This is a genomic window from Roseovarius maritimus, assembly GCF_043355895.2.
GTDB lineage: Bacteria > Pseudomonadota > Alphaproteobacteria > Rhodobacterales > Rhodobacteraceae > Roseovarius > Roseovarius maritimus.
The window spans coordinates 1-44018 of the sequence record NZ_JBHFPF020000018.1 but is presented as its reverse complement, the minus strand read 5'-3'; the positions used below and the strand labels follow the sequence as shown (position 1 = coordinate 44018).

Here is a 44018-nt window from a genome sequence, read left to right as displayed (position 1 = left end):
AACCGAAAATGTCGACGTCGACAACTGCGCCCACCAGGTCGTGCTCAAACTCGAACAGATGGGCCTGATCGCGGGGTAACCTGCATATCGTTTGCAAAGGAGACGACCCGGATGTCCGATACCCAGCCGCATGACAACTTCCTCACCGGGCGCACCGCCTTTGTCAGCGGCGGCCTTTCGGGCATGGGGCTGGCTATCGCGGCGCGGTTGGCGGCGCATGGTGCGCGCGTGGCCGTCGGTTCGCGCCGCGCGGCGCTGGATGAGGCGCCGCCCTTCATGGCCGTGCCTCTGGACGTGCAGGATAACGCGCAGGTAAGCCGCGCCATCGCCGCCGTCGAGGCAGACCTCGGCCCCGTCGATATCCTGATCAACGCGGCCGGTATCACCGCCGAGCAGGGGGTGGTCGGCCATTCGGATGATTTGTGGAGCCGGATCATCGACACCAACCTCACGGGCGCGTTTCGCCTGACGCGCGCGGTGCTGCCCGGCATGATGGGTCGCGGCTGGGGACGCATCATCAATATCGGCTCCACCGCCGCGACGGTAGGCTGGGCGGATAACCCGGCCTATTGCGCGTCCAAGGCGGGCCTTCTGGGCCTGACGCGCTGCGTCGCGCTGGAAGGGGCGGCGCATGGGGTGGGTTGCACGATGATCAGCCCGACCTGGGTCGAGACGGACATGCTGCATAGTGACACCGCCGAGATCGCCGCGCGTGAGGGCAAGGGCCGCAGCAGCGCCGAGATCGTGCGCGAGATCCGCGAGGCCAACCCGCAACAGCGCATCATCCAGCCGGGTGAGGTGGCCGGGCTGGCCGCCTATCTCTGCCGCGACGAGGCGCTGGGGCTGACGATGGACAATATCCAGATTACCGGCGGCGCGCTTTGGTAGCTGCGCTAGCGGCTCAGACTGGCAAAGGCCGCGTCCAAACCGTCGGCCACAGCATCGACGTCCTCCATCCCTAGGCAAAGCGGGGGCACCATGCGCAGCACCGACTGGTGCGGCCCCGATTTCGACAGGATCAGCCCCGCGTCGCGGCAGGCCTCGAAAACGGCCGCCGTCGTCTCGCGGTCCGGCTCCTTTGTCTTGCGGTCCTTGACGATCTCGATCGCCATCATCAGGCCCCGCCCGCGCACGTCGCCGATGGCCCCATGCCGCTCTTTCAGATCGTGCAGCCGCTCCAGCAGGGCCGTGCCGACACGTTTGGCATTGGCCTGCACCTTGTCCTCGGCGATCACCTCCAGCACGGCGCGCCCGGCGGCGCAGCAGGTGGGGTTCGCACCATAGGTGTGGAACATGAACTTGTCCGCCATCGGCGCCGCCACCTCGCGCCGCGCGACGACCGCGCCAAGCGGAAAGCCGTTGCCGATGCCCTTCGCCATCACGACAATATCGGGGATCACGTCATCCGCCTCGAACCCCCACATGTGATCGCCTGTGCGGCCAAAGCCGGACTGGACCTCGTCCGCGATATAAAGCCCGCCCGCTGCGCGCACCCGCTCGGCCGCGCCGCTCAGGTAGCCGGGGGGCATTTCGATGATACCGCCATAGCCCTGGATGGATTCGATGAAGATGCCCGCGACCCGGCCCGTGGTGGCGGAGGTGATGGTGCGGTCGATCTCGTCCAGATAGGGCTGCGTGCCGGGGCCGAAGATGCCGCGATACTGGTTCGGCTCGGGCAGGAAGGCGACGTTACCGGGCATGCCGGGATGGCGCCAGCCCGCGATGCCGGTGATCGATTGTGCCGCCGCCGTCGGCCCGTGATAGGCCGTGCGCAGGGACAGAAGATCGAGATTGCCGGTATAGGTGCGCGCCATGGTCATCGCGAGGTCGATCGCCTCGGAGCCTGAATTGGTGAAATGCACGACCCATTCGATATCGCCCTGCGGTCCCTTGGGCATGGTCGCCGCCAGTTCCTCGGCGAAATGGGCGGGGACGGGGTGATAGAACATCGTCGTGCAATGGGTCAGCTCCTGCGCCTGTTCCATCGCGGCGGCGACGACGCGGCGATGCGAATGGCCAACGGAAATGCACAGGTTCATGCCCAGAAGATCGGTGTATTTGCGCCCCTCCGTGTCCCACAGGTATTGCATCTGCCCCTTCTGGAAGACCAGCGGCTCGCGGAAAGGAATGAATTTCGTCAGCGAGGCGGCGTAATAGGCATCGCGCCGCGCGGCGGTGGCGCTCTGGCTCCAGTCGGTCTTGGTCATGGCTTAGCCTTTCAGTCTGAGGTTGTCCGGATCATAAGGCGCGCGTTCCAGCACCTTGGCGGGGCAGGGACGCCCCAGAATTTCGACACTGAGGTTATCGCGCAGGCCGCGCTCGCGCAGATAGGCCAGCGCCAGCGTGCGGCCCGTGCGGTGGCCATGCGCGCCCGAGGTCACGATGCCGACGACGCGGCCACCCCAATGCACGGAATGGGCATAGAAGGGGTCGATGCCTTGCGTGTCGATATCCAGCAGCACCATCTCCCAGCGGGCGGGATCGGCGCTGCGCCGGGCCAGCGCGGCGTCGCCAGTATGACCGTGGCCCGATTTGATCAACGCGGCAAGACCGCTTTCCTCAGGGGTGCGCTCGGTCGTCAGGTCGCTGCCCCAGCCGCGATAGCCCTTTTCCAGCCGCATGGAGTTGGCGGCAAAGGCGCCGTAATAGCCGATGCCGTGAGGCTGGCCCGCCTGCTCCAGCGCGAGGAAGGCAGCGCGGGTATCGGCGGCGGCGAGGTGCAGCTCCCACCCCAGCTCGCCGATATAGGAGACGCGCAGGGCGCGGGCGGGCTTGCCCGCGACCTGGATGGTCTGCGCGGTGAGCCAGGGAAAGGCGCCGAGGTCGGCATCTGTCACCTTGGAGAGGATTTCGCGCGCTTTGGGGCCCATCAGGCCGATCACACCGAAATCCTCGGTGACATTGGTCACTGTCACGTCATGGCCCGCTGCATGGGCGCGCAGCAGGTCCAGATCCATCTCCTCAGCAGCGGCAGCCGAGGTGAGATAGGCGTGATCCTCGGCCAGCATCGTGACGGTGAATTCCGCCTGCGTGCCGCCCGCCGGGGTCAGCGGGTGGGTCAGCGCGATGCGGCCGAGCTTCGGCGCGCGGTTGGCGCCCAGCGTGTCGACAAAGGCGCGCGTGTCCGGGCCGGTCACGTCGAATTTCGAGAAGACGGACAGATCGGCCAGCGCTGCGCGGGTGCTGCCCGCCTCCACCTCGGCCGCGACGGCGGGAAACCAGCCCGTCCGGCGAAAGCTGTGCGTTGCCACGTCGCCGGGCCGGTCCGAGAACCAGTTGGGGCGCTCCCACCCGTAGGCCGCGCCCATGACCGCGCCGCGTGCCAGCATGTCGCCATGCAGGGGCGACAGGCGCTTGCCGCGCGCGGCGGGGCGCTCCTCGTAAGGGTAGTGCACGCCGAATTGCAAGCCAAAGCATTCGACCGCCTTTTCAACGCGGTAGGCGCGGTCGGCCCAGGCGCCGAAGCGGCGGCTGTCTATCGCCAGCGCATCCATCGGGGGCGCACCATGAGTCATCCAATGTGCCAGGAACCAGCCCGCGCCGCCGCCCTCCATCACCCCCATGGAGGAGCCTGTCAGCAGCCACGCACCCGCCAGCCCATGCGCGGGGCCGACCAGCGGGTTTGCATCCGGAGTGAAGGTGATAGGCCCGTTCACTACCGATTTGATCCCGCCGGTGCCGAGTGCCGGGACGCGCGCCATCGCGGCCTCGATGATATGCTCGACCCGGTCCAGATCGGGGGGCATGAGGTCGGCGCCAAATTCGGGCGGCACGCCGTCGATGGACCACGGCTGCGCTGCCGCCTCATAGGGGCCAAGGATCAGCCCGTCCCGCTCCTGCCGGACATACCAGCTTTCCTCGGGGTCGCGGATGATGGGCAGTTCGGGCAGCCCGGCGGCGATGCGGGCGGCGACTTCCGGGATGGTATCGGTCACCAGATACTGGTGCAGCATCGGCACGGAGGGGACGTTCAGCCCCATCATATGCCCGATCTCCCAGCCCCATGTTCCTGCGGCGTTCACGATATGGCGGGCGCGGATGGTATCCTTGGAGGTCTCGACGATCCACGCGCCGCCCTCGCGACGGATGCCTTGCACCGGCTCATACCGCCGGAAGGTGGCGCCGCTTTTCGCGGCCACCTGCGCCATCGCTTGTGTCGCCATGGTGGGATCGACATGGCCGTCATCAGGCTCGTAAATGCCGCCCAGAAGGCCGTCCAGTTCGGCCAGCGGGTAAAGCTCGGCAATGCGCTCGGGCGTCATGATCTCCAGCGGGTAGCCGGTGAATTTCGACAGGCCCGCGACATGGGCAAACTCGTCCATCCGGTCGGGATTACGCGTGACGCGCATCGCGCCCGAGGCGTGGAAGCCCACGTCTCGTCCCGTCTCGGCAGGCAGGATATCGCGGTAAAGCCGGACGGACGTGGCGCGCAATTCCTGCACCGTGGCGCTATGCGCGAAATGCGTGCAAAGCCCCGCCGCATGCCATGTGGAGCCATGGGTGAGGTCGTTCTTTTCGACCAGCACCACGTCACTCCACCCCGCCTTGATCAGGTGATAGGCCAGTGACACGCCCATCACGCCGCCGCCGATGATCAGAACCTCGGCCTCGCTCATCCGCGCATCCTTTCGCCCTTGGGATCGAAGGGCGGCGCGGTTAGCGCCTGGGCGGGATACATGGCGCCCGCCACCTCGATTTGAAACGCCCGTGCCGCCGTGTCGCGCAGCGGCTCGCCCGGTGCGGTTTCGATCATCGCGAAACTCAACGTCAGCCCCGTGCGCGCGCCGACGCCGCCTGATGTGGTCAGGCCGATGACGCGCCCCGCCTCCCAGACCGGCTCGTCATGCAGGATCAGGGGGGCGCCCTCGGCTTCCATCAGCACAAGGCGACGGGCGGTGCCTGCGCTGCGCTGCGCCTCTAGCGCGGGCTTGCCGAGGAATTCCTTGCCCCAATCTATGGCAAAGCCAAGCCCCGCCTCCAGCGGCGTCACCTCGGGGCCCAGATCATGCCCCCAATGCTTGAAGCCTTTTTCGATGCGGCACCCGTCCAGTGCGTAATGGCCCATCGGGCAGGCATCCGCAGCATAGAGAGCATCCCAGACCGGGCCGCCGCACTCTGCGGGGATGCTCAGCTCCCATCCCAGTTCGCCCACGAAGCTGACGCGCGTGGCGCGGCAGGGCTGGCCGGCAACGGTGACAGCGCGCGCGGTCGCATAGGGGAAATCACCAAAATCATCGGGCGAAAGCGTGGCCAGCAGCGCGCGGCTGCCTGCGCCCATGACGCCGATGACAACCTCCTCCTCGGTCCGGTCGGTGATCGTGACGGCGCGCCCCGCCGCATGGCGGCGCAGATAGGCGCTATCACGGCTGCGCGTCGCGGCGCCCGAGGTCAGGCGAAACGCCTCGGCACCGATGCGTGTGATGGTAACGTCCCCCTCGATCCCGCCTTGCGCGTTCATCATCGGGGTATAGACGGCGCGGTCTAGGGGCACGTCCATCTGCGCGGCAGCGATATGGTTCAGGAAGGCGAGCGCCTCCGGCCCTTGGATGTCGAACTTGCCGAAAGGCGACAGATCCAGGAGGGCTGTGCCCGCCGCCATGATCGCGGCCTCGCGCGCGGCGATGGCCTGCCAGGGCTGCGCGCCGATGGAGTAGGGCAGGCTGCGCTCGACCTCGGCCTGGGCATACCACAGCCCGCGCTCCCACCCCGCAGTGACGCCAAAGACAGCGCCCGCCCCGGCCCATTTGCCGTGGAGCGGCGAGAGGCGCAGACCGCGCCCGGCCTTCGGCTGCTTGTAAGGCCAGTGCAGCGTGAAGAGATCAGCGACCGCCTCAGCCATGCGCGCCTGCATATGGGCGCTGCCCGCCGTGGCCGGATCGACGCGGGCGATATCGACCTCCCAGAGGTCCATGGGCGGCTCGCCGTCCACCATCCAGTCGGCCAGCGCGCGGCCCACCCCGGCCGAGGACATGATCCCGACCGAGTTCATGCCGGCCGCAACGAAAAGCCCATCCACCTGCGGCGTCTGCCCGATCAGGGGGCGCGTGTCGGCGGTGAAACTCTCGGGGCCATTCATGAAATGCGCAATGCCTGCTGTTTCAAGCGCCGGGATCAGTGACAGCGCGCCCTCCATGAAGGGGGTGAACTGCTCCCAATCCTCGGCCATCTCCAGAAACGGGCGGTCACCCTCGGGGCCGTAGGCGTCCCAGCATTTGGCGTCCGGCTCGAACCCGCCAATCACCAGCTTGCCCGCGTCGCCCTTGATATAGATGCCGGAATCCAGATCACGCACCACGGGAAAGGGCTGCGCAAGGTCCGGCATAGGCTCGGTCACGACGTACATATGCGCGACCGGCTGGAGGGGCAGTGGCACGCCCGCCGTCTCGGCCAGCCTTTTGGACCAGGCCCCGGCGCAGAGCGCGACGCTGTCTGCCGCGATCTCAAAGCCATCGGTGAGGCGCACCCCGATGATGCGCGGGCCGTCTGTCAGCAGGGCGGCCACGCCGGTATTCTCGCGGATCTCCACGCCTTTTGCCTTGGCGCCGCGCGCATAAGCCATGCAGAGATCGACGGGATTGACACTGGCATCCTCTGCCACCGACATCGCACCGACCAGCCCCTCCGTATCCAGATCCGGCATCGCACCCGCCAGCGCGGCGGGCGTGATGATCTCGGGCGTCAGGCCGAAATGGCGGCCAAGCGCGGCGATGCGGTAGAGTTCGTCCATCCGCTCGGGGGCGCGGGCCAGCCAGTACCCCCCCGTGCGGCGATAGCCGGTATCCTGACCTGTCAGCCCCTCCAGCGCCGGGAAAAGCTCGCCCGCATACATCGCAAGGCGGGTCATGTTGGGCGTCGCGCGCAGGGGCCCTACGATGCCTGCCGCGTGCCAGCTGGTGCCGGAGGTCAGTGTGTTGCGCTCCAGCAGGAGGATATCACGCTCGCCCCGCTGGGCTAGATGGTAGGCAAGGCTGAGGCCGATGGCGCCCCCGCCGATGATGATCGTTCGGCTCATGTCAGAAGAACGCCATGTCGGGCTTTTCCGCCTTGCGCCGGGCAATATGGGTGCGGAGTTCCTCGTCAATCGCGGGATCGAGACCGGGATCCTCATAATGCGCCAGCCGGTCCTTCCACAGCCCATTTGCGCGCTGCGCCGCGTCGAAGCCGCCATCGGCGCTCCATTGCTCGTAGGAATTGTTGTCGGGCGTGTCAGGGCGGAAGAAGGCGGTCATGAAATTGGCCTGCGTGTGATCGGAGCCAAGGAAATGCTTGCCCGGCCCGGTTTGCGCGATGGCGTCCATCGCCTGCGCATTCTGGCTGAGGTCGATCCCGTCGAAAAACCGCGCGACCTTGCCGCACAGATCGGCGTCCAGCATCGTTTTCTCGAACCCGGTGACCAGCCCGCCCTCCAGCCAGCCGGTGGCATGGTTGATCACATTCGCGCCCGCGAACATCGACATCATAAGGCCCCATGTGCCCTCCTGCTGGCTTTGCGCATCGGGCAGCTTGCTGGCCGAGAGCGTGCCGACCGTGTGCAAGGGCACGCCAAGGCGGCGCGCCAGCTGCCCCGCCGCCAGCACCATCTGCCCGGCCTCGGGCGTGCCGAAGGTGGGCGCGCCGTTCTGCATCGAGAGGGTCGAGGCAAAGCTGCCCATGAGGCAGGGCGCACCGGGCGCGACCAGCTGCACCAGTGTCAGCGTCGCCAGCGCCTCGGCCAGGACCTGCGCCATGGTGCCGGCCACGGTGCAAGGGCTCATCGCACCAGACAGAACCCAAGGGGTGCAGGCCACCGGCTGACCCGCGCGGGCATAGGTCTTCAGCGCGCCGGACATGTGGCTGTCCATCACCAGCGGCGCGTTGGTGTTGGACACGCAATAGAGCACGGCGTTATTCTCCACGAACTCGGCGCCAAAGAGGATGCGGGCGATATCGATGGAATGGCCCGCCCGCTCGGCCCCGATGAAGGCGCCCATGAAGGGGCGGTCGGACCAGCGGATATGGGTGTAGAGCATGTCCAGATGGCGCTTGTTGGCCGGCAGGTCCACAGGCTCGCACACGACGCCGCCGGAATGGTGCAGATGCGGGATCATCTGGTGCAGCTTCACCAGCCGGGTGAAATCTTCCAGCGTGGCATAGCGGCGGCCAAGGTCCAGATCATGCACGAAGGGCGGACCCCATGACGGGCAGAGGACGGTATGGCGCCCGCCGATGCGCACCGAATTCTCCGGGTTGCGCGCGTGTTGCGTGAACTCCGCCGGGGCGGTGGCCTGAATGGTGCTGCGGCAAAATCCCGGCGCGAACCGCACGCGGGTGCCCTGCACATCGCAGCCCGCCTCGCGGAAAATCTGCAGGATTTCGGGATCGTCGTGAAATTCCATGCCGGTGATCTGCAGGATGGCATCGGCGTTATGCTCGATCAGCTCCAATCCCTCCTCGCTGAGGATCTCCATGCAGCCGATGCGGCGCGTGATGTAGGGACTGCGCGGTGCGGCCTCATTGCCCCGGCGGGCGCTGCGTCCCTCCCGGCCCCCAGTGCGGCGGCGACGATCCGGATGTGTCAGGGCAACCATTTGCGCGCTCTCCTTTGCAGGAACATGAGCTGCTCTGCGCCGCGCCATTGCAAATAAATTCGCACAGTATCAAGATAACTAATAGAAGCATGGATTTTATCTCAGTCAAGATACCAAGGCCCGCCGATGTCATTCGACAGCAACATCATCAAATCCATCGAGGTTTTCGTGGCGCTGGTCGAGACCGGAAAGACCACGGTGGCCGCCGATGTCATGGGTCTCAGCCAATCGGCGGTGTCGCAGCATCTGGCCCTGCTGGAGCGGACCTTCGACGTGATGATCTTCGACCGCAGCACGAGGCCGCTGCAGCTGACGCAGGCGGGCACGCTCTTTCACCGCCATGCGCTGCGCATCCTTGGCGGGGTCGAGGACCTGGTGGCTGATATGCGCCATCAGGGCGCGCGCCCCATCAGCAACCTGCGGGTGGGTATTCAGGCGTCGATGGCAACGACGCTGACGCCCGATCTGGTCGCGCAGGCCAAGGCCGAATTCGGGGTCGAGGACATGACCATCCTTGCCGGGCAGAGCAAGGATCACGAGGGGCTTTTGCGCACGCGCAAGGCCGATCTGGTGATTACCTCGGACCCGCTCTATGACCTCGACGGGCTGGAGCGTCATGCGATCATGACCGAATCCTTTCTTCTGGTCCTGCCGCAAAGCTATCGCGGCCCGGCGGGCAGCATTGGCGAGCTCTTGCAGCATCTGCCGCTGATCCGCTTTGCCGCCACCACCGCCGTCGGCCGCCTGACCGAGCAGCACCTGCGCCGCCTGAAGGTCAGCACGCCCCGCGTCATCCAGGCCGACCGTTCCAGCATGGTGACCGCCTGCGTCGCGCGCGGCATGGGGTTTACCTTTCTCACGCCCAGCCTGCTGATCGACGGGTTTGTCGAGAAGATGCCGCTGAACATCCGGCCCCTGCCGATCACCGGCTTTTCGCGCAGCATCACCTTGCTGGCCCGCGACCGGGAACTGGGCGCGCTGCCCGAGGCGTTTGCCCGGACCACCAAGACGCTGATTGCGCGGCAGGTGTCGCTGCAGATGGGCCGGACGGGCACCCACGCCATCCAGTTTGCGGAGGATGACGAGTAGGGCCAAAACCGCCGGTCTTTATGCGAGATCCTGATACTGGTCGTTTAGCGCTCAGGCGGTGCCCAGAATATCCCGCGCGATGCGCTCGAAAACCGTGGCGCCGATGGGGATCAGGTCATCGGGAAAGTCATAATCGGGATTGTGCAGGGCGGCATGCGCCTCGCCCGCGCCCAGCAGCAGCATCGCGGCCTTGGCCGTCCAGCCGAACATGCCGAAATCCTCGGAGGCGCGCATCGGCTGGCCTTGGGTGTCCACATCCGCGCCCACGGCCTCCATCGCGGCGCGGGCGATGCGCGCGGCCTCGGGATCATTCACCGAGGCGGCAAAGGCGTCATGCACGGCAAAGCGCGCGCCCAGTCCGGCCTCCTCTGCCGCCGCGCTGGCAAGATGCCGCGCCTGCGCGACAAGCGCGTTCATCGCGGCATCATTTGCGGTGCGCAGCGTCACGTACAGCGACGCCTCGCCTGGCGAGATGCCGAAGGTCGGCTCGCCCATGCGGATATGTGTGATGGTCGCCAGCCGAAACGTATCGTCCAGCGCGCCGCCATGGCCCAGCGCCTCAAGCGCAGGGATGAGGCGGCTGAGCGCCGCTGCGGGCGATATACCATCCTCAGGGTTCGCGGCATGGGCCGTCTTGCCCGTCAGCGTGATCTCAAGGCCCTGCGACGCACAGTTCATCAGGCCGGGCCATACCCCGAACTGGCCCAGCTTGCGCCCCGGCAGATTGTGGATGGCAAAAGCCCAATCGGGCGCAATCTCCAGAAAAGCCGGATCCGTAGTGACGGCGCGCGCGCCGCTGCCATCCTCTTCGGCGGGCTGGAACATCAGGATCACGCGACCCGATGCAACGGGCCTGCGCGCAATCAGGCGGCCCAAGGCCAGAAGCGTCGTCATATGCCCGTCATGGCCGCAAAGATGCCCCTTGCCCGGATGTTGCGAGACCCAAGGAGCATCCGACAGCTCGTGAATGGGCAGCGCGTCAAGCTCGGCCCGGAAAAGCACCGCCGGCCCCTCCGCCGCGCCCTTGAACACCGCCGCGACGCCGTGCCCGCCGAGGCCCGTAAGCACCCGGTCGGGCGACAGCTGCCGAAGCGCCGATGCGATCCTGCGCGCGGTGCCCTCCTCATGGCCCGAAACTTCGGGGCGCTTGTGAAGCTCGCGGCGAAGCTCTGTCAGCTCGATCAGGTCGGAATTCGTCAGCACGTGTGCCCTCCAGTCCCATCTTGGCGCGGCGTGGTGCCGGGGTTAGACACGCAGGCTCCAGGTGATGCAAGCCTCGGCGCGCCAAAGGAGCCGCTGGCGGGTTGCCGGTGGCAGGCGGCGCGGCCTAAACTGGATGCGAGGCAGATAACAGGAGACACCAATGCGCAATGCCATTTTCACCGCGCTGGGCGCGCTCGCCGTCGGCGCGCTTGCTGGCTGCGATTCAAGGGGCCTCTCGGGGCAGGACGGCCCGCCGGGATATTACGAGGTCGCCGGGGTCGAGACAGGCGACATGCTGAAGTTGAGGGCAGGGCCGGGAACCGGCTTTGACGTGATCGTTGGCGTCCCGAACGGCAGCGTGCTGTGGATTTCGGATTGCGAGCGGACGGGCGGCACCCGCTGGTGCAAGGCGACGATGAAGGAAGGCCGCAGCCTCGACGGCTATGTCTCTTGGGCGTATCTGCGCCCGCTGTGACGCGGCCCCATAGTGCGCATCGTTGAGGCGGCCCCGTGCGGGGGCCGCCTGTCAGTACCGCGCAAGCGCCGGGCTTAGTTCTTGCGGCCGCGATCCTCGGCCGAGAGCACGCCGTCATCGTTGCGGTCCATCCGCTCGACCATGCGGCCCACGCGGCTGTCCATTTCCTCGGACGAGATCACGCCGTCGCCATCCGCGTCCAGTTTTTGGAACATATCGACCATCCGCGAGCGGGTCATCTCACGGTAGAGGGTGTCGAATTCCTCGATGCTGAGTGCGCCGTCGCCCGATGCGTCGATTTCAGCCAGCTTGGCGGCGCGGAAGGCGTCGATTTCCTCCATGGTGACCGTGCCATCCTTGTCGGCGTCGATCTGGCCCATGACGGTGCGCATCATTTCGCCATGGCGGCCGCCATGTTTGCCGTGGCGCTTGCCATGCTTGCCGTCCCACTTGCCCGCCTGATCACCCCGGCAGTCCTGCTTGTTCTTGCCCATGCCCTGACCGTACTGCGCTGCGGCTGCGGCGGGCTGATCGGTGCTGCTGGCATCGCTCTGGGCGTAGGCGGTAACGCCGCCGGTGGTGATGAGGGACAGGGCGCAAGCCGTGGTAGTTAGGAATGTCGAACGTTTCATGTCTGGCTCCTTGAGCTGAGTGTTATGCGAAAGTGTCGTCCTCCGCTGGCTTCAATCTGCACCTTCCGGCATGCAAATGTGTGTCACGGAGAAGGGTCTTTTGTCGCCATCTGTCGCGGGGCACGGCACTGACACATTTTGCGACAAGTTTCTTTGGGCACCGCTCTGCGACAAGATGGTAAGACAATGATCGAGCAAGAACGGATCCCCAATGACAGCCCCCGCCGAGCCACAGATTCTCATCGTCGATGATGCGCGCGACATCCGCGAGCCCTTGGGCCAGTATCTGCGCAAGCAGGGCTATCGCGCGCGGCTGGCCGCCAATGCGGGCGAGGCGCGGCGCGTGCTGGCCGAAACGCGGCCCGATCTGGTGGTGCTCGACATCATGATGCCGGGCGAGGACGGGCTGAGCCTGTGCCGCTGGCTGGTGGCGAATGACGGCCCGCCGGTGATCTTGCTGACCGCCATGGCCGATGAGACCGACCGGATCGTCGGGCTGGAACTGGGCGCGGATGATTACCTGGTCAAACCGTTCAATCCGCGCGAATTGCTGGCCCGCATCCGCGCCGTGCTGCGCCGCGTGCCCGAGCCTGAGCAGGTCGTGCCTTCGGGCAAGCGCGGCTTTGCGGGCTGGGTGCATGATCCAGGCGCTCAGACGCTGAGCGCGGAGGGCGCCGAGCCGGTCAAGCTGACCTCGGGCGAGAGCCGCCTTCTGGGCGCGCTGCTGGATCATCCGCGCACGGTGCTGGCGCGCGACCGGCTGCTGGACCTGACCGCCGGGCGCGATGCCAAGGCCTATGACCGCGCCATCGACAACACGGTCAGCCGCCTGCGCCGCAAGATCGAGGAGGACCCGAAGGCTCCGCAGATCATCGTCACCGAATGGGGCGGCGGCTATATGCTGGCCGCTGACGTGGACGCGCTGTGAGCCGGCTGCGCGCCCTCATGCCCGACGGTCTGGCCGGGCGCTTTGCCGTGCTGCTGACCTGCGCGCTTCTGGCGGCCAACCTGGTCGCGCTTGGCCTGCTGACGATCGAGCGAGGGCGCCTGGACCGCGCCGCGTGGACCGAGCGCGAGATCGGGCGCATCACCTCGATCCTTCCGGCGGTAGAGGCGGCGGCGCCGGAGGCGCGGGCGTCGGTGGCGCGCGGGGCCTCGTCACGGGGCGCGCGCCTGAGAGTGGCCCCCGAGCCGATGGTGCGCGAGAGGCGGATCCCGCCGGGATACCAGGATTTCGCCCGGGATCTTGCCGATGCGCTGGAGGGGCGCGAAGTGCGCGCGGCGATCATCAGACGTCCGGGCGGCGAGGGCGGCGACGATGCGGACCGCCGCGAGGCGATGGCCGTCTCCGTGCGGCTGATCACCCCCGAGGGCGCGGCGGCGCAATGGCTGAACGTGTTGTCGCGCAATGGCCGCCCGCAGATGCGCGGCTTTCCCGAAGAGGTGTTTCTCATCGTGCTGGGCGTCTCGCTTGCCTCGGTTCTGGGTATTGGTCTTGTCTTCGTGCGCCGCCTGACCCGCCCGTTGGGCGCGCTGGCCGTCGCGGCGCGCGCCGCGGGGCAGGGCGATCGCAGCGCCCGTGTGCCCGAAACCGGCGCGCGCGAGATGCGCGAGGCGGCGGCGGCCTTCAACGACATGCAGGCGCGCATTGCGCGGTTCGATGCCGAGCGGATGCGCACCTTGGCCGCCGTGGGGCATGACCTGCGCACGCCCATCACCAGCCTGCGCATCCGCGCCGAGATGCTGGAGCCCGAGGACGGCGCGCCCATGGTGCGCACGCTGGACGAGATGACGGTAATGGCCGACGGCCTTGTCGCCTATGCAAAGGGCGCGGCGGATAGCGAGCCGATGCAGATCGTCCCGCTTGGCCCGCTTCTGACGCGGCTCTGCGACGAGAGGGGCGGACAAGCGGCCATCCGGCGTGAGGCCACGGTTCAGGGCCGCCGCGTGGCGCTGGGCCGCGCCTTTGGCAATCTTATCGACAACGCGCTGCGCTATGGCGGCAGCGCCGAGGTCACGCTGGACGTGAAGGGGGGCGAAGCGGTCGTCACTGTCGTGGATACCGGCCCCGGTATTTCGCCTGAACGTATGGAAACGGTGTTCGAGCCTTTTGTGCGGGGTGATGACAGCCGCAGCCTTGAGACCGGCGGTGCGGGGCTGGGCCTGTCGATCGCGCGCAACATCGCGCTGGCTCATGGCGGGCGGATCACGCTGGAGAACCGCCCGGGCGGCGGCCTGAGTGCGGAACTGCGCCTGCCACTGGCGAGCGAGGCACTGCGCCTCTAGTGGCGATCCCCGCTGGCACGGTTGGCGGCGCTGATCCAGGGGGCCGCGAAGGCAACCAGATCGGCAAGCCCGCAAACGCGCGTCTCTGCCGCACCAAGCCTGCCGCGCGTGACGGCGCCGGTCTGTTCAAACGCAGCTCCGACATCGGGGAAAAGCCGGTTCATATCGTCGGCCACATCCTCCATCTCGGCCCACCGCTCTGGCGCAATTTTTACCCGGCGTATCTTGGTGCGCCGTGTCTCGGCCAGTGTCTCGGCGGTATGGAGCGCCGAGCATCTGTTCCGGCCCACCCCGATCAGCGCGACCTTCGCAATTGGCATTTCGCAGAGCGCCCCCATCGGCGTCTGCGGTCCAAGCGCCCAGTCGAGGCTATGCGGCTTGATCAGATCCGCCGCACCGTGCCCGTTGAGGCAAAGCGACACGGCGGGATGATCGCTGCGATGCGTGCCCGGCCAAGTGCGGAAAAGCTCGGCGACAATTCCCATCCCGTCAGTGGGCGATCTCTGCAGATCAAACCCGGGCACGGCGTTTGCGATCCGGCGCCGCTGGGCGTCGCTTGGCTCAGAATTTGCATCGTCCGGGAAATATGCATCCGTTGAAAATCCTGGCATGCCCAGCAATCCATCGGGGCCCAGAACGCCCTGAAGGGATTCGATCACCACGCGCGGCCCGCCGATGACGGGTCCGACCGCGCGCAGGGAGGCATGCACAAAGAGCCGGTCACCGGCCTGGAGTCCCAAGGCCCCAAGATCGCGCATCAGATCGTCTTGGGTGTGGAATGCCGTTTTCATTCGGTCAGCCTAGGCCGCGTGCTGAGGATTTGCAGCATTTTTTTGCTGGCTACATGCGCACAGCGCCGTCGGCAAGATACTGGTCCTTCACACTTGCTGAACCGCCTGAGGCCGGAGGCCGCGCCCATCGAATACGACCTGTGGAAGGCCAGATCCGAGTTGAGCCAGGTGAGCTTTTCCCAAGGCTGCGAGGTTGAAACGGTCGCCCCATTTGATCGCCCTGAAGCGTTTCGCCTTTAGCCTGAGACATCAGATAAAGACGAAACGCGCGCAACATTGAAGCGTGGCACGCGCTTCGCGAAAATCAGGGATCCAGGTTTTTCGCGAAACGCTTTAGTTACTCGGACTAGTGCAAAACGCATGTTGCGCGCGTTTCGCAAACAGGAGGTTCTCAGGTGTTTCTGCGAAATACCTTAATCCGCGCTCAGCATCACCTCGCTGGCACCTGCGCCACGCGCGCGGATGCGGATCTGGACCGGGATGCGGTCCTGCATCGCCTGCACGTGGCTGATCACGCCGATCATGCGGCCCTGCGCCTGCAAAGCTTCCAGCGCGTCGATTGCCATGTCGAGGCTGCCGGCGTCCAGCGTGCCGAACCCCTCGTCGATGAAAAGCGTGCCGGAAATCGTGCCGGTGCCCCCCACCGTCGACAGCGCCAGCGCCAGGGCCAGCGACACGAGAAACCGCTCACCCCCCGAGAGACTGCGGGTCGAGCGGATTTCGCCCGCCATATCCTCATCCACCACATGCAGCGACAGCTTGCCAAGGCCGCGTGCAAGGCGGTAGCGCGGCTTGATATCGGCCAGATGGTGGTTCGCTTGTTCAACCAGAATGGCCAGCGTGACCTCCTGCGCAATGGTTGAAAAGCGGTCGCCGCTGGCCGATCCGACCGTATCGTTCACCGCGGCCAGTGTATCGCGATGCGCCTTGGCCTTGGCGATCTGGTTCACCAGTTCGGCCATGCGCGCGCGCGTCTCGCGGTCAGCCTCCAGCTGATGCTGGATTGTGGCGCGCTCATCCCGGCGGGCGTCATCCTCGGTTTCCTGCTGCTCCAGCTGCCGGATCAACTCGGGCAGAGGCGTCTCGGGTACGCCCGCCTTCTGCAGCTCGGCCAGATCGGCCTGCCGTGTCTGGTCATCCCTCTCGGCACGCAGCAGGGCATCCTTGGCGGCCCCGATGCTAGCCTCCAGAGCCGCGATGCGCGCATCGTCCCAGCCCAGCAGGTCGCGCGCCTCCTCTGCATCCAGACCGATACGGTCCAGCGCGGCGCTGAGCGCCTTTTCTGCCTCGCTTTCGCGCAGGCTTGCCGCGTCGCCGTTTCGCCGGGCTGCAGCGTTGGCGGCCTGCGCCGATGCAAGGGCGGCGGCGGCGGTGCCATGCGCCTCGGAGGCGGCTTCCTTGGCGGTCTGCAATTCCTTGCGCCGCTGATTGAACGCGGTGCGATGCGCCGCTGTCTCATCACCGCCAAGAAGCGTGGCGCGCTCGGCGCGCAGCGCTTCGGCCTTGGCCTGCCGGTCCTGCCATGCCTCCTTAAGCGCCTTGGCGGCTTCCGCTACGCTTTCGCGCTGCGCCTCAGTTTTCTCGATCGCGCGCCGGGCGTCCTCACTCCGTCCTGTCAGGGATTGCAGCGCAGCAAGGGTCCGTTCATGCGCCGTCTTGCGCGCCCCCAGCTCTTGCAGATGTGGCGCGCCCTCCGCATCGAAGCTGGTCCAGTCCAGCCCCAGAGCGCCAAAATCCTGCGCAAGGCGCGCATCCAGATTGCGCTGGGCAAGCCTCTGCGCCTCCGCCTCGGATTGCGCCGCGTCCCGCTGGCGCTGCATTGGGCCGGTTTGCTGGCCGATTTCGTCCTCCTCGCTGCGCAGGGAGCGCATGTCGCGGGCCAGCGATGTCAGCTGCGCCTCATCCGCCTGCGCCTGCCGGTCCAGCGCCTCAAGCTCGGCCAGTTCGGCCTCAAGGCTGGTTTTCCAGTCGGCCAAAACCCTGGACAGTTCGTCAAGCGCGGGTGCGGCGCCAGCGGGATCAGCCGGCAGGCGGTCCGCGATGGGGCCGCCCGCCTCGCCTTCATGCGCGCTGCGGTAATCGGCCTCGATCCGCTTGAGCAGGGCGCAGGCCTCGGCGTGGCGGCGGTTCAGCGCCTCCAGATCCTGACGGGCCTGTGCGATGCGCGCGCGGCTGGCCTCCCGCGCGGTGACGGCGGCGCGGCTGGCGGCGCGGGCGGCCTCCAGCCGGGCGCGCAGATCTTCCGCCAGCGCACGCGCCGCGCCGTCCTCATGCACCGGGTGATGCAGCGCGTGGCAAACGGGGCAGGGCTGCCCCTCTTCGAGATGAAGTCGCAGGCTTGCCGCCTCGGGCGACAGGGCGGCTTCGGCCAACCCCGCAGGCGCCTCCAGCGCCTCGATCTGCGCCTCGGCGCGGCTCTGATCACGGCTCGCCTCGGTCAAGGCGGCCTCCCCTTGCGCGATGGTTTTGCGGGCCTCCTCCTGTCCGCGCATGTGGGCCTCGGCGTGCCCTGTTTCGGCGCTGTGCTGCGCGGCCAGTGTGGCAAGAGCCTGTAGCGAAGCGGCGCTGCGGGCGAGGCGGTTCAGTCGCTCGGTGGGCGATCTTGCCCGGAGTGCGTTGCGGCGTGGTGCGCGCTCGGCCACGGCGCGCTCGATCTTGGCGCTTTGCGTGGCGGCCTTGGCGGTGGCCTCTGCGATTTCGGCTTTGCGGCGCTCCGCCCCTTGCAACTCTTGCGTAAACCGCGCCGCGCGCCCCTCTGCCTCCGCTGCTGCGGCAGAGGCAGCGATACGCCGCTCGAGCCGGTCGCTCAGCACCGGCCAGCCAGTGACCAGCGCGTCGCCCTGCGGCTCCTTGCCCAACGCCTCGGCCCAGGGCTGCGCTTCCTCCTCCAGCCGGGCCAGAACCGCCTTGGCCTTGGTCCACGCCGCCTCGGCTTCATCAGCCTTGGCGCGGCGGGCCTCATAGGCAGCCTCTGCTGCGCTTTCCTCGCGGGCTGCATCGGAGATCTGGGCATCCAGCGTGGTAGCGCGGGTCCAGACGGGGCCCAGCTCGGCAAAGCGTGCCTCGACCTCGTCATGTGCCTTGCGATGCGTGGCCAGATCCTGCGCCGCCGCGCTCAGCGCCGCCTCGGCGGCGGTTTCTACCTTGGCGGCGCGGCTGATCTCGGCCTGCGCGCTGGCCTCGGCCGCCATGGCATTCTGCCGCTCGCGGTGCTCGGGGCGGATCTGTGCGGCCTTGCGCAGGCGCCCAAGCTGCGCGACGTCCTCCTGCCGCTCGGACCAGTCTGCCCTGGCCTGCGCGAGGGTCTGCGCCGCCTGTGTGCAGCGGGCCGTTGCGGCCTCGATCGCCTCATGGCGCTTGATGTCGCGGCGCGTGGCGGCGAGGGCCGTGCCTGCTTCGTTGCGCAGCTTGTCCAACTCGGCGATGCGCGCAGTGGCGGCGGCTGTTTCCTCGGGTGTGAGCACGCTATGCTCGCCCAGTTTCATGTCCAGATCCTGAACCGCGCGCTCCGCGCTGCCATGGGCGGCAAAGACGCGCCGCGAGATATCGCGGTAAAGCCCCGTGCCGGTGACCTTTTCCAGGATCGCCGCACGCTCGGCGGTCCTGGCGCCGAGGAAGCTGTCGAAATCGCCCTGGGCCAACAGGACCGAGCGGCGGAATTCGTCATAGGTAAGGCCCGTCAGGTCCACGATGCGCTCGTTCACCGCGCGGATCTGGTTCTCCAGCACGGTGCCGTCGCTCAGTCGCGTGATGCTGCGATCCACGTTCTGCAGCTTGGCCGAGGCGTTGCCATAGGCGCGGCGGACAGACCAGCCGGCCTCGTATTCCGCGCCGTCGCGGCCGCGAAACCGCACCGTGGCATGGCCTTGGGCGGCACCGCGCCGCAGAAGGGTGCGCGCGTCCGACGATTGCAACGTCTCGCCGCTGACATCGGGAACGGTATCGTTGACGCCCGCACTGCCAAGGCGCGGGCAATCGCCATAGAGCGCGAGGCACATCGCATCGAGCAGGCTCGACTTCCCCGACCCGGTCTGGCCGGTGATCGCAAACAGACCCGCCCCCGAAAGGGGCGGCGCATCGAGGCGGATGTCGAAGGGTTTGGCAAGGCTGGCGATATTCTCGCCCCGGATCTGCAGGATGTCCATGGCGCTATTCCCCCGCCAGGATATCGCGGAAGGCGCTAAGATGGCGCGCCTCGGGTGGCACGCCGTTGCGGTCCTCGTAGGCTTGCGCAAAGAGCGTCTCGGGGTCTGCCTCGCGCAGGCTGGAGACCGGCGGCGGCGCGGGCGCGTCCGCCTCGGTCTTGCGGTGCACGCGCGCCCCGCCAAGGCGCAGGCCTCGGTCGGATACGAGACGCGCGGCCTCGGTCATCAGGACAGAAGCGGCGTCGGTCGGCTCGATTTCGAGATAGACGATGGGGCGCAGGCCCATCGGCAGATCGGCGTCAAAGGGGATGGCCGCCAGCGCGGCGGGCAGATCGTCGAGCGTGATTGTGCCGCTTTGCGGGATGCGCAGCACCTCGGCGGGGCGTTCGATGGGGATATGGCGGTGCGTGGCTATGCCGCACTCCAGCTCGATTAGCGTGACACCGTGGGAATGTCGGATCTCGGAGGAAGAAAGTGGAAAGCACGCGCCGGAATAGCGCACCCGCCCGCCTTTGAGGGTCTGCTGCCCGTGCAGATGGCCCAGGGCGGCATAGGCGAGGCAGTCCGGAAAGACGCTGGGGGGCAGGGCGTGAGCGCCGCCAATCAGGATGCGCCGCTCGGCGCCCTCGCTCTCCAGCCCGCCGGCGCAATGCAGGTGGCTGGTGGCGATGATCGGCACGTCGCCCGCGATCTTCTGCGCGTCTGCTGTGATCTCGGTGTAAAAGCGGCTGGCGGCGCCCACCACCGGATCTTCGCCCTCGGTATACAATCCGGTCAGGTCCGAGGCGCGCAGGAAAGGGATGGCAAGAATGTAGAGCGCCGGGGTGTCGTCGGCCCCGGTGATGGGCACGAGATGGCGCGCAATGTCGATCCGGCCGTTGCGGCGCTGGACCGTTGCGACCACATGCACGTCGAGTGCGCGCAGCACCGGCATGGGCGCCTCCAGCCGCTGGGCCGGGTCGTGGTTGCCGCCGCTGATGACGGTGATCAGGCCGGGGCAGCGGCGCTTGAACTCGGCCAGCGCATCGTAGAGCAGCCTTTGCACCTCGCCCGAGGGGTTCGAGCTGTCAAAGATATCGCCCGCGACCAGAAGGACATCCGCTTCCTCGCGCTCGATCACATCGGCAAGTCGCTGGAAGTAGAGCCGATGCTCATCCTCGCGGCCCCAGCCGTTGAGGCTGTGCCCGAGATGCCAGTCGGCGGTGTGAATGATGCGCATGGGTCCGGTCCGGGATGGTGCGCGCCGCCCGCGCGCCCGTGCCATACTGGCAGGGCGCGCGTGGGGCTGCAATCGCGTCAGGTCAACGCCTTCAGGCCGGTGCCAGCGCGTCGCGGATGGCGGTCACGGCATGCAGCATGTCGACGGTGTAGCTGTGGATCAGAAAATCCGGCCAGGTCGACAGCTTGACGGCCAGAAACTCGGTCTTGGGGTCCAGATAGATCAACTGACCAAAGACGCCGCGCGCCATGAAATCGCCGCGGCTGGCATCGTGGATCCACCATTGGCGGCTATACGCGCCCTTGGGCGAGGTGGCGGTGTAGGGTTCGCCAAAGGCGGCGCGGTCGCCGCTTGCGCTGGCGCGGATCCACTCCTCGGGCACGACCTGCTTGCCGTTCCAAGCGCCGCCTTCCAGCAGCATCAGCCCAAAGCGCGCGTAGTCGCGCATCGTTGCGTTGAATCCGCCATCGGCCAGCGCCGTGCCCGCCCCGTCGACGGTGAAATAGGCGTCCCGCTCGGCCCCGATGCGCGACCAGATGTGTGTGGACAGCAGGTCCGACAGGGACGCGCCACCGACCCGCTCAAGCGCCCAGGCGACGACATCCGTCTCGATCGAGCGATAGCGGAATGCCTCGCCATGGCCGCGCTCTTGCGGCAGGGTCAGGATCACGTCGCGGATCGTCGCGGGGGGCGCGGCATCCTCGGCCGGGCGCCAGCCGCTGGCGATGTCGATGCGCGTCATGTCCGAGCCGGGCGTGCCGTAATCCTCATTGAAGCGCACGCCCGAGCGCATGTCGAGCACATGGCGCAGCGTCGCGTCCGCATAGCCCGAATGGGCCAGCTCGGGCACCAGAGACGGCATGGCCGCGTCGAGATCCAGCGCCCCTTCGCCATGCAGTACTCCGGCCAGCGCGCCGACGACCGATTTGGCCACGGATTGCGACAGGTGCGGCGTCAGCCCGCCCATGTCGTTGTGATAGCTCTCATGCACCACGCGCCCGCGGCTCATCACCAAGAAGCCGTCAGTATAGCTGGCGTCGAGCCAGTTGCCGACGTTTTGCTGGGTGCCGGCGAGGGTGGGAAAGCGGATGGCGCGCAGTTCCTGCTGCGCGGCGGGCAGGGCGCGCACCGGGCCTGCGCCGCGCGGCACGTCGGCGGTGGGAAAAAGGTTGCGCATGTTCATGAAGGACCAGCGATTGAACGGCGGCAGGTCCCAGTTGCTGGGGCCGGGGATCTGCTCGGGCGCGGGCGGAAAGCCCCGCATGATGCCATGATCGCGCGCGGTGGGCGCCGGATGCGTGGGCGAGGCGTGATGCGCCGGATGGTCCGGGGCCTTGTGCGGGGCCGGATGCACCGGTGCGGCATGGGCGGCGGGATGCGCCGGATGCGCCGGAGCCTCATGGGCGGCGGCATGTGCCTCGGGGCCTTTGAGGGGGGCGGCGTTGGGGGGCGTCATCGGGATATCCTTGGGATTGGGAAGAGCAGGCATGAAAAAAGGGCGGGGCGCCGATATGCGCCCCGCCCCTGATCCAGTGCCTTATTGCTTCAGCTTCGTCCAGATACGGTTGTACATATCTGTGACTTCCTGGGGGCAGGGCTTGACGAAATCGGGCGCCGGAGCGTCTGCCGGCATGACGATTTCCGGTGCGTTCTGCATCTCTTCATCCATGAACTCTTCGCTGCCGGAGATGCCGTTCGCATAGCGCGCAAAGTTCGAGATCAGGGCGGCGTTCTCAGGGTCCATGATGAAGTTCATGAAAAGCTTGGCGTTTTCCATATTGGGCGCTTCGGCCAGAACGGCGGCATTGTCCATCCAGCCGGTAAATCCCTCGACGGGATAGGCATAGGCGAGCGTAGGGCGCTGGTCGCGCGCGCGCATCGCGGCGCCGTTCCAAGTCTGGCTGAGGTCGACATCACCCGAAGTCAATTTTTCGATAGTGGCGTAGTCCATCGTGCGCCAATGCTCTTTGGCGGACATCAGAAGCTCGGTAATGTCGCGCAGCTCATCTGTGTTGCTGTTGCAGCGATCATAGCCGCGATAGCGCAGTGCGGCGTTGATGACCTCGGGCATGTCACTGAGCATGTTGATGCGGCCCTTCAGCTCTTCAGGGGGCTCAAACATCAGCGCCAGCGTGTTGATGTCGCCGTCATAGACTTCCTTGTCGACGGTAAAGGAGGTAGTGCCCCACTGCCACGGCACAGTGTAGTTTCGGCCCGAGTCCCAGTAGACATCGACCCATTTGGGATCCATGTTGGAGAAGTTTTCCATCTCGTTCGGCTTCACTTCGGCCAAGAGGCCCTGCTCGATCATGATCTGGGCAGTCGAATCGCTGGGCACAACGATATCGTAGCCGGTATTGCCCTCGCGGACCTTGGCCAGCATGATCTCGTTGCTGTCATAGCCATCGAGGTTCACATCGACGTCGAATTCCTTTTCGAACTTCTCGATCAACTCGGGGTTCGTATAGTTGCCCCAGTTGTAGATGTTCAGTTCGCCCTCGGCCCATGCGGGTCCGGCAAGGGCCACTGCGGCGGCCAGCGTCGCGGCCATCTGCTTGGTGGGTGTCGTCATTTTGGATATCCTCCGGTTGGTTGATTTGTCGCGGACCTTCACGTCCGCTTCTTGTTCCCGATCAGAAAGAAGATCGAGACCAGCACTACCGACAGCCCAAGAAGGACGGTCGAAACAGCGTTGATTTCAGGGGTGATCCCGCGCCGGATCTGCCCCAGAATGTAGACGGGCAGCGTCGTCTCGCCCGGCCCGGCCACCAGCAGCGTGATGATCACGTCGTCCAGCGAAACAACGAAGGCCAGCATCGCGCCCGCGACGATGCCGGGCGCCATCAGTGGCATCGTGACCTTGCGGAATACCTGAACGGGCGTCGCGTAAAGGTCAGCCGCCGCCTGCTCCAGCGTCAGGTTCATATCCTCCAGCCGCGCACGGATGGGCATGTAGGCAAAGGGAATGCAGAATACCGTATGCGCCAGCATCAGGTATCCTATGCCGTTGATGCCCGTGGCCTGCTTGATGATTCCGAAAAAGGCGAGCGTCGCGACGGCGGTAACGATCTCGGGCACCATCAGGGGCTGGTTGATGACCGCATAGGCCAGCGTCTGGCCCTTGAAGGGGCGTACGCGCGTCGTGGCCAGCGCCGCCATCGTGGCGAATGTGGTGGAAAATACCATGGCCACCAGGGCCACCTGCAGCGAGACCATTGTCGCCTCGCGGATGCCATCATTCTCGAACGCGGCCTTGTACCAGCGCAGGCTGAACTCGGTCCATTTCACGACCGAGCGGTTGTCGTTGAACGAGAACACGATCAGCACCACGATGGGCGAATAGAGAAAGAACAGGCAGATCCAGGCCAGCGTATCAAAGCCGGGCTGCTTGCGCAGATCCTTCATGCGGCGCTTTTTGTGCGGCACCGGATCGGGGCTGGCCACTGTGGCGGGGGTTTGCGTCGGCTCAGCCATGTCCCTGCGCCTCCTTACCCGAGTAGCGCACGTAGATGATCAGCGATACCATAACGACCACCATCAGGATCAGCGCCGCTGCGGACCCAAACGGCCAGTTGCGCGAGCCTGAAAACTGCAGCGCAATCAGGTTGCCGATCATCAGTTCCTTGCCGCCGCCCAGAAGTTCGGGGGTGATGTATGCGCCGAGGCCGGGGATAAAGACGAGGATGCAGCCCGCCACGATGCCCGGTTTCGCCATCGGGATGATGACATGGCGCAGCACCTGAAATCGGCTGGCGTAGAGGTCATAGGCGGCCTCGACCAGCTTGAAGTCCAGCTTTTCAAGGCTGGCGTAGAGCGGTAGCACCATGAAGGGCAGGTAGCTGTAGATCAGCCCCGCGAAGACCGCGTAATCAGTATAGAGCATACCGATGGGCCGGTCGATGATACCCACCGACATGAGGCCCAGATTGATGAACCCCTCGTCACGGATGATCAGCAGGATCGCATAGGTGCGGATCAGAAGGTTGACCCAGAAGGGCAGCGTGATGAGGAATAGCCAGAAATTGCGCTGCTCCAGCGGTTTGGACGCGATGAAATAGGCGGTCGGAAACCCGATGATGAGCGCGCCCACGGTGGCGCCGAAGGCCAGCCCGATCGAGCGCCCATAGATGCTGAGGTAAGTGCCCGAAAATTGCAGTGTGTCGTCAAAAATGTCCCGATCGAATAGGAACTGCACATAAGCGTCGGTGGAAAATTCCCATGTCACGCCACCATAGGTGCCGGGGCTGAGAAATGAATAGATCAGCGTGATCGACAGCGGGAAGATTCCAAAGCAGCCGATGGCGATGAGGGCCGGGGACAAGAGTTGCCAGCGGCGGCGGCGCGCGGCACCCTCCAGTTCGGCGCGGGCGGCTGCGAGGCGGGCATCGGTGTGCGGTGTATCTGCGGAAATATCGGCCATCAGTCCACCAGCACCTGCACGGCGTCCGGCACCGTCAGGCCCACATCGTCGCCCATTTGCGCTTCGGTCTGGGCGCGGCGCACCATGACCTCGCCGCCGCCATCCAGCTCGACATGCAGATTATGGCCCGCACCGAAATAGACGATGTTGCTGACGCGGCCTTTCAGCGCGGCATCGGGGGCATCGGGTGCAGTCAACCCCATATTCTCGGGGCGGATGGCAACCGAAACATGCCCCTCGCGGGCCGCGCCCTCGGCCAGCAGCGCGCCCACCTGCTTGCCGCCGGGCAGCGTGACCTTCGTGCCATTTTCGGCCAGATCGCCTTCCAGTATGTTGATATCGCCGATGAAATCCGCAACGAAGCGCCGCGCGGGATTGTTATAGATTTCCTTCGGCGCGCCGACCTGCAGGATGGCGCCAGACTTCATCACCGCGATGCGGTCCGACATGGTCAGCGCCTCTTCCTGGTCATGCGTGACAAAGACAAAGGTGATGCCCGTCTCGCTTTGCAGGCGTTTGAGCTCGATCTGCATCTCCTTCCGCAGCTTGAGGTCCAGCGCCGAGAGCGGCTCGTCCAGAAGCAGAACCTTGGGGCGCGGCGCGAGTGCGCGGGCAAGTGCCACGCGCTGCTGTTGCCCGCCCGACAGCTGATCAGTGCGGCGGCCGGCCAGGTGCTCCATCTGGACCAGCGCCAGCATGCGGTCGGTCGCCTCCTTGATCTCGGATTTGGGGCGGCCCTGCATTTCGAGGCCAAAGCCGATATTGCGTGCCACGCTCATATGCGGAAAAAGCGCGTAGGACTGGAACACGGTGTTCACGGGCCGCTTGTAGGGCGGCAAATGCCCGATTTCTTGCCCGTCCAGCAGGATTTGGCCACCATCCGGCAGTTCAAAGCCCGCGATGAGGCGCAAGAGTGTGGTCTTGCCGCAGCCCGAGGGGCCGAGCAGCGTGAAGAATTCGTTCTTGCGGATATCGACCGAGACATTGTCGAGCGCGGTAATCTTTCCGGGGCCCTGACCGAATGTCTTGGTCACATGCCCTGCGTGAATCATCACGTCGCCCGCATCCCTTTGCGTGTCATCCCCGGCTGGTGCCTGCTGTCCCATGCGGCGTCTTTCCCTTTATTTATTGGCCCGCAGCACGATTCCATGTGCCGAGCATTTTCCAAGACTAGGACCGGGCAGGTCAAAAGGTAAAGGCCTCATGTGAGGTGGATGCCGCCCTGCGGGATGCGGCAAGCGTTAGGCAAGGGGTATTTACCCCGGCGCGGTCATGGCACAGATTGAGCGCGGAAGATGGCATGATCAGCGGGCGCGGCCCGCACTGATAAAGAAGGACCCCGGCATGACGCAAACAGCGGATCTGGTGATTTTGAACGGCAAGGTTCTGACGATGGACGCGGCCCGGCCCCGTGCCGAGGCGGTGGCGCTGTCGGGCGGCGCGTTTCTGGCGGTGGGTAGCACCGAGGAGATCCGCCAGATGGCCGGCCCCGGCGCGCAGGTGATCGACGCGGGCGGGGGCACGGTGATGCCCGGCTTCATCGACAGTCATGTGCATCTTTTCCAGGGCTCCGCTGCGCTTGAGTTCATGGCGATGGAGGGGGTGACGACGGCCAAGGACGCTGCGCGCACCATCCGCAGCTATGCCGACGCCAACCCGGACGAGCCGATGATCCTGGGCACCAGCACGGCCTATGGCGTGATGGACGGGCGCAATCCGACGCGCCATGATCTGGACGCGATTCTTGCCGACCGCCCTCTGGCGCTGCTGGCGCCCGATATTCACACGCTCTGGGCCAATACGATGGCGCTGCGGCAGGCGGGTCTTCTGCACGGGGCACGCGTGCCCGAGGGTAGCGTGATCGTGATGGAGGCGGGGGGCAATGCCACGGGCGAGTTGCAGGAGACGGGCGCGTTTGGCCCGGTGCTCAAGCTCAGCCGGACAGGCGGGCGCGACATGCTGGGCTATGTCACGGGCGCCGAGCCCGAACCGCCCGCGACGGAGGCCGAGCGCGCCGCCGACCGCCGCCTGATCGCCAAGGGGCTGGCCCATGCCGCCAGCCACGGCATCACGACGATGCATAACATGGACGGCAATTTCTACCAGCTGGAACTCCTGAGCGATCTGGAGGCGTCGGGCGATCTGAAATGCCGGATGCAGGTGCCGTTCCACCTCAAGAATTACGATCCGCTGGAGCGGCTGGAGGAGGCCGCCGAGATGCACCATCGCTATACCGGTGACCGGGTCTGGTCCGGGCGGGTCAAGATGTTCATGGACGGCGTGATCGACACACATACCGCGCTCATGACGCGCCCCTATCCCGGCACCGATACGGTGGGCGAGCCCGTTTTCGAGCCCGAGCATTTCAACGAGGCCTGCCGGCGCATCGACGCCATGGGCCTGCAGATCAGCGTGCATTCCATCGGCGATCTGGCAACGCGCCGCACGCTGGATGGCTATGCCGCCGCGCGCCGCGCCAATGGCAAGCGAGATGCGCGCCACCGGATCGAGCATATCGAGGTGATCCATCCCGACGATCTGCCGCGCCTCAAGGAGCTGGACGTCGTCGCCTCGCTGCAGCCGCGCCACTCGGCGCTGGGCGACTACTTTCCGCTGATCCCGCAGGGCACGATCCTGCATGACGATCAATATCCCTACGCCTTTGCTTGGCAGCGCATCCGCGATACCGGCGCGCCGGTGATCTTCTCGACCGACTGGCCGGTCATTCCGGTCGATCCGATGCGCAATATCGAGTGCGCCGTCGCGCCCTTGCAGCCGGGCAAGCCGTGGGATGTGCGGCCCCAGTCGCTGATGGACACGCTGGCTTCCTACACGAGCGGAAACGCCTGGGTCGAGTTCAACGAGGGCCGCAAGGGTCAACTGAAAGCGGGGCAGATGGGCGACGTGGTGGTGATGGACCGCGATCTGGAGGCGCTGGCGCCGGAGGAAATCCACAGCGCCCGCGCGATGGTTACGATCTGCGGCGGCGCGATCACCTATCGCGCATGACTGTCAGTGCAGCGGCTTGTGGGCGAGAATCATCAGGTTGTTCGCCGGCATCGGTAGCGGCGTCATAGGATGCAGGCCTACATCGCGCATCCAGCGCAAGACGGCATCCACGTCCTTGTAGCCGATCTGGGGATCGCTGGCGCGCAGGCTGGCGTCGAAATCGGCGTCGTTCGTGGAGGTTGCGCGCCCCTCGCGCAGAAAGGGGCCGTAGAGCGCAAAGAGACCGCCGGGCCGCAGCGCCACTTGCACCTCGTGCAGCAGGATATGCGCCTCGGCTTCGCTGATGAGGTGCAGAAGGTTGACCAGCACGATCATATCCTGGCCCTTGTGCTGTGCGCCCCATCCGGTGGCCGTGGCGTCCAGCTCGATCGCAGGACGGATGTTCGACGTATCGGACCATGCATCGATGCTCGCCCGGCGGTCCGGGTCGATATCGCTGGGTTGCCATTCGATATGGGGCAGGTGCGACGCGAAGGCGATGACATGCTGCCCCGTGCCGCTGGCCAGTTCGAGCGCGCGACCCTCATGCGGACCGTGCACCGCCAGCATTTCTGCGATCACCGGCGCGTTGCGCAGCGCCGACGGCGCGCTCAGGCGCGCGCCGATATCAGGCTCGGCAATCGAGGCAGTCGGGGGCAACTGGGTGCGGTGGGGCATGGTCATATCCTTCTGATCGTGCGCGCAGAGTGACAAGAAAACGCGGCCATGTCACGCAGAGGATCACGCAGGATCAGGCGGTCCGGTCCGGGTCCGGTTCTGCGCCAAGTCCTCTGGCGGTGCGCGCGGCGCTCGCCTAAGGTGCGGCCATGACCAGCCCCCACCGATTCATCCACCTGCGCGTTCACAGCGAATATTCCCTGCTCGAAGGCGCTGTGCGCCTCAAGAAGCTGCCCGGCCTTTGCGCTGACGTCGGGATGCCCGCCGTTGCCGTGACGGACACGAACAACATGTTCGCCGCGCTCGAATTCGCCGTCTCGGCGGTGGGGGCGGGCATCCAGCCTATCATGGGCTGCCAGATCGACATCGAATATGTCGAGACCGCGCCGGGCGAGCGGCCCGCCGCGCCCGCGCCCATCGTTTTGCTGGCCCAGAACGAGGAAGGGTATGAGCATCTGATGAAGCTCAACTCCTGCCTCTACCTGCGCGGTGACGGATCGCTGCCGCATGTGACGCGCATGGAATTGGCCGAGCATTCGGCGGGCCTGATTTGCCTCACCGGCGGGCCGGACGGGCCCATCGGGCGGCTGCTGCGCGCCGGGCAGCGCGACGCCGCCGAGGCGATGATGCGCCAGCTGTCCGAGATCTATGGCGACCGCCTCTATGTCGAGCTGCAGCGCCATCCGGGCGAGGATGGCCTGCCCGAGGCCGAAGCGCTGAGCGAGCGCGGCCATGTCGAGATGGCCTATGCGATGGACCTGCCATTGGTCGCGACCAATGATGTCTATTTCCCCAAATCCGAGATGTATGAGGCGCATGACGCCATGCTCTGCGTCGCGGAAGGCAGCTATGTGGACCAGTCCGCGCCACGCCGCCGCCTGACGCCGCAGCATAATTTCAAGACACCGGGCGAGATGGCGACCCTTTTCGCCGATCTGCCCGAGGCGATTGAAAACACAGTGGAAATTGCCCGCCGCTGCGCCTTTGCGGCGTACCGGCGCGATCCGATCTTGCCCAAGTTCGCCGATGACGAGGTGGACGAGCTGCGCCGGCAGGCCAAGGAAGGGCTGGCCGCCCGGCTGGCCGTGATCCCCCATGCGGTCAGCGTGGAGGAATACGAAAAGCGCCTCGAATTCGAGCTGGGCATCATCGAGGGCATGGGGTTCCCCGGCTACTTCCTGATCGTCGCCGACTTCATCAAATGGGGCAAGGACCGCGACATCCCGGTGGGGCCGGGCCGTGGCTCGGGCGCCGGTAGCCTCGTGGCCTACGCGCTGACCATTACCGACCTCGACCCGCTGCGCTATTCGCTGCTCTTCGAGCGATTCTTGAATCCCGAGCGGGTCAGCATGCCCGATTTCGACATCGACTTCTGCATGGATCGCCGCGAGGAGGTGATCCAATACGTGCAGGAGAAATACGGCCGCGACCGCGTGGGCCAGATCATTACCTTCGGTGCGCTTTTGTCCAAGGCCGCGGTGCGCGATATCGGCCGCGTCTTGCAGATGCCTTATGGGCAGGTGGACCGCCTGTCCAAGATGATCCCGGTCGAGGGGGTCAAACCCGTGAGCATCGAGCAGGCCCTCATTCAGGAGGATCGCCTGCGCGAGGAGGCCCGCAACGAGGAGGTCGTGGACCGGCTGCTGAAATACGGCATGCAGGTCGAGGGGCTTTTGCGCAACGCCTCGACCCACGCGGCGGGTGTGGTGATCGGGGATCGTCCGCTGGACGAGCTGGTGCCGCTCTATCAGGATCCCCGCTCGGATATGCCGGCGACGCAGTTCAACATGAAATGGGTCGAGCAGGCGGGTCTGGTGAAGTTCGACTTTCTGGGCCTGAAAACCCTGACGGTGATCCAGAACGCCATTCAGCAAATTCACGGCGAGGGCCGCGACCTGCATATCGCCGCGGATGGCAGCACGATCTACGAGCCATTCGAGGGTGCCGAGAACGATATCGGGCAGATCCCGCTGGATGACGCCAAGACCTACGCGCTCTATGCCCGCGCCAAGACGGTCGCCGTGTTCCAGGTGGAAAGCAGCGGCATGATGGACGCGCTGAAGCGGATGAAGCCCGACTGCATCGAGGATATCATCGCGCTGGTGGCGCTCTACCGGCCCGGCCCGATGGAGAACATCCCGAAATTCTGCGAGGTCAAGAACGGCATTTCCGAGCGCGACACGCTGCATACATCCATCGACCATGTCCTCGACGAAACGCAGGGCATCATCGTCTACCAGGAACAGGTGATGCAGATCGCGCAGGAAATGGCGGGATATTCCCTCGGCGGTGCGGACCTTTTGCGCCGCGCGATGGGCAAGAAGATCCAGGCGGCGATGGACGAGGAGCGCCCGAAATTCATCAAGGGCGCCAAGGAGAACGGCGTCGATGACGCCAAGGCGCTGGAAGTGTGGAACCTTCTGGATAAATTCGCCAATTACGGCTTCAACAAGTCGCACGCGGCGGCCTATGCCGTCGTCAGCTACCAGACCGCGTGGCTCAAGGCGAACCACCCGACCGAATTCATGGCCGGGGTGATGAATTGCGATATCCACCTCACGGACAAGCTGGCCGTCTATTTCGAGGAAGTGAAAAAGGGGCTGGAGCTCAACTGGGCGCCGCCATGTGTCAACCGGTCGGACGCGCAATTCGTGGTGCGGCAGGGCGTGCTGCACTACGGGCTGGGTGCCCTGAAAAACGTCGGCGTCGAGGCGATGAAGCTGATCGTGGAAGGGCGCGAGGACAGACCGTTCGCCACGCTCTACGACTTCGCCCGCCGCGTGGATATCAAGCGGATCGGCAAGCGGCCGCTGGAGATGCTGGCCCGCTCGGGCGCGTTTGATGAGATTGACCGCAACCGCCGGCGCGTCTTTGACGCGATCGAGCCGCTGATGAACTACTCGGCCGCGATCCACGATCAGAAGAATTCCGCGCAGGTCTCGCTTTTCGGTGAGGCGGGCGAGGATCTGCCCGAGCCGCGCCTGCCCCCGGTCGATGACTGGTTGCCGGCCGAGCGGCTGACCGAGGAATTCAAGGCCGTCGGTTTCTACCTTTCAGGCCACCCGCTGGACGACTACATGGCGGCCCTCAAGCGCAAGCAGGTCAAGACGCTCGACGAGGTTATGGTTCAGGCCGCCCGCGCGCCTTGCGTGGTCAAGATGGCGGGCGTCGTCGCGGGCCGTCAGGAGCGCAAATCTGCGCGCGGCAACCGCTTCGCCTTTGTCCAGCTGAGCGATACGACCGGCGGCTATGAGGTCACCATGTTCTCGGAAACGCTGGAGAAATCCCGCGAGCATATCGAGACTGGCGCGCAAGTGGTGATCACCGCCGAGGCGACGATGGAGGCCGAACAACTCAAGTTGCTGGCGCGCTCGGTCGCGCCGATCGACGGCGTTGTTGCGGATGCAGGTAGCCTCGGCCTGATGATCTTTGTCGAGGAGCCGGGGGCCGTCGCGTCGGTCGCGCGTGTGCTGGACGGCGCGGCGCAAGCTGCCAAGGCGGCGCGGCCCGGCCCGATACGCTTTTGCCTGATGGCCGATGGCCTGCCCGGCGAGGTCGAGTTGTCGGCAGGGCGCGACTACCCGGTGACGCCCCAGATCAAGGGTGCGATCAAGAGCCTTGATGGCGTGATGGACGTGCAGGACCTTTGAGAAGGGGCAGGCCATGAAAATGACGCGGCATGATGTGGTCTATGGCCAAGCCTCGCTGGGCGGCGTCGAGGTCGATATGCCGGCCAGTCTCTTTTTGCCAAGCGATATCACGGCGGAGGCGCCGCCGCCGCTATTCGTCTGGTTCCATGCTGGCGCATTCAAGTTCGGCAGCCATGACATGAAGATCGCGCGCCGGCTGGGGAGGCGCCTGACGCAGGCAGGGATCGCTGTCGCCTCGGTCGGGTATCGGCTGCGCGCGACCGAGGCCGATCTTTCGGAACAGGTGCGCGCGCATCTGGAGTCTTTGCAGGCGCAGCGGGGCAATCTGATCCGCCCCGGCCTTTGCGAGGCACGCTCGCTGGCTGCATTGGAGGATGGGCTGATGTTCCTTGATTGGGCCGCAGGCGCGAGTGGCCGGTATGGATGGGGTCCGGGCATCGTTGTGGGCGGCGCTTCGGCGGGCGGCCTGACGGCCTTCAATCTCGCGTTTTCGCCTCCTGCACTGGGCCTTCCGCCGGCGCGAGTCAACGGGGTGTTCGCCAGTTCTGGCGGTTACAACTACCCCGCGCTGGTGACTGGAAATGACCGATTGGTCGCGCTTGCTCAGCACGATCCGGAGGATTCGCGTGTTTCGGTCAAGGGGGTGCGCATGCTCAAGCGCAAGATGGGCGATCGCATGACACTGCTTGAGATGCCCGGAATGCTGCATGGCCATCTTGAGCTTCAGCCGGACGAGAAGCCCGCCGCCACCTTTGAACGTCTCGCCGACTTCATCCACAAAGCCACGCGCGTCTAGACCACGCGCCGATCTTCTGCCCGTGTCTCACCAGTGAGGCGGCGGTCTGTCCTGAAAGGTTGCCTGGCCGCCGCCATCCGTCTCTCGCTCGGCCTCGCGGCGCATCAGCATCTCGACGCGTCGCGTAAGTACGGCGATCTCGGTGTCCTGACGCGCGACGGTATCCGACAGATCGTCGACGGCGCGGGTCAGGTGGGCGATCTGTTCTTCGAGCTGTTCCATGAGGCCGGTTTGGCTCGCGCGGTGCCCCGCGTCAAGCGCTGCGAAGGTGAAGAGGCATCGCCGATGAGTATTTCGCCAAGGTAAGGCATCGTCCAGGCGCGTCCCTTGCCGCCGTGCGGTGCTTGGGCTAGACCGCGCGGCAAGTCATGCGACCTCCGGGAGACGATGAGATGGCCAAGCAGAAAAAGACGCCGCGCCCCAAGGCGCAGACGCCGAAGGGCTTTCGCGATTACTTTGGCGCGGAGGTGACCGAGCGTGCCGCCATGCTGGAGGCCATCGCGCGCGTCTATCATCATTACGGCTTTGATGCGCTGGACAGTTCGGCCGTCGAGACGGTCGAGGCGCTGGGCAAGTTCCTGCCCGATGTGGATCGCCCCAATGCGGGTGTTTTCGCGTGGCAGGAGGATGAGGGCGAGAAGCCGGGCGATTGGCTGGCGCTGCGCTATGATCTGACGGCGCCGCTGGCGCGGGTCTATGCGCAGCACAAGGAGGATCTGCCCACGCCCTATCGCCGCTATGCGATGGGGCCGGTCTGGCGCAATGAGAAGCCGGGGCCGGGGCGGTTTCGCCAATTTTATCAATGTGATGCGGACACGGTGGGCGCGCCGTCGGTCGCGGCGGATGCCGAGATCTGCGCGATGCTGGCCGACTGCCTCGAGACCGTGGGGATCGCGCGCGGCGATTACGTGGTGCGGGTGAACAACCGCAAGGTGCTGAACGGTGTGCTGGAAAGCGTAATGAACTTGGCCCCAAAATCACAGGGCGGTCCGCCTGAGTATTGGGAACATGCGGCGGAAATTGAGGCAAACATCCTCCGTACAATTGATAAATTCGATAAGGTTGGCATTGATGGTGTTCGGCAATTGCTCGGCAAAGGTCGTCGAGATAAGTCCGGTGCTTTCATTGACGGTGTTGGGTTGGAGGATTTCCAAATTGAGCCGGTCATCGCGTTTCTAACCTCAAAAGATGCAAGCATAGATAGGACGCTCGAAAATTTGGATTCCGCCGTCGGCTCTTCTGAGGTCGGGTTTCAAGGTGTGCAGGAGCTTCGTGAAATTGCGGAACTTCTCCACGCTCAGGGCTATGGGCCTGACCGGATCGAGATCGATCCCAGCGTTGTGCGCGGTCTTGGCTACTACACCGGCCCTGTCTATGAGGCCGAGCTGACATTCGACATCCTCGACGAGGATGGCAACAAGCGGCAGTTCGGCAGCGTTGCGGGGGGCGGGCGCTATGACGATCTGGTCAAGCGGTTCACCGGACAGGCGGTGCCTGCCACGGGCGTCAGCATTGGCGTCGACCGCCTGCTGGCCGCGCTGCGCGCGCAGGGCAGGGCTGGCGGCGAGGCGCCCGGTCCGGTCGTCGTGACCGTTATGGACCGCGCCCGGATGGCCGACTATCAGGCGATGGTAGGCGAATTGCGCGCTGCGGGCATCCGCGCCGAGGTCTATCTTGGCAATCCCAAGAATTTCGGCAACCAGCTCAAATACGCGGACAAACGCCACAGCCCCGTCGCCATCATCGAGGGTGCGGACGAGCAGGCGGCAGGCGTGGTGCAGATCAAGGATCTGGTGCTGGGCGCGCAAATCGCCGAGAGCGCGACGCTGGAAGAGTGGAAGGAGCGACCCAGTCAGTTCGAGGTGCCGCGCGCTGACATGGTGGCCAAGGTGCGCGAGATCCTGAGCGGATCCAGATCATGACCGATCTGGCCGAGCAGCCCAGCCGCGCCGCCGTCCGGGCCGAGGCGGCGCGGTTGCGCGCTGTCTTCGAGGCGGCGGGGGCCGAGGTGGTCGAGACGTCGATCCTGCAGCCCGCCGAGGTTCTGCTCGACCTCTACGGCGAGGATATCCGCGCGCGCGCCTATGTCACCTCCGATCCGCTGAAGGGCGAGCAGATGCTGCGTCCGGATTTCACCGTGCCCGTCGTGCAGATGCATATGGAGAGCGGGGCCGAGCCGGCGCGCTATACCTATTCGGGCGAGGTGTTTCGCCGGCAGGAGGATGATCCGCGCCGCGCCAGCGAGTATTTCCAGGTAGGCTACGAGGTGATGGGCGCAGCCGCCCCGGCCGAGGCGGATGCCGAGGTGTTCGCACTGATGCAAGGGATGCTTGCGCCGCTGGGCCTGACGCCTGCGACCGGCGATATCGGCATCCTGATGGCCGCGATCGAAGGTCTGGGCACGACGGAGGCGCGCAAGGCCGCGCTGCGCCGCCATGTCTGGCGCCCGCGCCGGTTTCGCGCGCTGATCGACCGGTTTTCGGGCCGTGCGCCCGTGCCCGCCAGCCGGGCGGCGCTTTTGGCCGCCGACGATCCAATGGCGAATGCCGGTCCGCTAATCGGGTTGCGCAGCGAGGCCGAGATCGCCGCGCGCATCGAGGCCTTGCGCGCGGATGCCCAGGCAGAGCCCATCGCCGAGGGGGAGGTCGAGCTGCTATCCGCCATGCTGGCGGTGCGCGAGACGTGTCCCAATGCGCTGGAGCGGTTGCGGGACCTGGCAGTCGACATGCCTTCGATCAGTGGGGCCGTGGTTGCGCTGGCCGCACGGCTTGAGGCGCTGGATGCCCGGGGTATCGACGTGGCGGCCTTGCCGTTCGAGACATCCTACGGCCGCACGCAGATGGAATATTACGACGGGTTCGTTTTTGGCTTTACCAGCGAGGCACATCCCGACCTGCCGCCTGTCGCCTCTGGCGGGCGCTATGATGCGCTGACCAGGCAGCTGGGAAACGGACGCCAGATGCCTGCGGTGGGCGGGGTGATCCGCCCCGGCCTTGTGGCGCGGCTGGCGCAATCTGCGGGAGGTGCGGCATGAGCGTGCGTCTGGGCGTGCCGTCCAAGGGTCGGCTGATGGAAAAGACCTTTGACTGGTTCGGCGCGCGCGGTGTGACGTTGGGCCGGACCGGGTCCGAGCGCGAATATGCGGGCGTGGTCGAGGGGGCGGGCGATGTCGAACTGATCCTCCTCTCGGCGGGCGAAATCCCGCGCGAACTGGCCGCCGGGCGCATCCATCTGGGCGTGACGGGCACCGATCTGGTGCGCGAGAACCTGGCGCAGTGGGAGACCCGGGTCGAGCCTTTGGCCGAGCTGGGCTTTGGCCATGCCGATCTGGTGCTGGCCGTGCCGCAGGCCTGGGTCGATGTGGGAACACTGGATGATCTGGATGCGGTGGCCTCAGCCTTTCGCGCGGCACATGGGCATCGCCTGCGCATCGCGACCAAATATCACCGCCTGATCCGTGATTTTCTGCGCGAGCACGGCGTGGCCGATTACCGACTGGTCGACAGCCAGGGCGCGACTGAAGGCACGGTCAAGAACGAAACCGCCGAGGCGATTGCCGATATCACCTCGACCGGTGATACGCTGCGGGCGAACCACCTGAAAACGCTAGGGGATGGCGTGGTTTTGCGCAGTCAGGCCACGCTGTTCAGGGCGCGCCGCGCCGAAATGAGCGATGAAGAGCGCCGGACGATGGCCACGCTGCTTGCCAAGCTGGGCGTGGACTGAACCCCTGCGATACCGCTCGCTCGCGGCGCGGCTTTCAGACTGACGTAAAAAACGCGCGCCCCGAGCAGGACGCGCGTTTCTATGATGCTGCCGAGTGCCGGGCCAATGGCCCGGCAGCCGTATCAGAAGCGGAACGTCGCGCGGACCTGCGCGGTGGTTGCTTCCGGATCGGTGTCCACGCCACCTGCGGGCAGACCGTCGAACTGGTGGTACAGAACTTCACCGCCGAGCGAGATGTTCTCGGTGATCAGGTGCTCGTAACCAGCGCCGACGAAGTAACCGTCTTCGTCGCCCAGGGTTTGGACGTCAACGTTTGCGTAACCGCCGGTTGCATAAAGCAGACCGTTGCCCAGCTTGTAACCGCCGCGCAGTTTTGCACGCCAGACGCTATCGACGTCCAGATTGACGGTGCTCAGCGTGATGTCGGTCCAGTCGTAGTCGAAGCCGGCACCGATGACCCAGTTGCCCAGGTCATAGTCGTAACCAGCTGTCAGGCCGCCGATAAGGCCGTCGCCGTCAACGCCAGCGAGGTCGGTGTCGACATCGCCGTAGCCCAGCTGGCCACCAGCGTAGAAGCCGGTCCAGTTCGGCGACGTGAAGACGGGCGCCGGTGCCGGAGCTATAACGGGCTCCATGGGTGCGGGCTCGATGTTGCCTGCGAATGCGGTGCCGGTCATCAGAGCCGATGCTGCGGCTGCGGAGAGCAGATATTTCATAATGTGATCCTTTCCTTGTTCAGACGCACCGACATCGTTGCCGGTTACGCGCCTCATAAGCCCCTATTTAGGATTGGCTTACCGGATGCAACGGCGCGGTGCGATCGATGGTTTCAAGAAAATGTGATTTTAATCGGCGGCAAACTGCCCAGTTTAGTCTGCCTCGAGTCGCACCCCGCTTCCGGACGGCGATTTATTCAGAAAAATTGCGGTCTACCCCCTGTTTTCGTTGAGCGATATCGCGCCAGATTCCGTGATCTGAGGTGAAATCTCGCGTGCGCGGTTTGCCGCGACTGTTGCGGCTAGAGCACACCTATGTCGGACAAGGCCGCGCTGAGCGCGGGCGGAAGAGTGTCTTCGTCACGGCGCGAGTCGGTCAGATCGGCAGGCGCGTCGCCACCGGGCAGATACCGCCAGCCCTGAAACGGACGCTTCAGCGCCGTACCGGTGCGCACGATCTGGGGCTCGAGCACGATGGCGCAGCGGCGAATGCCGTCCGTGCCGATCACCTCGTCGAGGCGCAGGATCCTCTGGCGGCATTGCAGCACGCCCTGGATAACCCAGTAGATTGAGCCGCCATCCAGCAACTCGGCCTCCCTCTTTGGCCACATGCGGGTGATGTGCCGCGGCAGACCATCCTCGCCGCGCGCGCGGCCCGACGTTTGCCAGGCGCTCAAGTTCTCGACGCTTTCTGTTCCGACGCTGAGCTTGATCAGGTTGAGGGGTGCGGGTGTCATGGTGCGAAGTTTAGGGCGGGGCCGGCCTGCGTTCAATGCCAATGCAGCTCAGGTGAGGCTGCATTGTCAACGGGGGCATCAAGAGCGGGCGTCCGGCCATTGGGTATTTTTACCAAGAAAAAGCAGGGATGCGTGCGCCGGCTGCGCCCCACAGACCCAAGACCTTGCGGTAGACTGCGGTACTGCCCCAAGGGCAGGTAGTTGCGCATGGCGAGTAGCGTTGACCGTGGATGGGCGCGCGCCTATTGTGGCGGTCTGCATCCCGATCCCTTTTCGCCGCCCTGCCGGAGTTCATTGCCATGAGCCGATTTGCCGCCCCCATTTCCGAACAGATCTGGAACATGAAGTACCGTTTCGTTCCCGAAGAGGGCGCAGGCGATGGCTGTGTCGAGGAAAGCTGGCGGCGTGTTGCCCGCGCCCTGGCCGCGCCCGAGGCGAAGCCGGACATGTGGGAAGATAAGTTCTACGCCGCGCTGGAGGACTTCAAATTTCTGCCTGCCGGACGGATCGCGGCGGGGGCAGGGACCGGGCGCAAGGTGACGCTGTTCAACTGCTTTGTCATGGGCACCGTGCCCGATGATATGGGCGGCATTTTCGACGCGCTGCGCGAGGCCGCGCTGACCATGCAGCAGGGCGGCGGCATCGGCTATGATTTCTCGACCATCCGCCCGCGCGGTGCCGTGGTCAAGGGCGTGGGCGCCGATGCCAGCGGGCCGCTGAGCTTCATGGATGTATGGGATGCGATGTGCCGCACGATCATGAGCGCCGGCAGCCGCCGCGGCGCGATGATGGCGACGATGCGCTGCGATCACCCGGATATAGAGGATTTCATCGCGGCCAAGAGCGACCCGGCCCGGCTGCGCAATTTCAACCTGAGCGTTCTGGTGACCGATCCGTTCATGGCCGCTGTCGAGGCCGACGCTTCGTGGGATCTGGAATTCGGCGGCCGTGTCTATCACACCGTCGAGGCGCGCGATCTGTGGAACCGGATCATGCAGGCGACCTATGACTATGCCGAGCCTGGCGTGATCTTCATCGACCGGATCAACCGGGCCAACAACCTTGCCTATTGCGAGACGATCGCCGCGACCAACCCCTGCGGCGAGCAGCCCCTGCCGCCCTATGGCGCATGCCTTTTGGGCAGCATCAATCTCGCACGGCTGGTCAGCGATCCTTTCGGCGAGGACGCTGCGCTGGACGAGGCCGCGCTATCGGATCTGGTATCCGTCGCCGTGCGCATGATGGACAATGTCGTCGATGCCAGCCAATTCCCGCTGGAGCAGCAGGCCGCCGAGGCGCAAGCCAAGCGGCGTATCGGCCTTGGCGTGACCGGGCTGGCCGATGCACTGTTGATGGTCGGCCAGCGCTACGGCTCGCAAGAGGCGGCGGCGCAAACGGAGGCGTGGCTCAAGGCCATCGCGCGGGCGGCCTATCTTGGGTCGGTGGACCTGGCCAAGGAAAAGGGCGCTTTTCCGCTCTTTGACAAGGACGCCTATCTGGCCAGCGGCACGATGCAGGGCATGGACCAGGATGTCCGCGACGCCGTGGCAAAGCATGGCATCCGCAATGCCCTGCTGACCTCAATCGCGCCGACCGGCACGATCAGCCTTTACGCGGGGAACGTCAGCAGCGGGATCGAGCCGGTCTTTGCCTATAGCTACACCCGCAAGGTGCTGCAGAAGGATGGTACGCGGACCGAGGAGGAAGTGGTCGATTACGCCGTGCAGATGTGGCGTGACCGCTTTGGCGATGCCGAGCTGCCCGACTATTTCGTCAATGCCCAGACTCTGGCACCCGCCGATCACGTGCGCATGCAGGCTGCCGCACAGAAATGGGTCGACAGTAGCATCTCCAAGACGATCAACTGCCCCGAGGATATCAGCTTTGACGCGTTCAAGGATGTCTACATGCAGGCGTGGGAAAGCGGCTGCAAGGGCTGCACCACCTACCGGCCCAATGATGTGACCGGATCGGTGCTCAGTGTCAGCGAAACGTCCGAGGCCGAGCCGCAGCAGATCAGCACCGAGGGCGACGTGATCTACATGTCCGACCCGCTGGACCGCCCGACCGAGCTGGAGGGCATGACCTACAAGCTGAAATGGCCCGATAGCAGCCATGCCATCTACATCACCGTCAACGATGTCCTTCTGGGCGGGCATCGCCGCCCCTTCGAAGTCTTCATCAACTCCAAGAACATGGAGCATTACGCCTGGACCGTGGCCCTGACGCGCATGATCTCTGCGGTGTTCCGGCGGGGCGGCGATGTCTCGTTCGTCGTGGAAGAGCTGAAGGCGGTATTCGACCCGCGCGGTGGCGCTTGGATGCAGGGCAAATACGTGCCATCCATCCTCGCGGCCATCGGTGGCATCCTCGAACAGCATATGGTCCGCACGGGCTTCATGGCGGGCGAGGGTCTTGGTCTCAAGACCGACCCGACCGCCGAGGTTGTCAACCTCGGCAATGGCCGCGGCGGCGCCTGCTCCAGCTGCGGCGATTTTGCAATGCGCATGATCGAAGGCTGCATGACCTGCGCCAGCTGCGGTTATTCCAAATGCGGCTGAAAAACGGCCGAAGTTTGACCCATTATCGGGACGGGCGTAGTTATGCCAAAACCGCTGTTTTGGTTTGCCATGAAGCGGGGTAAGTTTTGCCACGTGGCATTAACATACTGAATTAGAACCATTTTGGCCGGATGAAATATTTCGGCCAAAATTCGCGGAATGACCCCAGGCTGCGGCGCTGGGGTCAAGATCTATTAAAAGTATAGCAGTGTCCACCGCTCCCAATCGGTAAGAGATGGGCCGATGGCTGCGGGCACTCTACGCCGCAGCATCGCAATCAGCCATATTCAAAGTCCCATGTTTCACAAGATGCCCGGTTCTTGTGCGGCTCCCTGTGTGAGAGCGCTCAGATCCGGGATCTGCGGTGAGATGCGGATTGCGTCTGGGTAACGTGCACACTTGACACTGACACGTCACATTTTTCGAGGTGGATCACCGATGCAACCAGATACAGATTTGGAGAGGTTCGCTACCCTGGACTTTGAAGCGTCGAGCCTGTCGCGAGAGAGTTGGCCTATCGAAGTTGGTCTGTCTTGGCTGAAAAACGGCGAAGTACAGACCTGGAGCACGTTGATCCGGCGTGCATCGGGCTGGGATCTTGCCGACTGGGCGCCTCGGAGCGCCGCCGTCCACGGCATCGCGCTGGAGGATCTTCAGGAGGCACCAGTTGCCTGCACCGTCGTGGATGATCTGCTTGCAAATTTAGGTGACCGAGTGCCGGTGTCGGATGCGCCGGAGTTTGAGGCGCGTTGGCTGTTTCGACTGATGAAAGCAGGCGGTCGCGCCACGATGCCTGCCGTCGAGGACTACCACCAGATTTCCTTCGCGATCTTTTCCGAAATGGCGCTGGACATGCTTTACGAAACGCTCGAACGCCGTCCCGCTCCCCATCGGGCGGGTCCGGATAGTGCCCGGCTTGCAGATGCATGGCGCAAGGCGATGCAATACTGAGGTCGTCCAGGCGAGGAGGAGAGGAAGAGCGTTAAAGATGGGGCTTAGAACGACGCCCCGTGTCACCTGATTTCCAGATCTTGCGCGGGCCCTCTTTTGAGGCCGCGCAGATCAGGAAACTCCGGTGCGACGGAACCCAAATAAACACTGACATGAGCCAGACCGACGGACCCAGTTGCTGCTACACCGGGCCTGGCCAGATTGCCTTGTGAAAGGAGGAGACAGGCATCTTGAAGCTGCCGCTTTGGTGCAGCGCAACCCCGGGATGAAACCCATGACGTACTACCAAACACTCACCAAGCAGCCTTGCTCAAACTTGGCGCATGTGCGCGGGTTTCTCCGCGATCACGGGACAGCGTTGGCTAATGCTGCCCACAGGCTCGGCGGTCCGGCGGCCAGTGCGCGAGTATTTTTGCTGCGTGAGGCCGTGCGCCATACACGGCGCCTGACCCGGGCACAAAGCAGCCAGCTGGTCGAATTTCACCGGTTGCTGACCCTGGAGCATGTCGGCGATCCAGATCGGATCGAGAGCGGCCTCTTTGCCAAAATCAATCCCGCTTCCGGGTTTGTCGTGGAGTGCTGTCTGCTCTCAGACAAGCTCGGCGCACTGCTGAAGCTGATCGCTGAGAATGATCCTACCAGCGACATTCGCTGCGAGACATCGCACATGATCTCGCAAGTCGCGTGATTTCCCCAACCAAAGTCGGCCCTGCCAGGGCCGATTGCCTTGAAGGGGCTGCCTTTCCGGTAGCTTCAACGATTCACAATCAACTATGGGGATTCCCGACGATGCATTTACTTTCCAATAAACAAAACATGGATGATCTGGCTGCGCGGGCCGTGGCTCTGGGCCGTCAGGTAGCCGACCGGGCCAAGTCGCTCCACCTTGGCGACAATGCCAGAGACGTGGCGTTCGTGTCGCGCTGCCTCGGGCGCCTGAAAGAACGCCAACCTTTTGATACGGCGGATGAGGGCGGCTTCGACGCCGTCATGGACATCCTGGATCGCAGCATCGCTGCCGAATGCCTCGGCAGCGAAGACCGCTTCGAGGAGACGGGGTATGACGAATTTGGCCCCCACGGCGAAACCCGTAAAACGGCGGTCTATTCTGAGCGCGGCAATGAGCTCATTGAGTTGCGATTCCTTTTTCAGGATTTTCTCAACAGCCGCGAAAATGTGCTTGATCAAGTTGCGGCTCATCGCTGTCTGCTCGGCATTATGAACAGATGAGAAACAAGATGAACGCCCCGAGCAGCTATGCTGCTCGGGGCGTTTTGAATTCCTTGTAAAATATTAATTCGCCTGAGTTTTGGATGAAATAGGCCCGAAGCAAACATCCAGAAGCCAGCTTTGCTGCGGTCGCAGCCCGCATTGCCGTCATACATTTACTGCGCAAGGTGTAACAGGGCAGGAGGCGGAATGATCCGATATCGAAGTCGACGAACAAGTATCGCTCTTCCGGGCCTTACATTGTCATCATTGCGTCCGCAGCACCTCTGCAATCGACGAGAGCCCTTCCCCGTCAGCGATGCACCACATCGCATGGGCAATGCTCGCCGCCGCGTGGGGGACCGCACAAGCCCCCTTGATGATCTCAAGTTGCTCTTCGTCCAGATCCCAATGGGCAAGGCATGCCGGTGGGTCTTCCCCCTCCTCTTCACAGTCTGCCCATTCGATCAGGTCGTATTCGACTTCTTTCAGTGTCATTGTTTGCTCGTAGTTCATAGCGGTTTCCATTCTTGTGATCAGGAGGTCGGATCGTTTGCCAAAGACGGAAGCCATTTTGGGTTCTTTTGCGGCGCGTCAGGTTGCGGTCAGCGTCCGCGCCATGGTCCCTATCGGCCCAGACCTGTCGTTCATCGCCTTGGCCGATGCTGCGATCCAAGTCACCAGATCGGCCATTCGTGCATCGTGCGGCGTTTCCGTTGCGCAGATGCCGGACGGACGGCGGTGGCGTTACCCTTGCCTACAATAAACGCTCTGGGTATCCATTTATATACCAACGCGTCTCGAGCGCCGTTGGCGTATGATTTGAGCCGATTTCAGGAGTGATACGATCCAAACGGATTCACTGACTCCAATCGCGACTTGCAAGGATGGTGAGTAATGACGGATTATCTTAGCAATCGCAGTGACGAAGCTTTGGATACACTTATCAGGCGCAGTGAAGCCGCCCCAAAGTTGACTCCACAACAGCAGGAAAACTTAACCACCGCGAAGCACATTCTTGCGGAACGAAGTGCTGCCAAGGTAAAGGCGCATTTCGACATCCCTCGTGCTATCGCCTTTCTGACTTCAGTGGCGGTTGAAAAGTAAGCATCCGGCGTGGGCCGCGGTCAGGCGTCTCGGAGGCGCTCCGAGGATTGCCAATTCCATGGAAGCAGGGTC

At 64.9% G+C, this 44018-nt stretch carries 35 protein-coding genes; 16 read left to right on the top strand and 19 right to left on the bottom strand.

The features are described from left to right. Positions 1 to 111: 111 nt before the first annotated feature. Complete coding sequence (locus ACEWPM_RS18920; protein WP_393963836.1) at positions 112 to 888, top strand: SDR family NAD(P)-dependent oxidoreductase; 777 nt, start codon at positions 112 to 114, stop codon at positions 886 to 888. 5 nt (positions 889 to 893) lie between these two features. Here ACEWPM_RS18920 and ACEWPM_RS18915 read toward each other — a convergent pair whose 3' ends face one another. Genes ACEWPM_RS18915 through ACEWPM_RS18900 form a run of 4 tightly spaced genes read right to left on the bottom strand, consistent with a single transcriptional unit; the run spans position 894 to position 8567 of the window. After that, the gene (locus tag ACEWPM_RS18915; RefSeq protein ID WP_393963835.1) at positions 894 to 2207 is read right to left on the bottom strand and encodes an aspartate aminotransferase family protein; all 1314 of its coding nucleotides are present in this window, start codon (positions 2205 to 2207) and stop codon (positions 894 to 896) included. A gap of 3 nt (positions 2208 to 2210) precedes the next feature. Then, a complete protein-coding gene (locus ACEWPM_RS18910) occupies positions 2211 to 4616 on the bottom strand; it encodes a GcvT family protein (RefSeq protein WP_393963834.1) in 2406 nt (801 codons plus the stop codon). After that, positions 4613 to 7012 carry a GcvT family protein gene (locus ACEWPM_RS18905; RefSeq protein WP_393963833.1) on the bottom strand — a complete coding sequence of 800 codons (2400 nt, stop codon included), beginning with the start codon at positions 7010 to 7012 and terminating at the stop codon, positions 4613 to 4615. Before ACEWPM_RS18905 ends, ACEWPM_RS18910 begins: the two co-directional genes overlap by 4 nt. Position 7013: 1 nt before the next feature. Continuing rightward, on the bottom strand, positions 7014 to 8567 hold the full coding sequence (locus tag ACEWPM_RS18900; protein ID WP_393963832.1) for a trimethylamine methyltransferase family protein: 1554 nt from the start codon (positions 8565 to 8567) through the stop codon (positions 7014 to 7016). A gap of 126 nt (positions 8568 to 8693) precedes the next feature. On the opposite strand from ACEWPM_RS18900, the gene ACEWPM_RS18895 reads away from it, so the two are divergent. Beyond that, a complete protein-coding gene (locus ACEWPM_RS18895; RefSeq protein WP_393963831.1) occupies positions 8694 to 9656 on the top strand; it encodes a LysR family transcriptional regulator in 963 nt (320 codons plus the stop codon). Positions 9657 to 9707: 51 nt separating this feature from the next. Here ACEWPM_RS18895 and ACEWPM_RS18890 read toward each other — a convergent pair whose 3' ends face one another. After that, positions 9708 to 10859 (bottom strand): amidohydrolase, encoded by a 1152-nt coding sequence (locus ACEWPM_RS18890; RefSeq protein WP_393963830.1) that lies wholly within the window; start codon positions 10857 to 10859, stop codon positions 9708 to 9710. A 160-nt stretch (positions 10860 to 11019) separates the two neighbouring features. Between ACEWPM_RS18890 and ACEWPM_RS18885 the strand changes: the two genes are divergently transcribed. Next, entirely contained in the window at positions 11020 to 11334 is a 315-nt protein-coding gene (locus ACEWPM_RS18885; protein WP_393963829.1) for an SH3 domain-containing protein, read from the top strand. Between the two features lie 74 nt (positions 11335 to 11408). Here the strand turns inward: ACEWPM_RS18885 and ACEWPM_RS18880 are convergent, their stop codons facing one another. Further along, positions 11409 to 11966 (bottom strand): EF-hand domain-containing protein, encoded by a 558-nt coding sequence (locus ACEWPM_RS18880; RefSeq protein WP_393963828.1) that lies wholly within the window; start codon positions 11964 to 11966, stop codon positions 11409 to 11411. A gap of 211 nt (positions 11967 to 12177) precedes the next feature. Here ACEWPM_RS18880 and ACEWPM_RS18875 point away from each other — a divergent pair, with 211 nt between their 5' ends. Next, entirely contained in the window at positions 12178 to 12894 is a 717-nt protein-coding gene (locus ACEWPM_RS18875) for a response regulator (RefSeq protein WP_393963827.1), read from the top strand. Next, a complete protein-coding gene (locus ACEWPM_RS18870; RefSeq protein WP_393963826.1) occupies positions 12891 to 14252 on the top strand; it encodes a sensor histidine kinase in 1362 nt (453 codons plus the stop codon). The genes ACEWPM_RS18875 and ACEWPM_RS18870 overlap by 4 nt, the downstream gene beginning before the upstream one ends. On the opposite strand, the gene ACEWPM_RS18865 is transcribed toward ACEWPM_RS18870, so the two are convergent. The 8 genes from ACEWPM_RS18865 to ACEWPM_RS18830 all read right to left on the bottom strand — a co-directional run bounded on the left by ACEWPM_RS18865 (position 14249) and on the right by ACEWPM_RS18830 (position 25879). Further along, positions 14249 to 15043: an AAC(3) family N-acetyltransferase gene (locus ACEWPM_RS18865; RefSeq protein WP_393963825.1), complete on the bottom strand. Its 795-nt coding sequence runs from the start codon at positions 15041 to 15043 to the stop codon at positions 14249 to 14251. The two genes, ACEWPM_RS18870 and ACEWPM_RS18865, sit on opposite strands and share 4 nt — an antisense overlap. A 413-nt stretch (positions 15044 to 15456) precedes the next feature. Next, on the bottom strand, positions 15457 to 19188 hold the full coding sequence (locus ACEWPM_RS18860) for an AAA family ATPase (protein WP_393963824.1): 3732 nt from the start codon (positions 19186 to 19188) through the stop codon (positions 15457 to 15459). 4 nt (positions 19189 to 19192) lie between these two features. Then, positions 19193 to 20407 (bottom strand): exonuclease subunit SbcD, encoded by a 1215-nt coding sequence (sbcD, locus tag ACEWPM_RS18855; protein ID WP_393963823.1) that lies wholly within the window; start codon positions 20405 to 20407, stop codon positions 19193 to 19195. 91 nt (positions 20408 to 20498) lie between these two features. Beyond that, positions 20499 to 21863: a serine hydrolase domain-containing protein gene (locus ACEWPM_RS18850; protein ID WP_393963822.1), complete on the bottom strand. Its 1365-nt coding sequence runs from the start codon at positions 21861 to 21863 to the stop codon at positions 20499 to 20501. A gap of 81 nt (positions 21864 to 21944) precedes the next feature. Further along, the gene (locus ACEWPM_RS18845) at positions 21945 to 22979 is read right to left on the bottom strand and encodes an extracellular solute-binding protein (protein ID WP_393963821.1); all 1035 of its coding nucleotides are present in this window, start codon (positions 22977 to 22979) and stop codon (positions 21945 to 21947) included. Between the two features lie 38 nt (positions 22980 to 23017). Continuing rightward, entirely contained in the window at positions 23018 to 23812 is a 795-nt protein-coding gene (locus tag ACEWPM_RS18840; RefSeq protein ID WP_393963838.1) for an ABC transporter permease, read from the bottom strand. Between the two features lie 61 nt (positions 23813 to 23873). Next, a complete protein-coding gene (locus ACEWPM_RS18835; protein ID WP_393963820.1) occupies positions 23874 to 24827 on the bottom strand; it encodes an ABC transporter permease in 954 nt (317 codons plus the stop codon). Beyond that, positions 24827 to 25879, bottom strand: a complete 1053-nt coding sequence (locus ACEWPM_RS18830) for an ABC transporter ATP-binding protein (RefSeq protein WP_393963837.1) — start codon at positions 25877 to 25879, stop codon at positions 24827 to 24829. Before ACEWPM_RS18830 ends, ACEWPM_RS18835 begins: the two co-directional genes overlap by 1 nt. A 292-nt stretch (positions 25880 to 26171) precedes the next feature. Between ACEWPM_RS18830 and ACEWPM_RS18825 the strand changes: the two genes are divergently transcribed. Further along, positions 26172 to 27836 carry an amidohydrolase gene (locus ACEWPM_RS18825; RefSeq protein WP_393963819.1) on the top strand — a complete coding sequence of 555 codons (1665 nt, stop codon included), beginning with the start codon at positions 26172 to 26174 and terminating at the stop codon, positions 27834 to 27836. 3 nt (positions 27837 to 27839) lie between these two features. Here the strand turns inward: ACEWPM_RS18825 and ACEWPM_RS18820 are convergent, their stop codons facing one another. Further along, positions 27840 to 28493 (bottom strand): DUF938 domain-containing protein, encoded by a 654-nt coding sequence (locus ACEWPM_RS18820; protein ID WP_393963818.1) that lies wholly within the window; start codon positions 28491 to 28493, stop codon positions 27840 to 27842. Positions 28494 to 28642: 149 nt separating this feature from the next. Here ACEWPM_RS18820 and dnaE point away from each other — a divergent pair, with 149 nt between their 5' ends. After that, a complete protein-coding gene (dnaE, locus tag ACEWPM_RS18815) occupies positions 28643 to 32143 on the top strand; it encodes a DNA polymerase III subunit alpha (RefSeq protein WP_393963817.1) in 3501 nt (1166 codons plus the stop codon). Between the two features lie 13 nt (positions 32144 to 32156). Beyond that, the gene (locus tag ACEWPM_RS18810) at positions 32157 to 32939 is read left to right on the top strand and encodes an alpha/beta hydrolase (protein ID WP_393963816.1); all 783 of its coding nucleotides are present in this window, start codon (positions 32157 to 32159) and stop codon (positions 32937 to 32939) included. 27 nt (positions 32940 to 32966) lie between these two features. Here the strand turns inward: ACEWPM_RS18810 and ACEWPM_RS18805 are convergent, their stop codons facing one another. Continuing rightward, a complete protein-coding gene (locus ACEWPM_RS18805) occupies positions 32967 to 33161 on the bottom strand; it encodes a SlyX family protein (protein ID WP_393963815.1) in 195 nt (64 codons plus the stop codon). A gap of 170 nt (positions 33162 to 33331) precedes the next feature. Here ACEWPM_RS18805 and hisS point away from each other — a divergent pair, with 170 nt between their 5' ends. The 3 genes from hisS to hisG are packed head-to-tail and all read left to right on the top strand — an operon-like array spanning position 33332 to position 36665. Then, the gene (gene hisS, locus ACEWPM_RS18800; RefSeq protein ID WP_393963814.1) at positions 33332 to 34861 is read left to right on the top strand and encodes a histidine--tRNA ligase; all 1530 of its coding nucleotides are present in this window, start codon (positions 33332 to 33334) and stop codon (positions 34859 to 34861) included. Continuing rightward, positions 34858 to 35973, top strand: coding sequence for an ATP phosphoribosyltransferase regulatory subunit (locus ACEWPM_RS18795; RefSeq protein WP_393963813.1), 1116 nt, complete (start codon positions 34858 to 34860; stop codon positions 35971 to 35973). The genes hisS and ACEWPM_RS18795 overlap by 4 nt, the downstream gene beginning before the upstream one ends. Then, on the top strand, positions 35970 to 36665 hold the full coding sequence (gene hisG, locus ACEWPM_RS18790) for an ATP phosphoribosyltransferase (RefSeq protein WP_393963812.1): 696 nt from the start codon (positions 35970 to 35972) through the stop codon (positions 36663 to 36665). The genes ACEWPM_RS18795 and hisG overlap by 4 nt, the downstream gene beginning before the upstream one ends. Positions 36666 to 36787: 122 nt before the next feature. Here the strand turns inward: hisG and ACEWPM_RS18785 are convergent, their stop codons facing one another. After that, positions 36788 to 37381 (bottom strand): outer membrane protein, encoded by a 594-nt coding sequence (locus ACEWPM_RS18785; RefSeq protein ID WP_393963811.1) that lies wholly within the window; start codon positions 37379 to 37381, stop codon positions 36788 to 36790. A gap of 302 nt (positions 37382 to 37683) precedes the next feature. Continuing rightward, positions 37684 to 38118, bottom strand: coding sequence for a DUF1489 family protein (locus tag ACEWPM_RS18780; RefSeq protein WP_393963810.1), 435 nt, complete (start codon positions 38116 to 38118; stop codon positions 37684 to 37686). Positions 38119 to 38417: 299 nt separating this feature from the next. Between ACEWPM_RS18780 and ACEWPM_RS18775 the strand changes: the two genes are divergently transcribed. The 4 genes from ACEWPM_RS18775 (at position 38418) to ACEWPM_RS18760 (ending at position 42860) form a co-directional block, all read left to right on the top strand. Further along, positions 38418 to 40679 carry an adenosylcobalamin-dependent ribonucleoside-diphosphate reductase gene (locus tag ACEWPM_RS18775; protein ID WP_393963809.1) on the top strand — a complete coding sequence of 754 codons (2262 nt, stop codon included), beginning with the start codon at positions 38418 to 38420 and terminating at the stop codon, positions 40677 to 40679. Positions 40680 to 41117: 438 nt separating this feature from the next. Next, positions 41118 to 41630, top strand: a complete 513-nt coding sequence (locus tag ACEWPM_RS18770) for a 3'-5' exonuclease (protein ID WP_420768111.1) — start codon at positions 41118 to 41120, stop codon at positions 41628 to 41630. Positions 41631 to 41904: 274 nt separating this feature from the next. Further along, a complete protein-coding gene (locus ACEWPM_RS18765; protein ID WP_393963807.1) occupies positions 41905 to 42318 on the top strand; it encodes a hypothetical protein in 414 nt (137 codons plus the stop codon). 101 nt (positions 42319 to 42419) lie between these two features. Further along, a complete protein-coding gene (locus tag ACEWPM_RS18760; RefSeq protein WP_393963806.1) occupies positions 42420 to 42860 on the top strand; it encodes a hypothetical protein in 441 nt (146 codons plus the stop codon). Between the two features lie 246 nt (positions 42861 to 43106). Here ACEWPM_RS18760 and ACEWPM_RS18755 read toward each other — a convergent pair whose 3' ends face one another. Beyond that, positions 43107 to 43355: a hypothetical protein gene (locus tag ACEWPM_RS18755; RefSeq protein WP_393963805.1), complete on the bottom strand. Its 249-nt coding sequence runs from the start codon at positions 43353 to 43355 to the stop codon at positions 43107 to 43109. 381 nt (positions 43356 to 43736) lie between these two features. Between ACEWPM_RS18755 and ACEWPM_RS18750 the strand changes: the two genes are divergently transcribed. After that, complete coding sequence (locus ACEWPM_RS18750) at positions 43737 to 43946, top strand: hypothetical protein (RefSeq protein WP_393963804.1); 210 nt, start codon at positions 43737 to 43739, stop codon at positions 43944 to 43946. The last annotated feature ends 72 nt before the right edge of the window (positions 43947 to 44018 follow it).

What these genes read in the sequence shown, in the direction of transcription:
- ACEWPM_RS18920 (WP_393963836.1), top strand. Translation starts at nt 112, where the DNA reads ATGTCCGATACCCAGCCGCATGACAACTTCCTCACCGGGCGCACCGCC.
- ACEWPM_RS18915 (WP_393963835.1), bottom strand. Translation starts at nt 2,207, where the DNA reads ATGACCAAGACCGACTGGAGCCAGAGCGCCACCGCCGCGCGGCGCGAT.
- ACEWPM_RS18910 (WP_393963834.1), bottom strand. Translation starts at nt 4,616, where the DNA reads ATGAGCGAGGCCGAGGTTCTGATCATCGGCGGCGGCGTGATGGGCGTG.
- ACEWPM_RS18905 (WP_393963833.1), bottom strand. Translation starts at nt 7,012, where the DNA reads ATGAGCCGAACGATCATCATCGGCGGGGGCGCCATCGGCCTCAGCCTT.
- ACEWPM_RS18900 (WP_393963832.1), bottom strand. Translation starts at nt 8,567, where the DNA reads ATGGTTGCCCTGACACATCCGGATCGTCGCCGCCGCACTGGGGGCCGG.
- ACEWPM_RS18895 (WP_393963831.1), top strand. Translation starts at nt 8,694, where the DNA reads ATGTCATTCGACAGCAACATCATCAAATCCATCGAGGTTTTCGTGGCG.
- ACEWPM_RS18885 (WP_393963829.1), top strand. Translation starts at nt 11,020, where the DNA reads ATGCGCAATGCCATTTTCACCGCGCTGGGCGCGCTCGCCGTCGGCGCG.
- ACEWPM_RS18880 (WP_393963828.1), bottom strand. Translation starts at nt 11,966, where the DNA reads ATGAAACGTTCGACATTCCTAACTACCACGGCTTGCGCCCTGTCCCTC.
- ACEWPM_RS18875 (WP_393963827.1), top strand. Translation starts at nt 12,178, where the DNA reads ATGACAGCCCCCGCCGAGCCACAGATTCTCATCGTCGATGATGCGCGC.
- ACEWPM_RS18865 (WP_393963825.1), bottom strand. Translation starts at nt 15,043, where the DNA reads ATGAAAACGGCATTCCACACCCAAGACGATCTGATGCGCGATCTTGGG.
- ACEWPM_RS18860 (WP_393963824.1), bottom strand. Translation starts at nt 19,188, where the DNA reads ATGGACATCCTGCAGATCCGGGGCGAGAATATCGCCAGCCTTGCCAAA.
- sbcD (WP_393963823.1), bottom strand. Translation starts at nt 20,407, where the DNA reads ATGCGCATCATTCACACCGCCGACTGGCATCTCGGGCACAGCCTCAAC.
- ACEWPM_RS18850 (WP_393963822.1), bottom strand. Translation starts at nt 21,863, where the DNA reads ATGACGCCCCCCAACGCCGCCCCCCTCAAAGGCCCCGAGGCACATGCC.
- ACEWPM_RS18845 (WP_393963821.1), bottom strand. Translation starts at nt 22,979, where the DNA reads ATGACGACACCCACCAAGCAGATGGCCGCGACGCTGGCCGCCGCAGTG.
- ACEWPM_RS18840 (WP_393963838.1), bottom strand. Translation starts at nt 23,812, where the DNA reads ATGAAGGATCTGCGCAAGCAGCCCGGCTTTGATACGCTGGCCTGGATC.
- ACEWPM_RS18835 (WP_393963820.1), bottom strand. Translation starts at nt 24,827, where the DNA reads ATGGCCGATATTTCCGCAGATACACCGCACACCGATGCCCGCCTCGCA.
- ACEWPM_RS18830 (WP_393963837.1), bottom strand. Translation starts at nt 25,879, where the DNA reads ATGATTCACGCAGGGCATGTGACCAAGACATTCGGTCAGGGCCCCGGA.
- ACEWPM_RS18825 (WP_393963819.1), top strand. Translation starts at nt 26,172, where the DNA reads ATGACGCAAACAGCGGATCTGGTGATTTTGAACGGCAAGGTTCTGACG.
- ACEWPM_RS18820 (WP_393963818.1), bottom strand. Translation starts at nt 28,493, where the DNA reads ATGCCCCACCGCACCCAGTTGCCCCCGACTGCCTCGATTGCCGAGCCT.
- dnaE (WP_393963817.1), top strand. Translation starts at nt 28,643, where the DNA reads ATGACCAGCCCCCACCGATTCATCCACCTGCGCGTTCACAGCGAATAT.
- ACEWPM_RS18810 (WP_393963816.1), top strand. Translation starts at nt 32,157, where the DNA reads ATGAAAATGACGCGGCATGATGTGGTCTATGGCCAAGCCTCGCTGGGC.
- ACEWPM_RS18805 (WP_393963815.1), bottom strand. Translation starts at nt 33,161, where the DNA reads ATGGAACAGCTCGAAGAACAGATCGCCCACCTGACCCGCGCCGTCGAC.
- hisS (WP_393963814.1), top strand. Translation starts at nt 33,332, where the DNA reads ATGGCCAAGCAGAAAAAGACGCCGCGCCCCAAGGCGCAGACGCCGAAG.
- ACEWPM_RS18795 (WP_393963813.1), top strand. Translation starts at nt 34,858, where the DNA reads ATGACCGATCTGGCCGAGCAGCCCAGCCGCGCCGCCGTCCGGGCCGAG.
- hisG (WP_393963812.1), top strand. Translation starts at nt 35,970, where the DNA reads ATGAGCGTGCGTCTGGGCGTGCCGTCCAAGGGTCGGCTGATGGAAAAG.
- ACEWPM_RS18785 (WP_393963811.1), bottom strand. Translation starts at nt 37,381, where the DNA reads ATGAAATATCTGCTCTCCGCAGCCGCAGCATCGGCTCTGATGACCGGC.
- ACEWPM_RS18780 (WP_393963810.1), bottom strand. Translation starts at nt 38,118, where the DNA reads ATGACACCCGCACCCCTCAACCTGATCAAGCTCAGCGTCGGAACAGAA.
- ACEWPM_RS18775 (WP_393963809.1), top strand. Translation starts at nt 38,418, where the DNA reads ATGAGCCGATTTGCCGCCCCCATTTCCGAACAGATCTGGAACATGAAG.
- ACEWPM_RS18770 (WP_420768111.1), top strand. Translation starts at nt 41,118, where the DNA reads ATGCAACCAGATACAGATTTGGAGAGGTTCGCTACCCTGGACTTTGAA.
- ACEWPM_RS18765 (WP_393963807.1), top strand. Translation starts at nt 41,905, where the DNA reads ATGACGTACTACCAAACACTCACCAAGCAGCCTTGCTCAAACTTGGCG.
- ACEWPM_RS18760 (WP_393963806.1), top strand. Translation starts at nt 42,420, where the DNA reads ATGCATTTACTTTCCAATAAACAAAACATGGATGATCTGGCTGCGCGG.
- ACEWPM_RS18755 (WP_393963805.1), bottom strand. Translation starts at nt 43,355, where the DNA reads ATGAACTACGAGCAAACAATGACACTGAAAGAAGTCGAATACGACCTG.
- ACEWPM_RS18750 (WP_393963804.1), top strand. Translation starts at nt 43,737, where the DNA reads ATGACGGATTATCTTAGCAATCGCAGTGACGAAGCTTTGGATACACTT.